We start from the raw sequence: 46,242 nt of genomic DNA on the forward strand, positions 1-46,242 counted from the left end.
TCTCCTTTCTGAAGACGGTATATTGGGTTATATTGAACCTCACAAATTCTTCCAAGGGGACTTTGGTGAGGGCCTTCGAAGTTACCTTTCTGAAGAACAGGCACTCTATCAAGTCACTTCGTTTGGTCACAAACAAGTATGGGATCAAGTTTCCGTCTATACCTGTATCCTATTATTGAGGAAGGGGAATAACGACACCTTCCAATACGCACAAACAAACCCTGAACAGCTGATTACAGACAAGTCAGTTGAACACCGAGAAATACCCGCAGATTATTCAGAAGAGCCATGGATATTCCGTACTGAGGAAGTTAAGGAAGTACTGGATACTATAGAACAGGCAGGACCAACGTTAGAGGAAACTACGGACATATTTGTCGGGTTACAGACAAGCGCAGACCGTATTTACCTCTTAGAGCAAACTGGAGAGACAACAGATGATGGGCTAATCGAAGTAGTGGATCAAGTTGATGAGGAGACGTGGCATCTTGAACCCGATCTATTGAAACCGTTTCTTAAAGGAGAGGACGTACATCGGTATGAGCCTCTGAATCCGCGATACTGGGTGATCTTCCCGTATCATATCGATGGCGACAATTCAGAATTTGTTGAAGAAGATGAATTGGAAAAGAAGTATCCGAGGACCTACGAGTACCTCAAGCGACATGAGGAGGATCTTAGAGGGAGGGAGGGTGGCAAAATGGACCATAATCGGTGGTACGACTATGTCTACCCAAAAAATCTGACGGAGTTCCAGAAAGAAAAGATCGTCACGCCAGAGATCAGCTATGGCCCCAACTTCACGTACGATCCTGATGGGACTTACCATACTACGAAGGTTTATGGCCTCCTCACGCAGGAGTCAACACAGCTCTCACCAGAGTACATATTAGCAGTCTTGAACAGCCCCGTTCTCTGGTTCTTCCTAAGTAACACGGGCTATACTCTGCGAGGGGGATACTTTACCTTCAAGACCAACTACCTCAATCCCTTCTCTCTCCCAGAGATCTCAACTGATGCAGATGAGGCTGCTTTGAGTCGGTGCCACGAGTGGTATGACGAATTCGTTGAGGGCAGTACTCAGGTGAGATGCCCGGTGCTGACGGATGAGCTTGAAGTTAGCAGTGGGGCCACCCATGATTTCCTCGGCTTCCTGGTTGAGGAAATAATCCGTCTTAAAAACCAGCACCATGAGCTGAATCTGAATATTTTAGACTACTTTGGCTCCTATTCAGACGGAGATCAATTAGGTGAACTCGCTGAGTATCAACCTCCGACTGGAGTTAGCGATTCAATCATTTCGGAGACCACTGAGACACAGGACAGCCTTAGGGCTGAAGACGTGAGGGTCAAGGAGTCGGGTTCCAAGATTACGATCGATATTACTGCACGGTACAAACCCGAAGAACCGGAGGAATATGAAACCGATCAGTGGGGGTACACAGAGACTGATTACTATTCGGCAATGGAATTTGTAGGCTTAACTGAGGAGAAAGCGACTCTAATCAAGGAATTCGTTCCTGTGGCCATTGAGAGAGGTGACGGATTCGCTGGCTTCCGTGAGACGGCAACGAAAACCAACTCGCCTGTTGATAGGCTCGAAAGTCTCACACTCCCCGAGTTATCTGATATTTCCGATGGCTTAGATCGATATCTTACGACTAAGGAACGAGCTGATGAACTGAAGGACAAAATTGAGAAATCAGATAATCTTGTAAATCGTATTGTTTATACTCTCTATGGGTTTGAGGAGGATGCGGTCGAACGGATTGAAAATACATTAGAGGATGACTGACTTCGAGGTCGGCGATCAAGTCAAGTTCGCCGGCGGGCGTGGAGAAATCACGAAAATCGAGCAACGGCCCAACGGTGGGCATCTCCTCCACGTCTACACCGCGGAGGGCCAGCTCCGCAAACTCCCCAGCGGCCTCCCTCACATCGAGAAACTCGACTCGCTCGTCGATCGCCTCGCAGCAGGCCAGTCCGACGCCCCACTCCACTACGACCTTCGAGAGCGGGCGATCCGGCTGGATCTCGCCTACAAGTACGATCGATTCCTCTCGCTGACCAGCAACCGCATCGAGATCGAACCGTACCAGGTACAGGCCGCCTACGAGATCCTCAACTCCTACGACCACCGCTACCTCATCGGCGACGAGGTCGGCCTCGGGAAGACCATCGAAGCCGGCATCGTCATCGAAGAGCTCATCGCTCGCGATCGCGCCGACCGGGTGCTCATCGTCGCGCCGGCGCCGCTGACCGTCCAGTGGCAGGAGGAGATGCGCGAGAAGTTCGACCGCAACTTCGTCATCTACGACCGCGAGACGGTTCGTACACACCGAAAGTCCCACCCCAGCCAGAACGTCTGGAAGCAAGAGGACCTCATCATCACCTCCATCGACTTCGCGAAGCAGACCACCGACGACCCCGAGTCGGACCGCGTCTCCGTCCTCGATGCCCTCCAGAATCTCGACGAGGAGTGGGACGTCGCGGTCTTCGACGAGGCCCATCACCTTACGGCCAGACGGTCGAGCGATGACTCAATCGAGCGGACACAGCGATACCAAGTTGGTGAGGCCGTCGCCGACAACTCCGATGCGCTGCTGTTGCTCACCGGGACCCCGCATAAGGGGAAATCAGACCAGTTCTACTTCCTCGTGAGCCTGCTCGATCCGTATCGCTTCAGCCACGAGTCGCAGATCAGTCCCGAGGCGCTTGAGGACCTGATGATCCGCCGGCTGAAGGACGATATGTACGAGACCGACGGGACCCGAATGTTCCCCGAGAAGAACATCGAGGCACTCCCGGTCGAGATGACTCGCGAGGAGCGGAAGCTGTACGACGACGTCACCGAGTACATCCGCGAGTACTACAACCTGGCCCAGCAGGAGGAGAACCAGGCGGCGGGGTTCACGATGGTCATCTACCAGAAGCGGCTGGTCTCGAGTATCTACGCGATCCGGAAGTCCCTCGAAAACCGGATGCGGGCGATTCAGAACGACGCCGTCGCAGAAGACCTCCCTGACGAGGTTCAGGACCTCATTCCGCGGTATAGTACCGAACCCGAGACGCTCACCGACGCAGAACGCGCTCGGGTCGAGGAGGCGCTTGAGACGGTCACGATTACGCTCAATCAGTCGCAAGTCCAGCAGGAGCTGGACCGCGTGAAACAGCTCTGGCAGCAGGCTAAGAACATCGAGACGGACTCGAAGGCCCGATTGCTCCGGCAGTTCGTCGACCGCATTCTCTCAGAGGACCCCGACGAGAAAATCCTGATCTTCACCGAATACACGGACACGCTGGAGTATCTACGTGACGAGGTCTTCGCTGATCATGATGTCGCCCAGGTGTACGGCGACCTCGAGCAGTCCCGTCGACGGGAAGAGATGAGCAAATTCGAGGAGGAGGCCAACCTGATGCTCGCGACCGACGCCGCCCAGGAAGGGCTCAACCTCCAGTTCGCCCACATCATGGTGAACTACGACCTCCCGTGGAATCCCATCAGGATCGACCAGCGGATGGGGCGGCTCCACCGCTACGGCCAGGAGCACACGGTCGAGATTCGGAATCTCTTCTTTGCCGATACCCGCGAGAGCGAGATCCTCAACCTGCTCATCGAGAAGACGAACCAGATCGAGTCGGACCTCGGGATGCGCTCAGATGTCCTCGGTCGCGTCCTCGAGGATGTCGACTTGGACGAGACGATAATGGCGGCTATCGCTGAAGGGGAGCCGACTGAACGTGTCGTCGCCGATATCGAGGCGACCATCGAGGAGAAACGCGAAGCGATTCAGACCGTCGAAAACGAGTTCCTGATTCGCGACCGCTTCGACCTCTCCGGCGAAGACGATGAGATTCTCGACGTGATCGAACGCAGTCAACACGGCGAGGTGTCCGAGGACGATATCGAGACGCTCGTGCGAGTGTTCTTCGACGAATTCGGCGGCTCTATCAAGGGCGTTCGACCGGGGCCGGCCAGGATGGAAGGGGACGTGTTCCAGTTGGATGTCCCTGACGTCCTGAGTGGAAATCAGGTAGCACGACAGTACCCACGGGCCACGTTCACCAAGGATATCGCGATGGAGGAGGATGATGTCGAGTTCATCTCGCTTGACCATCCTCTCGTCGAGTCGCTCATCGAATTCTGCTTGGACAGCGACCGGATCCAGGGTGAAATTGCGACGAAGGTCGCTGCGACGGCGTCTCGAACGCCTGGAATCCTGTTCAATTACCGACTTGGCTACGTCTCCGGTGCCGGCGACGTGGTGACTGAGAAGTTCGTTCGCCTCTACGCTCGCCCGGATGGCAGTGTAACGACGGATGTTCCTGAACTCTCGAAGACGGTCGCTCCCAGTGACGTCTCGTTGTCGCACGAGGTTGATCGGCTCTCGAGTATGGCTGAGGACCTCTGCGAGGCCGCAGAGATGGAGGCGTGGACGCACGTTGAGTCGTTTGCTGAAGAGGCCCGAACCGAACGAGAACGGGAGATCGAAATCAAACGTGAGCACGCTGAGCGATACTTCGAAGAGCAAATCGAAGAGTGGGAGGAGCGGTTAGAGCAGTACCAACGGCGGGCTGAGCAGGGTGCGGATATGTCCGCGCCGATTGGGAACGCGAAGCAGAAGCTCGAGAGTCTACGACGAGAACGTGAAGAGGAGCTATCCAGGCTTGAGGAAGAGAAGCACGTTACTCCCCAAGAACCGGAATTAGTAACAGCGGCGTACGTCGTCTCTCCTACAGAGGCAAAGGACGAATGATATCTATTGCGAACGCTGTCGGGTCGGGAGATTTGGGTGTGGAACTCGACGTCGCCGAGGTCGAGTCCGATTTGGATCTGCCATACACCGAATACGACCCTTCGAACTACCATGGTCTCTATCTTCGGCTTGTTGAGGGTGGTCCGCTCATCACGGTTTATCGGAGTGGGAAATACATCATCAGTGGGTGCTCTACGTTCGAACAGTTGTACGAGACGAACGACGCGTTCCTCACAACACTGTCCGAGTTGGACATCGTAGATGCAGAGACTGAAACCGGATTCACGGTACAGAACGTTGTCTGTACGGCACAGCTGGACGACCCGGTCGATCTGAATACACTCTCTATCGCGTTGGGCTTGGAATCCGTGGAATATGAGCCAGAACAGTTCCCCGGTCTCATCTATCGGCCCGCTGACCACCCGGCCGTTCTCTTGGTTTTTGCCAACGGGAAAATAGTCATCACAGGGGCTTCTGACGTGGACACTGCCGAGGATGCGTTCAAGCATCTTCAGAAACAGGTGACGACCTACCTCGAACAGTAACATCTCTGCATTCTATGCGAAAAAACGTCTCTCGTGGTTCGTAAAACGACGCTTCTGAACACCTGCTTGTCGAACTGGTTGTCGGAGGTGGTAGTAGTCGATAGAATTCTCTCCAAGCCCGTCAGGTGTGATCGTCTTCAAAGCGCCCCTCATCCAAATATGACCTCAGACCCAGCGGATATTCTCGATGACCTGGCTGACCAGGTCGCCGAGGAATTCGAGGCGTACAGACAGCCGGACGAATTCAAAGACGTATCGCTTGTCATCGACAATAACGATCCAGACCGGCCAACGCTGATCGTTCATGTCGAGAGAGAGGACGCTGATACGCTGGCCGATGAAATCGAGAACTTCCTGCAAGAACGGGGTGCTCGAACTCAGCGCGAACGACACTCGGACACAGATGTCCGAGTGCTAGCGACCGTCGGCTGAGTTCTCAGTCCTCTCTGCTTTATTTTGGTCCCTCTCGGTAAGCCACTCCTAAGCTGTCAGTCTCGCCAAGAGTGAAGTGAGACCGATATCTTGGTAGGGAGTGTTCGATGGATTCAACGCTTCTCACCGGTCCGAAACACGCCCGATTGGAACGACGGGCATTTCAGCGGGCTGATGACATCGCCACCGATTCGCTGGGGAGTATTCTCTACATAACGCGGAACGACGCTCGCCGGGGTATGGTCGAGGATCGCTGGGCCGCGTCCCACGCACCCCTCCGTCTTCGTGCCGAGACGCTCGATGCGGTCGTTCGGGAGTGGTATGAGGAGCTCCACGGTCCGGTTCAACCCCTCTCCGGGCAGCTGAACCGCCGGCTGGCGGAGTATGCGCTTGACAGAACGACAGCTCAAACAGATGGCGCTCTCGCCGGCGAACCGGCCTCGGCCGCTCTCGCGGATTCGTTCAGTAGTCGTTTCTCACTCTTCGATGACGCCGGTGTCGGGACCGCCGACGCACTGGCGGCGGAGTTCGAGGGCTCAGCCCTCGATGATCGTATCGCGGCAGCTACTGTCGACGCGTACCGCCACTACCAGGACCTCCATGCTGACTACGTTGATGAGTGGGTCTGTACCCGAGGAGAGATGTTCGACGCCGTCGCGACGGCGGACCAGTCATTATCGACGCTCTCCCCGGAACTGGATGTCGTCGTCCTCTCCGGGTATCACGAGTTCCGTCCTGTCGAACGACGCCTCATCGAACGCCTCGTCGACGAACTTCCAATGATCGCGCTGCTGCCGCTCCACCAAGATGGCCGGAGCGGAGTCGACGCCGTTGCGGAGGACGCCTTAGAGGTCTACGAAGCACTTGACTTTGAGACAGTAGAACTCGAGCCCGTCGACGAGTCAGGGCGGGCCTTCGGAACGATCACGGAAGCGCTCTATCGCCCGGACCCCGACACCGTCCCTTCTCCAGACGCTCTGGGATGGCGTGAACTCCCGACGCCCGAGCGCGAGATTCGCTTCGTCGCTCGCGAGCTCCGGACTGAGTTGGCCAATGGTCGCGACCCCGACGACTTGGCCGTCGTCGTCCCCGGGACCGAGGCCTATTCGGGGTACGTCGAGGACACGTTCGATACGTTCGACATCCCGCACGTCACGACCGCCGCCTCACAGCTGAACCGGACGTTCACCGGGAGTGTCGTCCACGATCTCCTGAACCTCGCCGAACCGGATCCGCGGGCCGAGGACCTCACGTCCCTGTTAGCAAATCCACTGGTTGACGTCGTCGACACCGACCAAGCCAACGCTGTCACGGCAGCTGCTCGCCGGCGTGACACGGTTTCTGTGTCACCCCTGCTCGATGACGTCGACGGCGAGGCGGCGGCCCTAATCGAGGAGCTGCTGGCCACGCTAGAGACGCTCCGAACGGAGGACATCGAGGGCGCAACCGAGACGCTCCGACGACCGTTGGACGACCGGTTCGACCTGGAGGCGGCGACAGAGGACTACGCCAGCGGCGCCGAGCAAGCCGTCGAACAGCGAGCCTACGACCTCGTAGACGAGGTCCTCTCCTCGTTCGAGTCGCTGGCGGCGGTCAATAGCGAACTCTCCCCGTTGGCACTGTTCACCCGTGCGTTCGATGGTGTGCCGATCCGGATTCCGCAGCGCGCTGCCGGCGGCCACGTCGAAGTTATGGGGTTGCTCGACGCTCGGATGCGCTCGTTCGAGAAGGTGTTTCTCGTGGGCCTGACGAGCGAGCACTTCCCGGTGACGCCGGAACGCCCGGCCTTCTTCGAGGAAATGACCGACGCCCACCCCCGGTTCGACACCGGCGACGAGCGCCTCCGTGGCCGCTATCTCTTCGCGACGCTCCTCGCGAACGTCGACGAACTCACGATCACCACACCAGAGACGGGCGACGACGAATCCGCCGTCGTCCGGTCGCCGGTGCTCGACGAACTCCAGCGCGTGACCGGCATCGAACCCGAAGACGGCGTCGACGACCGCGTGGGCTCCCGCGAGGACCTACAGCGGCATGTCGCTGCAACGGCCGACCGGCGTGCGGCAGTCAGCCGCGCCGGCGACCGAGGTGATCTCTCCCCCGAGCAGACCAAGCGCACGGATCGGGGACTCCACTGTGCGGACAACAGGGGAACGACTGGCCTCTCCGAACACGACGGCGTTTTAGAACCCGAGACGGTCGATGAGGTATACCCTCCGTCGGCGCGGGAACCCTACAGCGCGAGTCGAATCGAGCGATACGTCGAGTGTGGGTTCAAGTTCTACGCTGACGAAGTGCTCGGAATCGAGGATCCGGATGACGTCGAGGTCGTCCCTACGCCCCTCGAAACCGGATCGTACGTCCACGACGTCCTCGAACGGTTCTTCGCGGATATACAGGACGAGACCGGGGACGGTGTCGATCTCACGGACTTCGACCGCGAGGACCTGGCGACACACCTTCGCGAGATCGCCGTCGAGGAACTCCGGGGTGCTGACTTCGAGTACGATGGCCTGTTCTACGAGCGGTGGAAGGTGGAGCTCTTTGCGGGCCTGGGGGAGCGCGAGAGCGCCCCGTACGAGGCCGGGAGCAAACCCCACGATGCACCGGAACAGGGGTTGTTCGCTACCTTCCTCGACAACGAACTCTCGCGGGACGGCGCCGCCCGCCCACACTTGTTCGAGGCCCCGTTCGGCGAGGGGCTTCCCGACTCGGATGGTGGTCCGTTCACGGTGGAGCGACCGGATGGTTCGACCGTCTCGATTCGTGGATACATCGACCGCGTCGACGTGAGCCGGGACGGCGAGCAACCGACGCTTACACTCTACGACTACAAGACTGGGCGAGCACCGTATATGACGAAGACGACCGGCGGCACGAAGTTCCAACTCCCCATCTATCTGCTCGCTGCCGCCGAGGTCGTCGACGGTGATCTCTTCGAACAGGGCTCGCTCTCGGCGACGTACTATCAGGTGCGACCGCCAAACGACCTCAAGGTTCCACGCGGCGTCGAATCGAAGTTCGATTCAGAGGTCGAACTCCGCCGGTTCCTGAACGATGTCGTTCCGGAGTGGTTGGGCCAGATCGACGAGGCGATCGGCAACGGACGGTTCCACACGACGCTTCTGTCGGCCAGCGGAGCGAACTGCCGATACTGTGACTACCGTCGGGCCTGCGATGTCCGCCATCACCGCAAGCGGGAGTTTGTTGACGAGGTTCACGAGGACGACGCTGCGTACGTTCCGCTACGTGTTCGCGACGACGAGGACATCGAGGCGGTGATGAGCGATGACTGAGGACCCCGAGGAGATTCAGCTCACAGAGGAACAGGAGGACGCGCTCGTCCAGGGCCGGAATGTCGCGATCACTGCCGGTGCTGGGACGGGGAAGACGACAACGCTCACCGAGCGGTACGTGACGATATTGGCCGAAAACCCATCGCTCACGCCGGAGAACATCGTCACGATCACCTTCACGCGAAAGGCTGCTGCCGAACTGACCGAGCGCGTTCGAGAGGAGGTGTACGACCGGCTCGAGGCTGTTGACTCACCAGAGGCCTACCACCGCTGGCGAAACGTTCTTGACGACCTGGAAGACGGCTATGTCCACACCATTCATGCGTTCTGTACCCGGCTCCTACGAGAACGAGCCGTCGAGGCTCCGGTCCCGCTCGGCTTCGACGTGCTCGACGAAGACGGTGCTACGACACTCCAACGCGAAGTCGTGACGGAGTTCCTCGAACGCCACCAGGACGATGATGACGTCGCGCTCCTCGCGCAGCTCTGGGGTCGCGACCAGCTGGTCGATGTACTCGCTGGATTACTCGATGAGCGCCCGCAGAGCGAGGCCGTCCTCGATGAGTGGCGTGATGCCGAGGTCGCCGACTACGTCGATATCTGCTGGGAGGTCGTTTGTGATCTCGACGTCGCCGCCGCCCGACAGACGCTGTATGCGGACGGGCTCCTTGACCAGCTACGTACGGTTGCGGACCGTGTCGACCGCGAGGGCGCTATCGCCGACGAAGACGGTCTTCGGGCCTACCGGACCTTCTCTGAGGTCGCGACGACACTCTCGGACGACCCCGAGGAAAGCGATCCTCGCGACTGTCAGCGGGCAATTCTCGAGCTGTACGAGGTCTGTGAGAAGAAGAACGGCGGCCTGTACAGCAGTTCGGGGTACGTCGTCGGTGACCGGGACGATTGGGGTGAGTACGGTGACGTCTATGACGACCTGAAGGACGCCATCGACGCGGTCATCGCGGCCGTCGAACCGCACGCGGATGCGGTCGAGACGACGCCGGGGGAACTGGAAGCGAATAGCGCTCACTACGCGTTGGCTCTGATGCGGGTCTTCGACGACGTCCTCGCAACCTACACCGACGAGAAGGAGCACCGCGATACGCTCGACTTTCCCGACGTGATCGAGACGACCCTTGAGTTCCTGCGAGCCAACGATGCCGTCACGGAGCGGCTTCGAGAGCAGTTTGCGGCCGTGATGGTCGACGAGTTTCAGGACACGGACCCGCGTCAGTGGAAGTTGGTCAAGCTCCTCACGGGCGTTGACGAGCAGGCGGCGTCGAACGTCTTCCTGGTCGGCGACGAGAAACAGAGCATCTACGGATTCCGTGGGGCCGACGTGACGACGTTCGGGGATGCGCGCAGAGAACTCCAGACAGTCAACGAGGCTCGTGGAGTTGGCGACGTTCCCGACAGCGATGCCGAGAGTCCGACCGCCCTCGAACTCTCCGGGAACTTCCGGACGCTGGTCGAGCCGCTATCGTTCCTGAACGAGCTCTTCGAGTACCTGTTCCAGCCGGAGGGCGACCGCCACGAACCCTATGAAGCGCCACCTCAGGGACTGAGTACGCAGCGCGACCGTGTTGAGGACATCGAGGGTCTGACCGGGAGCGTTGAGTATCTCGCTGTGCCCGACGACGCCGATACGGCAGCGGAGCTCTTCGGCGACGACCATCCGGTCGCCGAAGGTGCGCTGGACCACACTATCGAGGCCGAGGCGCAAGCGCTCGCTGCTCGACTGACCCACCTGTTCGACGATCCGCCGACAGTCCAAGACCCCGATACAGGTGCCCATCGTGACGCTACTCCCGACGACACGGCTATCCTCCTGCGCCGGCGAACTCATCTGGACCGGTATCAGCGGGCCCTCGAGGAGTACAACATTCCCTATACTGTCGTCGGTGGCGTGGGGTTCTACGATACGCCTGAGGTCCAGGCGCTCACGAACCTGCTTCGAGTACTCGGTGATCCACAGGACGACGTCTCCCTCTACGGGGTGCTTCGGTCGCCGCTGTTCGGATTCGCGGATGATCGCCTCGCACCGGCTGTCGCAGAGGCCGACTCAGTATGGGACGCACTCGCCGAGACGGACGATCCACAGCTCGCGGACGCGTTCGGCCTCCTCACAACGTGGCGGACCCTCAGCGGCTGTGCGACGCCGTCCGAAGATGGCGTCCTCCCGTGGAACCGCCTGCTGTCCCGAGTGATCGACGACACGGGGTATCTGGCGAGTGTGAGTGCTGACGAACGCGGTCGACAGGCCGTCGCGAACGTCGAGAAGTTCCGCGACCAGGTCCGTACTTGGAGCGAGAACGGTGTTCACACAGCTGCCGGGTTGCTCCACCGGATCGACCGCCAAGCCGAGATCGACCCTCGTGAGGGGGAGGCAGATATTCCCGGTGACGCCGAGGGCGTCCGGATTATGACGATCCATTCAGCGAAGGGACTCGAGTTCCCGATCGTCACCGTCCCCGATCTCGGGAGTGACCTCAACTTCGGTCGCTCCGTCGACGACCATGGGTACGTTCGACTCGTGGACGGAACTGATGACGCGCCGCCGGTGCCGGCAGTCGGCGGGCCGAATCCGGGCGATGCGTTCTCCATCGAGAAGACGGCCGTCCACGAGTACGCCGACCGACGGTCGCGTCCACAGGAGCGGGCGGAGTCGAAACGCCTCCTCTACGTAGCGTGTACACGAACGCGCGATCACCTCCTTCTCTGCGGCACGCACGATATCGATGTCGACGAGTCTGGTACAATCGAACTCGGCGAGCCTGCAGCCTTCGACGACGCAGACCGGTGGCGCGACTGGTTACAGCCAGCCCTCCTCGACGGAGCACTCGTCGCCGAGGCGGTTCGTGACGGACAGGCTCGTGGTGAGATAGATGGAGCCAGCTATACTGTTCACAGGCTGCCGCGCCCAGTAGACTGGTACACCGACGACGACGCTGTCGATTCAGCGCCGGAGATATCGATTCCCTCACCGCCGTCGTTAGCGCCGGCGAAACGGATCGCGGCGACGACCCTCGTGAATGCGGTGGCGGATGCGTCTCCAGACGGTCACAGTTACTCTCAGCATGAGGAATCGGCCGGCCTGAGTCCAACGACGTTTGGGACGGTCGTCCACCGGATCAACGAACTTCGTCCACCGAGAGACGAGTGGACCACCCTGATCCGTCGTTTGAGCCAGATGGCTGGTGAGGAGCCGACAGAATCGGACCTCCGTGATGCTGTCAACCACGCTTCTGATGCAGTCGAATTTGTTGATCACATCGAGTCTGATACTCAGCCTCAGGAGGTTTACGACGAGTACTCTGTTGTCGCTCGAATCGATGAGTCGCGGATTGTCGGTGATATCGACCGGCTGCTCGTCACGCCAGACGCATTCCACATAATCGACTACAAGACCAACGAGCTTTCAGCTACGACATCGGATGAGCTCGCGGAACACTATCGACCGCAGATGCTCGCGTACGCTCTCGCTCTCCTCCAACATGACCGGAATCGTGACGTGCGAGCTTCACTCCGGTTTACTGACGAGGGGATAGAGGAGCGGTTCCATTGGGAGTCGGATCAGATGACGGAGATGGAATCTGAACTACGCTCAATGGTGGATTTGGTGGATTAAGCCTCTGTTTTCGCCAATTCACCCACCTTGCGATAGGTCAGGACAAGCTCTTGGTGGGACCCTTCGAGAAACGAATAGAACGAACGAAACGAACGCACCGAGAGTATTTCGAGTAATGAATGAATTTACTGGAACGAGCCGAACCGACGCTGGAACAGAGTGTTCGGTGAACGAAACGAGGAAAACGAGAGAAACGAACAATATGATGAAAATGAACGAAACCCCTTCAACGAATGGAACGAACAGTTGGTTTTAACATCGTAGTAATCCTCTCACCGAGTGAAACACTCTCACTGAACGCACCGAACTAAACGACCAAAACGAACGAAACGAACACAATGAGAGAAACGAAGATAATGACCGACACCAATACCGCACGAATCACGGTGGCGAATCAGAAAGGAGGCGCGGGGAAAACAACCGACGTCATTCATACTGGTGGCGCACTCGCCGCCCGAGGCTACGACGTCCTCCTGGTCGATATCGATTATCACGGCGGGCTCACCTGCTCGCTTGGCTACAACGACCTGTACTACGATACCGACCGTAAGACGCTGTTCGACGTCCTCGACTTCGACCAGATGGAGTCGGTGAACGACATCATCGTCGAGCACGAGGAATTCGACATTCTTCCCGCCAGCGAGAAACTCGCGAACAACAAGAACATCCAGACGCTGCTTGAGGCGCCGAAGAGTCGCGAGCGGTTGGAGATGACTCTCGACGAACTCGAGAAGGACTACGACTACATCATCGTCGACACGCCGCCATCACTGAACGTCCTCACCGACAACGCCCTCGTCGCGACCGGCAACGTCGTCATCCCCGTCATTCCCGAGAAGCTCAACGCCAACAGCCTCCAGATTTTCGCAAAGCAGCTGAGTTCCCTCGAACAGGCGTACGGAGACATCAATCGGCTCGCGATTGTCTGTAACCGCGTCGAGCAGAATGCTGAACACCGCGACACCATCGAGGAGATCAAGTCGGCGTACTCCCTGCCGGTGTTCGAGATCCCGAAGCGGACCGACCTCTCCCAGTCGATCGGCGAGGGGGTGTCCGTCTTCGGCTTCGGCAAGGAGAACCAGCGCGTCGAGGATGCACGCGACCTGTTCAACGAGATTGCCGATCTGTTCGACGAGACGTTCGAGAAGACTGCGCCTGAGGAGGTGAAAGCATGAGCGACGGCTGGGGTGATGCTTCCGGCATCGAGGGCAACTACGAAGAGGAGGACGACGAGGCTGATTCCAGCGAAACGAGTGAGGTGAGTGAAACGGTGGAAACCAGTTCATCGACCGAAACGACCGAATCGACTTCAACGAGTGAAACGAACGAAACGAGCAAAACGAAGACGAACATCAAGGACGAGTGGAATGGGCGGACGATCTACATTCCCGACGATGTACTCGACGAGATGGAGGATACCTACCTCGAGTCCCAGCTGAAGCTCCGCAAGGCGGGCCAGGACGAGTTCAAGAAGAACCGCCACTTCTACCCGCTACTCGTTCAGTTCGGTGTTGAGGCGCTCTCTGAGGCAGATGCCGAGGAAATCCAGACTCGGCTCTCGGAACTCGACGACTAATGACCCCGCGCAGAGCGAGGCCCGAGAATTTGTATAGCGATATACGATATACAATTTCCTGTAGTGCGGAATTCCGAGGGTAAGAGACTCTAGACTCCCGAATTCTCCCGATGGGTCGAATACCGAATGTGGTCCTGATTATGCCAATAATCACGACCACTTTCAAGTACCCCGACGCCGTCGGTGAAGCACGAATGCTGCAACCGCCTCACGACGGCGCTTCCCCCGGGGTAGAGGCTCCGAGACCGGGCCCGCAGGACGGTGGAGGGCCGGTGGATGCCTGATCGAGCGCTTTCGACGCCGCTCGACGATAGCTTCGAGCGCTACCTCCAAGACAAGGGGAAAGGCCGCGGCGGCGACGGTGGGAACTATCGACGTAACGCTGCACGCGAGCTCGAACGGTTCGCCGAGTGGGCCGCCGGCGACCGCGGCGCCGACGACTGGACCGGGATCGTCCCCGACGATGTCGACCGCGAGCCGACCTTCGACGATCTCGACGAACGCGTGTTCCGGGAGTACGCCCGACATCTCGGTGGAGATCGGGGACTCAAGCAGAACACAGTACAAACCTATTACCGCTATATCTCTGCCTGGTGTGGCTGGTGCGTCAACGAGGGATATCTCGAGGCGCATTACGCGCAGCGGGCCAGTGCGATGGCGCCGCTGCCGGAGGACGACGGCCGCAAGCCCGGCGACCAGCAGGCCTGGACGTCTGAACAGCGCCACGCCCTCACCCGCCACGTCGACGAACGGGCCCGCGACGCTGTCGAGGCGTACACGACACTCCCAGAGGATACTGACCCCCTCGACAAGCAGCGAGCACGCTACGCGGCGCTGAAGGCGACTCGTGACCGGGCGCTGGTGTTCGTTCTCGCGTACACAGCTGTCCGCGTCGGCGAACTGCTCCGGGATCCGAACGACCCGCGCCGGCGCGGCGTCCGCTGGGAGGACCTCTCGCTCGACGACGGGAGCATGGACGTGTACCGGAAGAAACAGCAGTGGGACGCCGCCAGTCTTCCCGATCCGGTGATCTCGCCGCTGCGGAGCTACCGCCAGCTGATGGACCCACCGACGGGGCGCTGGCCGGTGTTTCCCACGTTCGACCAGCGGACGCTCGCAGGGCTCGTCCAGGATGAGCTCGCCGACCGAGGGGAACATACGGAGGCAATCGCCGAACGCCGTGAGGAGTACGCTCGCGACCTCCTCCTGGCGCTCGATGAGGATATTCGGCCGCCCTCGATTACGACGGACGGCACACGATCGATTCTCCAACGGCTCTCAGAAGCTGCAGAGATAGACATCGACCATCCGAAACACGATTACCTTGCTCCACACGGCGGCCGGCGTGGAATGGGTGAAGTTCTCGTTCGAGCATTCGGATACACGGTTGCCGCCCGGTATCTCGACAATTCAGAGGAGATGGTGAGAGAGCGGTATTCACATATCGAGGCCGGAGAACTCGGTGATGTCGCTACTGAGGCGCTCGAGGAGATCGATAGTATACCGTAGTAACATATTTCGAGTGTGAGGGGTAGACCGTCGCGTTCACACCGCGTCGACGGTGAACAGCGAGTCGTCGCTGAGGACGACCTGTACCCGGCGGTGCCAGGCGTCAGCAAAGGCCTCCCGTTGCTGGTCGCTTGCCGATCCGTCGAGAATCCCCTGGAGGTTCCCGATCGCGGGTCCACCGCCAGGAACGTCGCTGACGTGGTAGGCCACTTCGACGGTCTCGTCCGTGTCGGTTCGCCGGAACCGGAACGTCGGGTCCGCCGTGTCCGGGTCGAACGCGTCGAAGACGAGGAGGTAGCGGCGGCCGCCATAGCCGCCGGCGAGCCCGCTGAATCCGTCATCGCCGGTCGCGCCAGTCACGTACGAGATGATGCGGCTCATCACGCCGTACGCGGCATCGTCCTGCGGGCCTGCCGTCTGGACCTCGATTTTGCTCCGGACTGGATAGTCGTCGGGATACAGGGCGTCGAGCCCGAGCTGGACGATCCGGTAGGCGCCCGAGGCTGTCGGACAGGAGTGGCCCGCTTCTTTCACCGCGTCCCGGTAGGTGACGACGAACGGTTCGCCCGGTTCGAGGACGCCGAGGGCCTCCGCGACGGGGTCGCGGATTTCGATCGGGTCGACGTCGTAGTCGACCTGCCAATTGGTTCTCGTCTGGGTCGTGTCAGTCGCAGTCGAATTCGATGTCATGAGTTGTGGTTGTGATCGTGTCTCGTGGTCAGTAGCGGAGCAGTCGCATCCCGTTGAGGATGACGAGGAGGACGCTGGCCTCGTGGACCAGCATTCCCGACGCGAGGGTGACGTAGCTGGTGAGCACGCCCGCGAGGAGGACGGTCACGGTCAACACTGCCAGCCCGACGTTCTCGAGGACGTTCCAGCGCGTCGCCTTGCTGAGTTTGACCGCGTACGGGATTCGTTCGAGGTCGTCGGCCATCAACGCCATGTCAGCCGTCTCGATGGCGGTGTCCGTCCCCGCAGCACCCATCGCGATGCCGACGTCGGCGGTCGCCAGCGATGGCGCGTCGTTGATGCCGTCGCCGACCATCGCGACGACGTGGCCGTCGGCCTGGTAGCCCTCGATGACGGACTGCTTGTCCTCGGGGAGGAGTTCGGCACGGTACTCGTCGATACCGACCTCCTCGGCAACGGCAGCGGCCGTCCGCTCGTTGTCGCCGGTGAGCATCACCGTCTCGATGCCAGCGTCTTGGAGCGCCGCGACGACCCCAGGAGCGGCCTCCCGGAGCTCGTCCCGCATCGCAATCGCGCCGATGATGTCCCCGTCCCGAACGACGTGGACGACTGTCTCGCCGCGCCCCTCACGCTCGCGGACGTAGTCGGCGACCCGGCTGGGGACGTCAATGTCGCGGTCGGCCAGCAGTGCGCGGTTGCCGACAACAACTTCCTGGCCATCGGCGTGGGCGATGACGCCCTTACCAGCGACCACGTCGAAATCGTCCGGATCGGGAATCGACCGGAGGCTGGCGTCCGTATCGTCCGCTTTGGCAACCGCCGCCCCACCGTCCGTCGCAGCAGTCGGGCGCTCGCGGGCTGCGTCGACGATGGCGTCGGCGAGGTGGTGTTCGCTCTTCTTCTCGGCGGTCGCCGCGAGCGTGAGGACCTCGTCATCGGCGATACCGAAACCTTCGATGTCGGCCACGGTGGTCTCGCCCTTGGTGAGGGTGCCGGTCTTGTCGAAGGCGACGAGGTCGATCTTGCCGGCGCGTTCGAGGTGTTCACCGCCCTTCATCAGCACGCCCGATCGGGCGGCGTTGCCGATGGCCGAGACGATGCTGACTGGCGGCCCGATCACCAGCGCGCCCGGACAGCCGATGACCAACAGCGTCAGCGACAGGATCGCGTTCTGCGTGACTGCATATGCGCCGATGGCCAGTACGATGACGGCCGGCGTGTAGTACTTCGCGAACCGGTCGATGAGACTCTCCGTGGGCGACTGGGCCTCTTGGGCCTCCTCGACGCGACGGATGATACGTTCGAGCGTCGTGTCCGAGCCCGCACCCGTCGTCCGGATTTCTAGCGCGCCCTCCTGGTTGACCGTCCCGGCGTAGACGTCGTCGCCGTCGGCCTTGTGGACGGGCGCGCTCTCGCCGGTGACCGGCGCCTGGTTAACGGCGCTTTCGCCGTCGACGACCTCGCCATCGACCGGAATCTTCCCGCCCGGCTTCACGACGACGACCTCGCCCGCTTCGACCTCCCGGGCGGGAACCTCTTGGAGTTCCCCGTCGCGACGGACGGTGGCCGTGTCGGGCGTCATCTCTAGGAGCTCCTGGAGGGCCGTCCGGGTCTTCCGCATGGTCCGGCCCTCGAGGTAGCTCCCGAGACTGAACAGGAAGACGACGGCGGCAGCCTCCCAGTACTCTCCGATGACGATGGCACCGATAGCGGCCAGCGTCACCAGCGTCTTGATACCGAGCGTCCGGCTGGTGACCTCGTGGTAGGCGGTCTTGGCGATGTCGTAGCCACCCACGATTGTCGCTAGGACGAGGATGGCGGCGCTTGCCATCTCGAAACTCGTGAGGTAGCCCAGACTCCAGCCACCACCGTACAGCAGGCCGCTCGTCGCAGTGACGATTGCCTTCCGGTGTTTCCGGTAGTACTGCGTGATCGATTGATTGTTCATGGTGTTAGGCGGGCTGGGGCGTGTAACCCTGGTTTTCGATGGTCTGTGCGAAGGCGTGGGGATCAGCGACGCTGTCGTCATATTCGATCTCGACGCGGCCGGTGGCGTAGTGGACTTCGACATGCTGGACACCGTCGACGTTCGACAGGGCGCGTTCGACGGTGCTCGCACAGGTCGGGCAGTCGAAGTCGAGGACGCGGAACTGGGTTGTGTCGCTCATTACAGTTTGAGGTAGTGCCCGTACCCCAATAAGTATTTTTTAGATGATATGTTTGAATACGTATATGGGTGATTGGAACAGTTAAACGGGTCGTCTAGGGCTTTCGGTATCACGAACCCAGCAACCTGAGTTCAAAGCAGCGTCCCGCTAGCTTTTCCCGCCTGCTCATACTCAGTTCTCGTATGAGTAGTTCCGGTACCGACCACCGGCTTGAGGACATCGCGGTGCGAGACACCCGGGTTTCGGACGCCATCGACGAACCAATGCGGGCGATGATTCTCGATATCCTCTCTGAGGAGGCGCTCACCGCAACTGAGGTCCACGGCCATTTGGAGGACCGCGGCGTCGACCGCACGGAGAACACGGTTCGTCATCACATCAACGAGTTACGGGATGCCGGTCTCGTCGATGTCGTCCGCTTCGAGGAAGGGCGCGGTGGGACGACGAAGTACTACCACGCGAATACGATCGTCCTCTCGTACTCGCTGCCGGCGTCAGCCGATGACGTTGTCGAGGAGATGATCGAGGCCGTTCAGCCCCAGATTGGGGATGCACTGTCTACTCTCACAGAAGACCACGACGACGCGATAGCGGAGATCGTCGCAGATATGCAGCCGTGTGAGCACTGTCAGACCCAGAAGTACGAAACCTACGTGCTCCTGACTGTCCTCCGCCAGGCGTTCGTTCGTGCGCACCGAGATTCTTGAGCTTGCGCCCTGTACTGCTGTCAAGGCCTCACTTCACCGTGTGTTTTAGTTATCCGGCGATATCCCTCATACACAGCTGGCAATCCGAGGGGAAGTGCGAAGACTCCGAACCCGAGTAGGATGTATCCGGCTACATGCCGGCGTCGCACAGCTAGAACTGTCGCGGCGACGCCGACGAACGCAATCAGATAGGCAAGATTACTCCAGAGCACGTTGTACGAGGAGCAGTATAGCCAGCAGACGACCGTGTAGGAGGGAGCGTTCCAGGTCGGCGGATGAAGCTTCGGCCAGAAAAACCGGCAGTATGTCGTCCAGCTGAGCATCGCGAGCGCCGGAAGTCCAGCAAGCCACATCGGTGTTCCGAACGGCATCCAGTCTCCGAATCGTCTATAGCCAGCGAGGAACAGCGCGGGAAAGCCCATAATCCACAGCCAGATACCGATAGTGTAGGTCACCGGCCAGTGTTCGATCCGGGGCTGTGCAATCGGTAATCGTAGAGACTCGGGCAGCGTCGCCCACGGGAACGAGGGATCGGGAATGGGATTCGTGAGGAACGCGACCAGACAGAGTCCAGTCCCGATGAGGAGCCCGTATAACCCCACCGTCGTGTATCAGTCAAGCCATGCTGGAAGCTGCGGACGGGTCGACTGTTGACGGTGATCAGGGAGGCTGGCCATGCTTCAGCTGTTTCGAGTCAACTGTCTCGTTCGAGTGCCTCGCGTCGCTGTTCGTATTCCTCGTCAGTCAGCTCCCCGCGAGCGTAGGCAAGCCGAAGCTCTTCGAGTGCTTGGTCTGAGTCACTCGCATCTCCCGTGACTGTGCGATAGATGAGGTACCCACCACCGACGAGGGCGGCGAGGAACAGCAGCTGCATCACGATGCCGACGATGAACATCCAGCCAGGCATCGTCCCGTCGCCCCACATGTGACCGCCCCACATCCCGCCCATCATCGGACCGAGCCCCATCATTCCGAAACCCATGAAGAACAACGGGACGATGAAGACGGCACCGATGATAACGAGGAGGAGCGTAACAAGTCGCGTATCGTCTGAATTTGTCGGCATATTGTGATCCCTCCCTGAGTTGGGGTTCTCAGATTATACTACGCACTAACTATTCAATGCGGTTGTGCCTTTGACCTGCGTGTTCCACCCACCACTATTCTTTTGAATACCTACTCACCACGGCTCTGACCCGAACTATCTGAAGGAAAACTGCAATAGATGATCCCTTCGAACTGATACCTATGGTAGCGACGATGATTGATGGCATCTCCGAAGCTCTACGTATCGGAGTGGGCTTCCTCTGGACGGCGGCGTGGGCGATCATCATGGGCCTCACGATCACGAGCCTCGTCCAGGTCTACGTCTCCAAGGAGCGGATGGCCCAGATCCTCGGCGATGGCGATCTGCGCGGGCTCACCAAGGCGACTGCGTTCGGCGCGGCCAGTAGTGGCTGTAGTTTCGGTGCCGTCGCCATCGGGAAGGGGTTGTTCAAGAAGGGGGCGCACGCGGTGAACTTCCTCGCGTTTATGTTCGCGTCGACGAACCTCATCGTCGAACTCGGGTTGATGATCCTGATTCTGCTCGGCTGGGAGTTCCTGGTCGCAGAGTTACTTGGCGGCCTCATTCTCATCGCCGTGATGGCCGTCATCGTTCATCTCACGCTCCCGGAGAACCTCTTCGACGAGGTGCGAGAGACGCTCAACGAGCGCGATCACGAGGCGGGCGTCACCGAGGATCCAACCTGCGGGATGGAAGGCAAGGACGAGTACACGCTTAGGACTGACGGTGGTGAGACGCTCAAGTTCTGCTCGGAGGGCTGTATGGAGACCTACCGCCAGGAGATGTCGAGCCGCGGCGGGTGGCGTGACGAATTACTGTCGTGGGGTGGCTGGTACAAAGTCGGGAACCAGTACCGCAAGGAGTGGTCGATGATCTGGAAGGACGTCATCGCCGGCTTCCTGATATCGGGGTTCGTCATCGTCTTCGTCCCCCAGTGGGTGTGGAACACCCTGTTCATCCAGGGCGACGGGCTGCTTGTGACGGCCGAGAACGCGATTATGGGCGTCGCCATCGCCGTCCTCAGTTTCGTCGGCAGCATGGGTAACGTTCCGTTCGCGGTCGCGCTCTGGGGCGGCGGCATCAGCTTCGCCGGCGTCATCGCGTTCGTCTACGCCGACCTCATCACGATTCCCGTGCTGAACGTCTACCGGAAGTACTACGGCTGGAAGGTGATGCTGTACATTCTCGGCGTCTTCTTCGTCACGATGGCGTTCACGGGCTTCCTCATGGAGCTGCTGTTCGACGCGCTGGGAATCGTTCCGGATCTGGCGGGCGGCGAGACGGCGACCGAGCAAACGTACTTCAAACTCAACTACACGTTCTACCTCAACCTCATCGCGTTCGCGCTCTCCGGGTTCCTGCTGTATGTTTATCGTCGCGGTCTCGGTGCGCCCGGCCAGTACCGCGACCCCGTCTGTGGGATGCGGACTGACGACAGCGAGCCATCGGCGGCGCACGACGGCGAGACGTACTACTTCTGCTCGCAGACCTGCAAGGAGACCTTCGGGGAAAACCCGGACGAATACGCCACCGGGCATCCGATGGTGATGGAGGGACACGACCACTGACGGACAGCTCGTTGATGGTTCACAGTCTCGATTGAGTACGTCAGTCGTGCTTGGACACATCCGCTGACGCGGCCATACTGAACACGCTACCGTGACTCTTGAGCAGAGAGAATTGGAAGCCGAATTTATGATACCCGCCTTTGAATTCTGACTGAATGTACGACCGAATTCTCCTGTCGACCGATGGAACTGTTGCGTCTGAAGATGCTGAAACGCATGCACTCGAGCTCGCAGCCGCTCACAACGCAGTCCTCCATGTGCTCTACGTCGTTGACGAGGATGTCGTAACTGCGTACAGCGGGGACGAGTACGTCGACGAAGCCGAAGGTCCCGAACACGGCCTCGAAGAACACGGCGAGGAGACGCTTTCCGAACTCCGACGTCGAGCCGCAGAAACCGATGTCGATGTCGAGACGGCAATGCAACATGGCCGCCCCGCTGAGACCATCGTGGACCACGCAGACGACTGTGACGCCGATCTCCTCGTGCTCGGTACCAAACGCCGGCCGGACGAATATCGGGCGTTACTCGGAAGTGTCACTGACCGCGTTCTCCGATTGACGACTCGTCCGGCAACCGTCGTGAAAACTGAAGTCAGCGAGTAGGGAACGATCGTCCGTTACCGTCCATCATCTGGTGTGAGACGGGCGCGACGGCGGTCGAACTCCTCGTCGTCGATCTCGCCACGGGCGTACCGCTCTTGGAGGACGGCGAGTGCGCTATCCTCAGCGGGGCCGTTCGATTGCGACCGCGTTCCCAGCCAGTAGATGAAACCGAGGGGGACGGCGACGAGGAGTGTCATCCACAGGAGACCGAACAGCATCATCCCCCAGCCCCAGCTACCCCATCCGGCCATGTGGCCGTCGTTCCACATCCCGTCGTGCCAGCCCCACATCATTGCATCTGGGACAGTCGCGTGTGTTAGCGCCATTCCGGCGACGACGGCCAGAGCCAGCGCTCCGACGACGATGAGTCCCAGAGAACGAATCCCGCGTGCTTGAATTGGATTTTGCATTGTTGTACTCCCAAAGAACTCGGCGTGGTTAGCCGAGGATGTATTCGAGGGCGGGGTAGCGCTCGACGAGCGTCTCGCCGCCGACGTCGTAGTTCTCGATGTACTGGTCGAGGCCCAGGATGCGGCCCGCAGCGAACGCGGCGACCGCGAGGAACACGAGCATGTACGCGAAGTCCCCGTTGATGAACCCGTGACCCATGTCCCAGTTCCCGAAGTAGAACATCGCCATCATGAGCGCGCCGAAGAACGCCGCGAGGCGGACGAACGCGCCGACGAGCAGGCCGAGGCCGATGAACAGCTCGCCCCACGGCACGGCGACGTTCGCGAACTCGACGAACCACGGCGTACTACCCATCCACGCGAACATGCCCGCGAGCGGGTTGCCGTTGGTCGCCGCGACGTTCGAGAGGTAGCCGCCGGCGGCGAACTCGCCGGTGATCTTCGTGAACCCGGAGTACGCGAACGCGTACCCCATCATGAGGCGGAGCGCGAGCACGAACCACGCGCTGAGGCTGTGGACTTTCCCGCCGACGGTCAGGCCGCCGACTCTGCTCTCGAGCTGGTTCATGCCGGAGTCGAGTGTGGACATAATTATTGCACCTTCAACTATCAGTAGGCGGAGTAAGACGATATAATAGCGAGCCAGCGTTCTGAGTCAGAAAACCGGGGGGCTATATTACGCTCCTGTCGCGAGTACGGACGTGTGACTGAGGAGGCCGACCCGTCGGACATCTTCGCTACGCTTGACGACGAGTATGCCCGGGACATCCTCGTGGCGACGAAGAACGACCGACTTTCCGCGAAAGAACTCAGCGAGGAATGCGACATGTCACGGCCGACCGTCTCGCGCCGTGTCACCCGCCTCGTCGAGCAGGGCCTCCTCGAGGAGTACACGCACGTCGACCCCGGCGGACGGCACTACAGCGAGTACGAGGCGCGCCTCGAACGCGTCGAAGTCCTCCTGCAGGCCAAGGGGTTCGATGTCAACATTGACGTCCGGCCGGACCCCGCCGACCGGATTACGTCCATCTTCGAGGAGATGCGGGGAGACTGACTCATGGAACACACGTTATTCGTCATCGGCAAGCTGTTCANCCCCGCCGACCGGATTACGTCCATCTTCGAGGAGATGCGGGGAGACTGACTCATGGAACACACGTTATTCGTCATCGGCAAGCTGTTCACGACCGCGCTGGCGCTGGTAATCGCGTACCAAGCCTATCGTGGGTACCAGCGGCATCACACGCAGTTGCTCCTGTACGTCGCCGCCGGCTTCGCGCTGGTCGGGCTGGGCGGCCTTCTCGAAGGCGTCCTCTTCGAACTCCTCCAGGTGTCGATCTTCGAAGCAGGATTCGTCGCAGCAGCTGTCACCGCAGCCGGGATGCTGTCGATTCTCTACGCCCTGTATGCTCCGAACCCCTGAGTATTCGGGATGTTCATTCGTAAAGCAGCCTCTGCGCATTGTTCTTGATTCGAAACCGCTACCGTTTGGACACCTATCATTCTCGCTAGTGTAGGATCACAGCGAGAATTATATCCGTATCAGTCTAACTATATCGTATGATTCGAACACTCGTGGGTGTCCTCGGCGCTATCTCAGCACTGTTCCCGGACAAGATCGTCGAGATCTTCGAGAAACTCGCGATTGCGAACCCAAGTGAGGGGACTGTGAGAGGGTGGGTCCGTCCAGCTATCCGGTCGGAGGGCGTTCTGATAGCTGCGATATCCCTCCGTAACGGGCGAGCATATGCGTGGCTGATGAATCTTACCGGTGCGTTCGGCACGATCGTCCTCCTGTTTCCCGATCTGTATCAGAGATTTGCCACCGCGTTCCTGTACGAGCGTCCGGAGTCGATAGAATGGAATGAGCGATTCAATTCGGCCGTTCGGGCTATCGGCGCACTATATGTCTTTTTAGCAGCGAAGACGTACAGTGAGCGCCACAACGAGACCTGAATCTTCCCGCCATCGACAGCTGGTAAATCTGTGATTTGGTTCATTGCGCCCGCAGGTGTTACTTGGATTCTAAAGTTTGACTCCCAAGAGACCAGTATGATCGAAGGGGAAATCCGCTAAAGAGAGGGGACCGTATGTATCCCTGTATGACGACGACCATCACCGTGGAAGGAATGTCGTGCGGTCACTGTGAGGAGACGGTCGAAGAGGCCCTTGAAGAGGTCTCTGGCGTGACTTCCGTGACCGTCGACAGGGAGAGCGAACAGGCAAGTGTCGAGGGTGAGGCAGAGGTCACGGCCCTTGTGGAGGCCGTCGAAGGCGCAGGGTACACCGCTCACGCCTGAGTATAGTGATTAGCGGATAGCACGGACCGCTTCGAGACGACGCGCTACAGTTGTCTTTGGAGTTTGCCTACGATGGTCCTGCTGTACGGTTTCAGGGGGCGAAGATTCAGGAAGCCAGCGAATCCACCTCTAAAGAGCATATGATCTATGGACGACCACAAAGATACAACTGAGAATTCCCAGGGAGGAGAGGACCAGCAGGACACCAGCAGTCACCAGCACGAACACGGCGAGCACGATGAAGCGCTCGCCGAGTCCGACGAACCACGGGTAGAACAAGAGCTACTGGAGGACGAGGCACACCCTGCTACGGCGGAGGGTGAGGCGCTCCACGAGCAGCACGAACACGCCGGCCACGAGGACGAAGGACACGGCCACGGTTCCCACGAGGGACACGGTGAGGGACATGGCGGGATGCACGAAGACCACGAGCAGATGTTCCGCCGGCGCTTCTTCGTCTCGACACTCCTGTCGATTCCCGTCCTCCTGTACAGCGAAATGCTCCAGGAGTGGCTCGGGTTCTCCGTCCCCACGTTCCCGGGGAGCGAGTGGATCAACCCCGTCTTCGCGGTCATTGTCTTCGCCTACGGTGGGATTCCGTTCCTCCAGATGGCGGTCCCGGAACTGAAAGACCGGGCACCGGGGATGATGACGCTCATCTCGATGGCCATCTCGGTCGCGTTCGTCTACAGTCTCGCGAGCGTGGTCTTCCCCACGCAGTCGGCGTTCTTCTGGGAGCTCGTCACGCTGATCGACATCATGCTGCTCGGGCACTGGATAGAGATGCGCTCAGTCCGGCGCGCCTCGAGCGCCGTCGACGAGCTGGCGAAACTGATGCCGGACACGGCGGAACGACTCACCGATGACGGCGAGACCGAAGAGGTTCCTGTCAGTGAACTCTCCGAGGGCGACCGCGTGCTCGTCCGGCCGGGCGCGAGCGTGCCCGCCGACGGCGTCGTCGAGGAGGGCGATTCTGACGTCAACGAATCGATGATCACGGGTGAGTCCAAGCCCGTCTCGAAGGAGCCTGGCGACGAGGTCATCGGCGGCACCATCAACGGCGACGGCAGTCTCCGCGTCCGTGTCGGCGCGACGGGCGAGGAGACGACGCTCGCGGGCATTATGCGGCTCGTCGAGGAAGCCCAGCAGAGCAAGTCGAAGACCCAGGTGCTGGCCGACCGCGCGGCCGGCTGGCTGTTCTACGTCGCGCTCGGGGCGGCAGTCGTGACCGCAATCGCGTGGACGGTCGCGGTGTCGTTTGACGCGACCGTCATCGAACGCGTCGTGACGGTGCTCGTCATCGCCTGCCCACACGCCCTCGGGCTTGCCATCCCCCTCGTCGTCGCGATCAACACCTCCCTGGCGGCGCGCAACGGGATGCTCGTCCGCGACCGGATCGCGATGGAGGACGCACGGAAGCTGGACGCGATCATCTTCGACAAGACGGGGACGCTCACCGAAGGCGAGCACGGCGTCGTGGATATGGCGACCGTCGAGGGCGTCGACGAGGACGACGCCCTCGCACTGGCGGCCGCTGTCGAGAGCGACTCCGAACACATGATCGCGCGAGCCATCCGCGAAGCAGCTGACGAGCGCGATCTCAGCGCCCCTGATGCGACCGACTTCGAGGCGATCAAAGGACGAGGGGTTCGCGCAAACGTCGACGGAAGCGAGGTGTACGTCGGCGGTCCGAATCTGCTCTCACAGCTCGATAGCGAGGTTCCGGGCCACCTCCAGCGGTTCGCTGACGATGCGGGAGAGAACGCACAGACGGTGGTGTATCTCGTCCGTGATGGGGAGTTGATCGCCGCGTTCGCGATGGCCGACGTGATTCGCGAGGAGAGTTTCCGCGTCGTCGACGCGCTCCACGAGCTAGGCATCGAAGTGGCGATGCTGACTGGGGACTCTCAGGACGTCGCCAACGCCGTCGCCGACGAACTGGGCATCGACACGGTGTTCGCGGAAGTCCTCCCCGAAGACAAGGACAAGAAAGTCCAGGAGCTCCAGGACCAGGGCAAGCTCGTGGGGATGGTCGGCGACGGCGTCAACGACGCGCCGGCGCTGACACGAGCCGACGTCGGCATCGCGATCGGGAGCGGCACCGACGTCGCAGTCCAGTCGGCCGACGTCATCCTCGTCCAGAACAACCCCATGGACGTCGTTCGGCTGGTGAAGCTCAGTAAGGCGAGCTATCGGAAGATGCAGGAGAACATCGTCTGGGCCGCCGGCTACAACGTGTTCGCGATTCCGCTCGCAGCAGGCGTCTTGGCACCGATCGGGATTCTGCTCTCCCCTGCTGTGGGTGCGCTTCTGATGTCGCTGAGTACGGTGATCGTCGCGATCAACGCCCAGCTGCTCCGCCGCGTGGACCTGTCCATCCCCGAGCTTCCAGGTGGGACACCAGCGACTGACGCACAACCTGCAGACTGAAACGCGCCCGATCGCTTCGGAGCTTCTTTCAATTGAGTTCGGTTGGTGGTCAGCAACTGGCGACACTGCGTAATTTCAGTGAGTATCGCTATGCGGTCACCGGTTCCACAGTTTTCCCGAGGGGTACGAAGTTCGGTATACACAGACGCTTCCTCTGATGGGCCACATAGCTACGCCAGCACTAGGTTTATACCGCTTGACGGACTTCTTTCCGATATGAGCCTCGAAGAGACGGTTGACTACCTCGCCGAGGAACTCGACCTCGAGCGAAGTGAACACGTTCGCGAGGTCGGACAGTCGGTCGCTGAGCTTCGCGACTGATCAGAACATTTCTCTGAAGTCCCGTTCGACGAGCCCGTTCTCCAGATACGTGATGAACTCTTGTTTCGTTGGTCCTTGACGGTCGAGTAGATCGTCCCGTTCTGCTCGTTCGAGAACTGCCTGTCCGAAGTCCGTACAGTGGGATTCATGCTGCCCAGCGTACTTCGAAAGGGCTTCTCGCCAGTGCATATCCAGCTCGAATTCGGCTAATCGAATTTGGATCCCATCTTTCCGTTCGACGAGGTCGACATCCAGGTCTTCGAGTTGCTTGAAACGGAGGTTGTTCCGGCGGACCGTGATGAGCCGCTTGGAGTCGACGATGTAGGGGTCGACCCACTCTCGCCAGGTATCGTCGTCGACGTGTGTTCGTGGCATCGCAAAATCCGAGTCCACACTCTCAATACAGAACTGCAGCATAGCGATGCCAGTTCGATGATTCGCATTCGGGAGGGAATGTCGGAGAATCAAATTCGACATCACCTCTCCAGCGACGGTCGGAAGTGGGGCTCCCCAGGAGACGTGATCGAGTGCCTGCTGGATTTTTTGCGGTTCGAACTCCTTGTAGAGCCGAAACTCATCCTCCTCTCGAACATCGACAGCTGCCTCGAGCAATTCCACTAATCGGAATGCGACAACTTGCCCAGCACGGGGGAGGTCACGAATACGGTCGCTCAACCATTCCTGATCGAAGTCGATGTCATGGGCTGATTCGATCTCTGAATCGCCTTCGTAGAGGACATAGACCGGTGTTTCGAAGGGGTACCCGATGAGTTTTGTCGACTCGTCGGATTGCTCTCGCTGAGACTGGATTTCTGCTATCGATGCCGAGCTATATTTGAGTGAGAAATTCTCGGCCTGTGGGTGGTGATAGAAGACGAGCCGAGCCATCTTACTGTGTATTCGTGGGAAGTGGGTAAAGCAGTCCCGCTTTTATAATGATCCTACGACGTAGCGGGTACGTTCATGTCTTCTAAATACTGACTTTCCCACTCACGTCGCGCCTCGATCTCCCGCAATCCGCGTTGCGTGACCGTGTACACGTTAGTCCGCTTGTCGAGTTCACCTTTCTCGAGCAGTCCTTTGTTGACGAGATCGTCGAGATTCGGATAGAGGCGGCCATGATTGATCTCCTGCTCGTAATAGTCGTCGAGTTCGTCTTTGATTGCGAGCCCGTGTGGTTCCTCGAGCCCGGCGGTTACGTACAAGATATCCCGCTGGAACCCAGTTAGATCGTGCATCTGCCTGTTCCCTATTTTTGAGGGGTGGCATATGTTCTCTCTGGTACTCAGAGACGAATTCGGCGTGACTGGTTAGGAAGACTACGTGAGAAACTTCGAACCTTTATATGGTGGACAAGAGAAGTCCGCGATGGAATGTCTGACCTCATCGTCAAAGCAGCCGTGAAGGACGCACTTTCGGACCACAACGTCTCGGCAGATTTCTACGACGCCCTCAACGAAGAGGTCGCCGAACTGCTCGACGACGCCGCAGAGCGTGCTGAGGCCAACGACCGGAAGACGGTCCAGCCCCGCGACCTGTAGGCCTGCGTAACGCAGCCAACCCCGGCACTCGAACGTAGCTTTTTGAGGTTCCTGTTCAGAAGTTAGAAAACGGAAATGGCGGACGCACCGGATACCGAACGGCAGGCGGTCGAACCCGATGCGAGAGAGGTCCTTAGCGTGTCCCAGCTGAACAACCGGATCGCGTCGGTCGTCCAGAACACGCCTGCCCTCAACGGCGTCCGCTGTATCGGGGAGGTCACTGACCTCCACAAGAACAGTACGGCGCTTTACTTCACGCTGACCGACGGCGACGCCGAACTCCCCTGTATGATCTGGGCGAACCGTTACCGGGAGATGGACGCCGACCTCGAGGACGGGACCGAAGTCATCCTCGAGGGCGATATCGACTACTGGGTCGAGGGTGGGAAAATCGACCTCAAACCGTGGGACGTGATCGTCGTCGGCGACGGCGACCAGGCGGCTGCCGTCGAGCGACTGCGAAGCGAACTCGAAGAGCGTGGCTGGTTCGACGACGAGCAGAAACAGCAACCGCCGGCGTTCCCGGAGCGGGTCGGCGTCGTCACGTCCCTTCGAGGAGACGCCCGATACGACATCCAGAACGCGATCCACGGACAGGACCCCACCGTCGACATCCTGGTGAAGGACGCAACCGTCCAGGGGTCGGAGGCGCCGACGTCCATCGCGAACGGCATCCACCATCTCGACCGCTCGGAGGACGTCGACGCAATCATCGTCGGTCGGGGCGGTGGGAGCGATTCGAACCTCCAGGCCTTCAACACCGAGCGGGTCGCGGAGGCGATCTTCACCGCCAATACCCCGGTGGTCACCGCGATTGGACACACCGATGACCGACTCATCGCGGATCAGGTGGCGGACGTCGCGACGATCACGCCGACCGCCGCCGGCGAGTATATCGTGAACTCCCGCCAAGAGTTCCTTGCGAGTAAGATCGAGCCGCTGGAACAACAGCTCAATGCCGCGTACGAGACCTTCCAGCAGGAGCACGAACACGAACAGGAGCTCGCCGAGGCAGTCGATGAAGCGCCCGCACCCGAGGGCCTCCCACCGATTTACTACAAGGTCGCGATCGCTGTGCTGCTGTTGCTGTTGCTGGTCATCACCGGGCTTTGGCTGGGGGTGATCTAACCGTGGCAAATGACTCCGAAATCCACGATCGACTGAGTCGCGTCGAGGAGATCATTGAACAGCTCGACGCGGACGAATGCGACCTCGATGAAGGTACAGCCCTCCACGAGGAAGGGAAGGAACTCTTGGCCGAAGTTCGAGAGATCCTCGACGAGGGAAGCGGCGAAGTTGTGGAGCTCGAGTAAGCGAGCTGATTCTCGGTCTTAACCAACAGACTCCCCACCGTACTCGGCAGGTGTTGGTTAAGTCTTTTCTACGAGGGCAACAAGTAACTTGGTTATAATTTACTCAACAAATTTGCAGTTATTGCTGGCCAGAAAGCATTTAGGTATCATCCAGCTACCGCGCCAATATGTACCGGGACTCAGCCGGTGCATACCCATACCCGCATGTATGATTACGAGGTCAGTCACCATCGAGGACATCGATGACCTGTACCTGATGTGGAACGACCACATCAACGCCTCCGCCCTCTATCGCCGCGCCCTCCGCGAGGAAATGGAAGTCCGCGGTGTTGACCCCGATGAACTCCGCGACCTCCTCGAACGGGCCCGCGAGCAGGGCTACACGCTCGAAGAGATCGCAGAAGACACCAACCGCTTCGACGACCTCCAGTCGCTCGTCGAAGAGCAGCAGAACCAGCCAACGGCTGGAGACGCCACCGATGATTAACCCGCTATGTCACAGGACCAGACTCCCTCCGACCCTGAGCGTAGCGTCGAAAACCAGTCACCGCTGACCGGGAAGATCCCTCGGCAGGCAGCGCTCACCGTCGTCCTCCTGAGCCTGTTCGCTGTCCAGCCGGTCGCCGCCCAGAGTAACGCGGTCTGTAGCGCAGACAACCTCCCGAGTATGATTGAGGGGTTCTTCCAGTTGACCACCGCGCTGGGGATCGTCGGCCTCGCCATCGTCTGGCAGGCTGACTCCCTCATCGAGATGTTCACCCTCAATCCCGAGCAGAAGAAGGGCCTCAAACGCCACAAACGGTCGGCGATGAAGTCCGCGGTCGTCCTCGTCGTCCTCGGCCCGCTATACACCGTCGCCGGGTCGATGATGGGCCTCCCGCTGGCGCAGTGCGTCGACCTCGTCCCCTGGTAACCACTCCGCAGTCCCCGTTGCGAGCCCTATGAACCATCGAGAGCTCTCCGTGCTCATGGCCGGCTTGCTCGCGACGAGCCTAGTCACGGGTATCGTCGCCGCTGACCCACCGCGACCGGGTACGGAGGGGAACGGGCTCACGGAAAACGAGTCGGCAACGCTGTGGTCTCGGGATGCGGACAACTACATCACGCAAGAGGAGTACCGCCAGCGCTACGGCGAGAATCGCTCCGCCGTCCATCAGGTCGCGAACGGGACCGACGTCACGTTCAAACGCCCGCCCGCGACCGCGGCGACGTGGACGCGGAACGACTTTGAGGACCTCGACGCCGGTGGCCCAGATACGTCCGTACATCCACCGCACGCAGACCTCGAGGACGGCGTCTTCATCGAGGATGCTCACGCGACGATCTTCGCGGTCCAGCCCTCTACTCGTGGACACCTCGAGTCCGGTGAAACCCCACTGTACATCGCACCGAATGGGACGATGCGCGGGTTCGTTGATTACCGCGTTCGCGTCCCCAACGGGAGTTCCTCCGGCAACACGACTATCTCGTGGTCGCTCACGGAGCACGAGATCGAAGAAGTCCGGTTGAAGAAGGACGGCGAGACCATCGCCGAGCGTGACGGGGGCCATACGCCTGCCCTCGACTACCAGATCGAGGACGACTGGAGTGCGAATCTCACGCTGGAAGCGGAGATTGGCGTCCGGCTGAAGAAAACCGTCAGAACCGACCTGGGTGACCGGACGGACGTCGACGTCACCTATCGGACGGAAACACGGAACGTCTCCGATTCGATCGCCGTCGAGATCTACGACCTCTCGGCGTACCCCTACTATGCCGAGTATCCGAACGGCGACGCCGGCGTGGCCATCTTCCAGTCGCGGCCATGGCAGGGGTACACGCTTACGGATGACGGTGAGGCACGGGTCCGTGGCATCTGGCGGTTCTACACCGCTCGGAACACCAACTGGGACACGCTCGTCCGGTCGAATCGCACGGATAGCGCCACCGTCGAGTCAGACGCGATTCCGGTGTACGTCCATGCCTATCCTTCGCGGATCGGGCCGCGTGCCGAGCCGGTTCGAGACGTGCCGGAACTCATCGAGATCTGGGGGACTGACCGCCCGTCACCAGTCGGCACCATCGGTGAGAACATCAATATCGACATCGTCAACCAGTCGTACACGACGACGTACGGCGTCGCCGTTCGAGCTGAGAACGTCGATCGAGAGGCGCTCCATGTTGCGGGAATCGTCCGGGGCGTGAATGCGTCAATCGTCGAGCCGGATGCCGGCTCCGAGCGGCAGCTCCGCCGCAGCAATCTCACTGTCGAGGTCATCCAACAGAATCAGTCGCAAGCGACGCTTAGGGTCGAACTCCGGGACAATCAAACTGGTGCGCCGATTGCGCTCGACGATAGCCGTCAGTATCCAATCGGCGGCACCAGCCGAAACGGGTACATCACGGTCGCGGATCAGCGCGTCGAGACCAACGCCTCCGGGGTGGCGATCGTGACCATCAACGAACCGGGCATCTACACGGTTCGGTACCATCCGGGCTCGTGGCTCGGTCACGACCCGGCGTACGTGAGCGATACCGCGACGGCCCGCTGGCACCCACTCGGGACGATCGACGGCTGGTTTGCACTGGTGTTCGAGGTCGGCTGGCAGCTCCTGCCGTTCTTCGTGATGTTCTACGCTGGCAAGCGCCTCCTGCGGATGCTCGGCCCAGAAGACATCTTCGGACAAAACCCATGACTCAGGACAATCCCCACCTCAGTAGACGGACCGCCCTCCGAACAGTTGCCGGCGCCGCTCTCGCGAGCGTGGCCGGCTGTCTGGATGGCAACGGAAGCACCGGTCCTAATGGTAGTTCAAGTCCAGGAGGCGGATCTGGTGTGTTCCGGCAAGTGACTGTCGAAGGAACAGAACTCATCGTCCAGTTCGATTCGGACTCGGAGTTCGACCAAATCAACCTCATCCAACCGGACGGCGAACTGTTCGGACAGCGGGAGGTCGCTGCAGGTTCCCAGCAAGTCTCATTTGACCTCGGCACAGCGTACGCTCCTGGCGAGTACGAAATAGTAGCCCTCAGCGGTGAGGAAACAGTCGGTGAAAGCTCGCATTCTGTCCAGCCAAACCTCGGGATCATCGAGATGGGCATCGGTAGAAACCAGCCTGAAGAGATGTGGGATGGACCAGAAAGCGAAATTGAAGAGGAGGCCTTCGTCACCCTCGAAAACCAGGGGACTGGCCCTGATGCAGTTACAAAATTGCTCTTCATTGGTGATGTCCCCTATCCGTCCGACGAAGAGGGGACGAACTATGTCGATGATGAAGACGTAAGCGGGATTTACGACCCGGAGTCCGACTCTGAGATTGAGCAGGTCATTATCGGCCCGGGGGAGCAAATTACGCTCTATAGTTCACGCTCGCCGTTCGCTTTCGTTCCTGGAGCAGGCACGTCTTGTTCGGAGGAGTCGAAGACTGGCGAGTTTGAACTAATACTCGAGACACGAGTTGGCGGGGACCGAGTCACCAAAACGTACAGTATCCAGTATTCAGGCTCTCAAGAAACCGATAACTGCGAAATTTCCATCAGTGAGGCTTAACCATGGTTGATCTAATCGACGTCGTCCTTGAGGGATTCAAAGAGGTCGTCGATTGGATTGTCGGCCTCTTCATGGACGGCCTGCGTTCCGGCTATGAGACCCTCACCGAGGAGATGTTCGGGACACCAACGCCGGAGACGGATGGTGCATTCGTCTTCGGAGAGCCCAGTAATGCTCCTTGGCCGTCAATTCAGGAGGCGCTTGTCGGTGGAGAGATCATGTTGATCTCGCTGCTGCTCCTCGTGATGTGCGTTCAGGGCCGTCACACAATCCGTATATTCAATATTGGAAGTGCATACGAGGCCAGGCGCACCAAGAAAACAGCTTGGGTCGGCGCGTTTCTGATTATCAGCTGGTACTGGGTCAGTATTCTTGGACTCTACATCGTGGACGGGTTCACTATCGCTCTGATGCCGAGTCTGGGTTCGCTGGGCGATGCGATGCTCAACTTGCTCGAAGTCTCAATCACAAACCCTGGGCTTTCACTCGTATTCGCACTGATTGGAGGACTCTCAATGTGGGCTTTGGAGGCACTCTACTACATTCGCGAAGTCTTGCTCTACGTCTACGTGTATGGGATGCCGATTGCGTTCGCGCTGGCCTACGGAAACGTCCCCGTGCTCTCGGATATCGCGATGGGGTTCAGTAAGAAATTCGTCCCGTTAGCGGTCCTGCCTCTACCTGCAGCGGTGGTGTTCAAAGGATACGACTTGCTGTACTCTCAGAACGCCATCGCTCCGAGTAGTCCGTTTTTGCGGTATCTAGTCGCGGCATCGCTCCCGCTGATCGCACTCTACCTAACCTGGAAGACGTTCAAATACGCAACCCCACTGACGGCGAAGGTTCTCGGTGGTGCGACGAAAGGAGCGGCCCTCGTCGGCGGTGTCGCCGCTGGGGCCTACATCGGCGGCGCCGGCGTCGCGACGACGGCGGCCCGATGGGGACCGAAGGCTGCAGCGGGACATGCTGTGGCGCAGAAAGCTGCAGCCCGTGGCGCGAACAGCGACGAAGACGGCGGGACGCCGTCCTACCGGCGGACCGAGAACGACCCTGGAGGATACTAACAATCCATGTCCATCGACGAAGACGCAGCCGCACGGCGCATCATGGACCAGTTCGGTGAGGAGAGTCGCATCCCCTACCTCAACATCGAGGAAGGCGACGTCGGCGTCCTGATCGCCTTCCCGATCGTCGGCCTGTTCATCGCCGGCCTCACCGGCATCGAATCACTCGCCCTGCCGTTCGTCGCAGGTGGCTTCGGGTTCGGCGTCGCGATCGTCTACGTCTCGCCCGACCACCTCAACGCGTGGACGTGGACGAAAGACGTCTATCGCTACGTCAAGCGCCCCCAGATCACGTTCAGTGCCCCGGAGGAGGCCGACAGTAGTACCAACGAGACAGAGCGCAACGAGGGCGGGCTCGCGAACTACACGCCGTTCAAGCCCGACGAGCGGACGCAGGACCTCACGAACATAGAACGGGCGTGGCCGGGCGCTGGCGCGATCCAGCGCGCGGACGGCACGATGGAGGCGTTCATCGAGATCGACCCCGGCAACATGGACTTCGCGATGTCCGACGACTGGGCACAGCTTCAGGACGCCGGCGAGGAGTTCGCCAACAAGGAACTGGACTCGAAGCTCAAACTCCACGCCACGACCCGCTCGTTCCCAGTCGAACAGATCACGGAGAACATCGAAGACCGCCTGAACGACGAGGACGTCAAAGAGAACCCCATCTTCCGGGAACTCCTCGAGGAGTATCGGGAGACGCGGCCGAAGGAGATGCGCGAACGGGGCATCCAGCAGATGCGGTACTACATCGGCGTCCAAGTCACCCCGCTGGAGGTCTATGACCGCTTCCGAGACGAGGGGACGCCGGCCGAGAAGCTGACGCAGTTCCCCGTCATCGGGTTCCTGTTCAACCCGTTCGTGACCCGCCGCGAGGACCTCACCGACGTCGAGCGCCGCGCACAGATGTTCGAGAAGCTGGACAGCCGAGTCAACGACGTGCGGTCGGAGTTTATCCAGCAGGCCTCAGGGTGGTCTGCTCGGCGGCTCAGCACGGTCGAACTCTTCGTGTTGAATATGGACTTCTGGAACGGCCGCGAACACGACTACGACGAAGCCGATCGCATCGTTCGCGAACAACCCATCATCGGCCACTCGCGCCGGGAGGATGCCCACGATGCGTAACCTCGTCCTCCAGACGGGCAGCGGCGCCGTCAGCCAGTTCACGGAGTGGCTCACGAATCCGACCTCAGCTGAAGGGGCGGCCCTCTACATCCTGTTCGCGGTACTGGTCGGTATCGGCGGGAAACTCCTCTGGGACTGGTACACCGAAGACGACGAGGAAGAGGTCGAGTTCTCGGACCTCCTCGACGAGGAGACCATCGAACAGGGCGCCGCCGAACGCCAGCTCCTCGACGACATTGCCGAGTCACACAAGACGGTGACGGCGCCGGCGGCGATCGAGTGGGAGACGCGCGCGGCACGGGTCGGCGAACAGTGGACGACAACGCTGTACATCGCTGACTACCCGGACTACCCCAACGACGGCTACCTCTCCGAGCTCTTCGAGATGACCGACGTGCAGTTCGACCTGACGGCCCACATTACGCCGAAGAACCAGGAACGGGCGCGGAACGAACTGCAGGATATCGCTGACGACCTTCAGGTGGACGCTGACCTCGAACAGAGCGTGCGGAGTGCCTACCTACAGGAACGCGCCAACGAGGCCGCAGCGACGTACAAGGCCGTCGAGAACGGCGCGAACGTCTTCGACCAGGGGATGTTCATCACGGTCAGAGCCGACGAGAAGGAGGACCTCCGCGACGCCGTCCAGAAGGTCAAGAGCGCACTCCGCGACGATCCGGCGAACCTCACGCCGAAGACGGCGATCTGTCGCCAGGATCTCGCCCTTCAGTCCGCCGCACCCATCGGCGACAACGAGTTCGGCCGGACGTCGATTGCGCTCGGCGGCGCCGTCGGCGCGCTGCTGTCCTCGCCGCACAACGCGACGATCCTCGAGGAGGGTGGCGTCGAGTTCGGGATTCACAAGGACAACCAGAGTCCGGTCGTCATCGACCCGTTCGCGCGGGACAACGGCTACGCGATGTTCACCGTCGGCGACACGGGGTCGGGGAAGTCGTTCAGTTCGAAGCAGAACTTCATCCGCTCCATCGAGCAGAGCAAGGACCGTATCGGCATCATCCTCGAGCCGCTGAACAACTGGGCGGGGGTCGCCGAAGCGCTTGACGCCAAACGCATCACGGTCGGCGGGACGCTCGGCCTGAACCCCTTGGAGATTCGGGAGACGCCCGAACACGTCCAGCGGGCGATGGGCGAAGACGCTAGCCCGTTCAACGAGAAGCTCGACGACGCGATGAGCTTCCTCACGAACTTCTTCGCGCTTCGCGGCATCTCGCTGGGTGACCGGCGGACGACGCTGGAACTCGGGCTCAAGCGGGCGTACAAGCGCAACGGCATCACCGACGACATCTCCACACACGACAACCCGAGCCCGACGATTCAGGATATGATGGACGTCTTCGAGGACATCGTTGACGACCCCGAGGAGTTCGTCGTCCGGTCCGACGAGGAGGCGGGGAAGATCAAAGAGGACGCGACGTGGCTCCTCGATCAGCTTCGGCCCTTCGAGGACGACGGTCGCCACGCCAACCTCGGCCAAGAGTCCGACTTCGACATTCGCGACGAGAAGGTCATCTACCTCGACCTCGCTCAGCAGGAGGGCAGCGTCGACAGCAGCACGGCGCTGACGATGCAGCTCCTGATCTCGCTGGTGTACGAGCGGGCGAAAGTCTCGGAGAAGGAGGTCGTGTTCTACATCGACGAGGCACGCTACATCATGCAGGACGCCGCGAGCCTGGCGTTCCTCGAAACGGTGTTCCGCCACCACCGGCACCACGACCTCTCGATCCGGCTGGTCACGCAGACCGTCGACGAGTTCTTCGAGCACGCCGAATCCGAGGCGATCCTGGATCAGTGTGCGGTCAAGCAGTTCCACCGCCTCGACGGGATGGACGAGGAGTGGGCCGACGAGTTCGGGCTGAACTACGCGCAGATGCGGTTCGTCCAGGACGCCGTGCCGGGCAACGAGGACGCCGGCTTCTCCGAGGCGTTGGTAGGCGTCGACGGCGAGTGGCGCGGCATCCAGGTCAAAGCGATGCCCAAGGAGAAGCAGGTCATCGACTTTGACCCGACCTCCCAAGTTCGGTCCTCATTGCCCGGCGCCGGCGACGACGCCGTCGATACCGAGATGGAGAAGTTCCAGGAAGAGCTCGAGCATCGAGCAACGAACGGAACGAACGAAACGAGCGGATCGAGCGAGGAATCAGACGCCGTCGAAGCTGAGCCAGACGGCGGGTCGACGGAGGGGACCAACGATGGCTGAGTACCTGCGCGTTACGCCGACATCCGAGCGACTCGATCCGGAGAGTATCCCCCGAGTCCTCCACAGCCTCCACAAGCTGACCACGCCCGGCTCGTCGGGTCTCGGGGCGAAGCTGAACCCACTCCACAGTGAGACACCACCCCGGTTCGAGTTCCTCGCGATCAGTGATGGCCCGGACGACCCAGTAGAGTTCTTCTACGGGGCTGATGCGCACCTCGACACGGTTGAGAAGCGCCTCCGCTCCATCTATCCAAGCACGTTCGACATCGAGCGCGTCGACGTCGACGTCGCCGCTCGGCTCATTCAGCCAGTCGAGTTCACACCGCAGGAATTCGTCGACCACTACGAGGCCGGGCGGCTGCAGTACGAGTTTGGCCCGGCAGAACAGTACGACATCGTCGACGAGGAATCAGTGGACTCCGAGTCAGCCGAAGCAGGCCCCGTTGTCGACGGCGGTACGGCAGCCACGAGCGTCCCCGATCATCACGTGACTGTCGGGGACTCAGCCCTCGAACTAGCGCCGCCCGATGCACTTCCAGACGACGAGGAAGAGCGACGGGCCATCGAGAAGCCGACGATGACACCGGTGGGAACGATTCTGGCTCGCCCGGCACAGGATGCTGTCTCGCCGCTCGGTGTCCGGTGGTGTGGCGCCGCGTCGCGGAAGCAGGACTGGATGACCTCGCTGACGCCGTTCACAGCGGAGGAAACGAACGGCGACCTCTCGACCGTCGACGAGCCCGGCGCGGCGCTGGCGTCGCTGATCGACCATCTGATGGAGGCGACAGCGCCGACCGCGTTCCAGGTCGTTTTCCAACGGCGTGCCAGCTGGCAGTCCGACGCGGAGGTGCGGAAAGAGGACCTCGTCGACGGCAGGGATACGTTCTTCCAGGAAGTCGTCGGGTCGCTACTCGAAGTCGAGGAGCAACGGAGCGACCAGGACGACCGGCAGCTCAGCGAGGCCGTCGAGAAGCGGATCGAGTACATCGATGCGAAGAACGCCAAACGGTCGTTCACGGTCAACATCCGGGCCGTCGGCGTCCCCACCGACGACACCCGCGACGAACTCGATGCCCGGATGGACTCGCTCCTCCCCGTGTTCGACCCGCTTGATGGGCCGTTCTACGAGGTCGAGGGGCAACGCCTCCGGGACAGTGGCTTCCGTGAGAAGACGAAGGAGAAGAAGGCACGGGCCGCTCTCCAGCGCCTCCTCAATCGCGAGTTGACGACGGGACGAGGGAAGACCCGCCCCGAGCTGGTCCTCAGCGGGACGGAGCTCGCGAACTTCGTCCTCGTCCCCTCCTCCGAACAGTTGACCGTCGAAGGGACGCGGGGAACGAGGGCCGAACAGCAGAGTCGGAACCCGCTCCCGTGGCCCAATCCGGATCTGATCCAGCAGTTCCAGGACGGGATGGCCATCGGCTACGCGCTCGACGAGAACGGTGAGCCACAGCCGGACCCCATCCGGATTCCGCCGGACCTGTTGCCGACGCATTACGGCCGGTTCGCGTCGACGGGCGGCGGGAAGTCGAAGGCCATCATCAACGACGCCCTTTCGCTTCGCGAGTCGACTGGTGGCCCCGTCGTCCTCGTCGACCCGAAGGGAGACGGGATGTGTGAGAACTACCTGCGCTGCCACTACGAACGATTTGGGGGCCTCGACGACGTCTACCACTTCCGCGTCCCGGAGACCATCCCCGCGTTCTCGTTCTTCGACATCCGCCCCGCGCTCGAAGCGGGCCGCAACCGTGAGGACGCGATTCAAGACAAGGTCGACCACTTCCACGACATCCTCCGGATGATTATGGGCCGTGAGCAGTACGGCCAGGCGTTCGTCGCGAACGAGATTCTGAGCTATCTGATCAAGGCGCTGTTCGACGAGGAGTACGGGAGCGACGTGTTCGGGCTGGACGACCTCTTCGCTGCTGCCCTCCGGATGCAGCGCGACCAGACGATTCCCCCGGTCTCGGCGGACAACCAGAACATCGAGGAATCGCTGACGCGCCACTTCGCGAAGGACAACCACCAGTTCCAGGTGTCGATGGACGCCGTCGGGAACCGCCTCGACAAGCTCAAAGAGGACGCGCATCTCCGGCGGATCTTCAGCCACGTCCCCGAGCAGAACGACGCCGGGGAGTACGTCGACAACCGCTTCGACTTCCGCGAGTTCCTCGATGAAGACGCCACCATCATCTTCGACCTCGGCGACCTTCGGCCGGAGGCACAGCGAGCGATCACACTCCTGCTGTTGAGCAACCTCTGGGACGCCGTGCAGGTGCGCCGTCGCGACGGCCAGACCGACTACGAGAAGCTCACGAACCTCATCATCGAGGAGGCGGCGCCGGTCGCGTCGACGAAGCTCGTCTCCGAACAGCTCCTGCCGCAGGGCCGGTCGTTCGGCCTGAGTATGGGACTCGTGATGCAGTTCCCCGAACAGGTGCGGAATCGGAACGAGCGGGCCTACGACGAGGTGCTGAACAACATTAAGACGAAGCTCATTGGCAACATCTCGATCGAACGCGACCTCGCGGAGTCGCTTGCCCACGAGGACCTCAGCCCGACCGAACTCCGCAACCGAATCAACACGCTCCCAAGTGGCGAGTGGATCGCACAGCTCCCAAGTCCGTCGTTCGGAGAGACTGGGCCGCCGCCATTTTCGTTGAAGCCGCTCCCGATTGCGCCGGGGCATCCAGAAAGCGACCAGCCGCTCACAGAGCCCCAGGAAGACCATTTCGAGTCCGTGTCCCGGCCACGGATGATGGAGCGTACACAGGCCCAGTACGGGCTGACAGAACCGACTGAGTCGAGCACTGCCCCAGAGGAGACTGGCTGGGGGAGTTCGGGGGCTGAGACGACGGGCTCAGCTTCTGACGGCGACTCAGGAACGGACCCGACGCAATCCGCGTTCATCAGCGAATCGACGACCGAGGACTCGTCGACATCGACCACCCAGCCCGCAACGGACAGCGACCCAGATGGAGACGAGGCAGCGATGAGCCCCCTGTTCGGGCAGACCACCGAGACGGACGAGGAACCAGCTGGTGACCAAGCAACGCAGCCGGAGAACGAGGCAACGCCCGTTCAGGAAAGCAGCGTACCCGTCCCCGATGACGAACTCCGACAACGCGGGCTCAGCCGTGACGACGTCCGGTTCCTGAATCGGGTCCTCGACGTGATGAACCGAGCGGACGACGAGTACACGCTACTGGACAGGATGAGTCAGCTTCGGGACGATTACGACGACCTCCATATGGAGCGGCTCACGGAGCAGGACCTCCTGGAAGCGGACTCCGCGGCGGGGCGCAAGTACTACACCGTCCTCCCGGACGGTCGAGACCTCCTCGGGAGAGAACTGAAAGCGGGACCAGGAGCGGGCGACCTCGGCGAGAAAACGCCACACAAGGTTGGCGTCCGGCTCCTCGAGCTGTGGCTCCAGCAGCGGGATGACGTCGGTCGCGTGGAACCGTACTACGAAACCGACGACGGCACGGTGCTGGACGTGGCCGGCTTCGACGAGGACGGCGATCTCGTCTGGGCCGGGGAAGCAGAGCTCGCAAGTAACAACCGGCACGCCCCGGTCGAGGATTACGACAAACTCAGCGCGGTGGACGCAGACGCGATCTGGGCCTTCAACAATCGCGAGACGGCCCTCGATGTCCTGGATAGCCTTGCCGATGCGGATCGGATCGACGAGCGGATCAGCGGGCGGGCGGCACGGTCGTTCGCGACCATCAGAGACGCCGTCGGCGAGTTCGATGCTGCGGGCCTGACCACCGTTCGGGGCTTCAAAAATCTCGATCAAGAACTCAACCAATGACCTGGCGACAGGCGACCCGCGAGGAGATTTACGCCTACTACGCCGAGGAGTTCCCCCGCTATCTGGACGACCTGCCGGAATTCATCACGGCGACCGGCCCGAAACAGTACGCCGTCGCCTTCCGCGAGTCCCACCCAGTTCGCAAAGACGAGGTGCCGGCCAAGGACTTCATCCGGCGGGATACGTGGCAAACAGATGCGTCGGGGGACCGAACGACACCCGAGTTCGACGACTTCGAGGATGTCATCGAGTTCATTCGACACCCCGCTCGCAACGACCCGCTGGGCCGGAGCAAATTCGCGCTTGCTGATCCGGAGGTGCTGGAGAAACCGGACCCACGGCCCGACGCCGTCTACTACGCGCTGGATCACTGGGAACGGCCGTGGGTCCTCCTCGTCGACATCGACGCGAAAGAGATCGCCCGAGACCGAGCGGACGAGATGGTGTCGGCGACCGTCGATGATCAGGACGACGATGCGCTCCTCGACGCTACGGGTATCCTCGACGCCGCTCCCGAGGGGTATCCGTACGCCTTCGAAGACGTCGACCGCGCCATCGAGTACGGGTTCGAGGTGCGCGACATCTTTGAAGACGATTTCGACGCCGAGGAGACGATGGTCGTGTACAGCGGGCAGGGTGTCCACGTCTACCTCCTGGATACCGACCCGGCACACCGGTACGACGAGCAGAGTCGCGAGGTGTTGAACGACCTCCTCCTCGAGACATACGACATCCCGATCGACCCCGTCGTGACGGCCGACCGCCGACGTGTCGCTCGCCTGCCCTACTCGCTGCACGCCGACATCTGTAGCATCGTTCAACCAATCGAGAGTCCGGCGTTCGACGTTCGGTCGGCGACACCCGAGGTGATCGACGAATGAGCCCCAGCACCCCCACCGACGACGAGGACATGGCATATCGAGTTGCGGCACTCCCGCTGGAGTACGGTGAGACCCGCATCAACCAGCTGTTTACGCGTGGCTACAACCGATACGTCGTCGACGGCGAGGACCAACCCGAGGACCTCGTGAACGACGTCGAGCGGTTCGGGACGGCGGCGTTCAAAGAGCAGGTTCGTGCCGACGCCGCTGAGGAGCCGTTCGTCGACGAGCCGGGGACGCTCGCCGTGCTCGCGACGTTGAGTGCGATCTGTGTGAAAGAGCACCCGAAGTTCGAACACGCGTCACCACGGAACATCCAGGTGCTCTACGACATCCGGGAGTTGTACGTCAACAATCTCGCCTCCCTCATACGCGCCCACGGCGATGGGTCACTCCAGCAGGACATCGCCGACGTGCTGTACAGCAAGGAACCCGGGGAGGATGGCCCACATCCGGGTCGGGTCTGTACGGGCATCACGGAGATGCCGGAGTTCGGGGATGGCCTGTACCTCGAAGTCCCGATGGCGGCGGCGTCACGCAAATGCCTTGTTCGGGAGAACGATGCGGCGAGGGGGAGTGACGACGGAGATATACTGACGCGAGTGAAGGACAACAACCTGTACGTGCCGGTCGGTGATTTCGATAGTAAGTATCGGGACTATGCTGAGCGGGCGTTCAAGAAGCTCCTGCGGGTGCAAGAAGACGGACTCTCTGACGACCAGCTGACGTGGCTAACCACGAACGAGTCGGCAATTACGGAGCGGATCGACCGCTTCCTCGAGACCGGCCATCACGAGCGAATCTGGCGGAACTGGGACCGTGGAGAACGGACGATTCGCGTCCTCCGGCGGGCCCTGAGTGACGCGCCCGATGACGTGGCGCAAAAGGGCGAGTTCCACACGGCGAAGGAGCTCTACCGAGCGGTCGAAGCGTACGATGCCGAGGACGAGTGGGAATCCTCTGTAACGGACTGGATTTCGAGTCCGAGCAGTCTCGCGAAGACGCTGGCCGACCACGAGTCCCACTCGGCCGTCACCATCGACCGCGACGGGCGCGTCAATACGTACCGAATCGGGCGAGCCGGAACCGGCGCCGAACAGATCGAAGTGCGAGAGATCGAGGACCTCTTCGAACTCCCCTGTATGGCGAATATGGAGGAGCGGCTACACGAGAAGAAGCCCGTCCGGAAGGACCTCTATAACTTCGCGCGGATGGTGATGTGGCTGCCGCAGTACCAGGACAGCAGCCTCGACGAGATCGTCGCGGACCTCAAAGACGTCTTCTCCCGGTGGCCGTGGTACGACGAGCAGGAGACCGAGTACCAGGTCCGCTACGAGTTCTCGAACACGATCGACGGGGACACGCCGTTGCCGATGAACTGCGATAACGACGATCTGCAGCGCTACTGTATCGGCCAAAACCAGTGTCCCTACTCGATCTGGGGCAGTCTTCCGTTCCCGGATGAGATGTATGAGCAGGTTGAAGAGGAATCAGCTGGTCCCGCTGAGCAATTCTAAATCATAGACTCCTCCGAATCTGTGGAGCCCTTAGAGAGTGATTGGTTTGGCGACTCTGCTGAATAGAGAGAGCGGATCGACCATCGCGTTGAATCGCGAAGTACAGATAATCACTTCTCACCTCTCGTTCCCTTACCATTTTAACACTCGCCACGCAGGGATTCTCTAATGGTGGAGGATCGAACGGCTAGTTTCCCAGAAACCGATACAGCCGAAACAGAAGCCGTCGATATCCTCAGTTATCTTCTAAACACTGAGAAGGTGAAGTTTGATGCGAATACGCGAGATAAAATCCCCGCAGTCGATGGAGATCTCTACTTGGTCGATGAAGACAACTCAATCCACGGGAAGCTCCTAGCGCAGGTGAAGAAGCTGCCTGACCGAAACCGTGACTCACCTAAGAAACGATTCGATGTTGAGACCTTGAACCACTATACCGTTGACCCGGCCCCATTCCTACTAGTCGTTGTAGATATTGAGGAAGAACTCGCCTACTGGCAGCACATAGATTCTGAATTCGTCGAGGAACTCGATATCGATGAGGGCCAGAAAACAAAAACTGTCCATTTCTGCGAGAAGAGAGTAATTGATGGTGACGATAACTCGTATATCACAAAATGGAGAGAAATCACAGAAAACAGAATGGATACGGTGCTTCGAAATGACGATTACCAAGCAGCCTACGAAGAGCTACGGAAGAACGCGAATCCGGCAATAGGTCAGGAACGTGATTTCTACCAGGAAGTACACAAATTCCTAGATGAATTCAACCAGCTTGTGAAGCACGATCTTCCTGTTCTAAACACCCGATTCTATGGGGATGCTTGGAAAATAGGTCTAGCTCTCCAGAAATACAACACAGATTCGGTACATTACGGGCTCTACCCTATTCCTTGGAAAAGAAACGATATTCAGATTAAGGAAACTGATGGACCGCTCCTACAAGAACTGGACGAGGCTTTGGTCGCCACCACACATATGTCCGAGAATCCTATACAGGATCGCCCTGAAGAGTATGCTCGGAAACAAGTCCACGGGAAATTAGAAGACCTTCTGGAAGACCAATTACTGGTTCACGGTGTCAACCGATATTTGGCCAGAGAATTCATTTTCGAATTCGTGGACGAATTCCACGATCCTTTGGGACTTGAAGAAGACAAAGATACTTACACTCTTGATGAGCTCAGAAACGGGTTCTATCAATACCTGCCATTCTGGATAGATGA

Annotated in this window: 40 protein-coding genes (1 of these 40 running past the window's edge); 31 read left to right on the top strand and 9 right to left on the bottom strand. The window is 60.3% G+C overall.

All coding sequences use genetic code 11. The features are described from left to right. The 9 genes from C470_RS00245 to C470_RS00285 all read left to right on the top strand — a co-directional run. Positions 1-1,795, top strand: partial view of an Eco57I restriction-modification methylase domain-containing protein gene (locus C470_RS00245; RefSeq protein ID WP_008364367.1) — the end only. It extends 2,507 nt beyond the left edge of the window; the window shows 1,795 of its 4,302 coding nt (coding positions 2,508-4,302); the start codon falls outside the window, past its left edge; the stop codon is at positions 1,793-1,795. After that, positions 1,788-4,757: a DEAD/DEAH box helicase gene (locus tag C470_RS00250; protein ID WP_008364369.1), complete on the top strand. Its 2,970-nt coding sequence runs from the start codon at positions 1,788-1,790 to the stop codon at positions 4,755-4,757. The genes C470_RS00245 and C470_RS00250 overlap by 8 nt, the downstream gene beginning before the upstream one ends. Continuing rightward, complete coding sequence (locus tag C470_RS00255) at positions 4,754-5,302, top strand: TATA-box-binding protein (RefSeq protein WP_049908458.1); 549 nt, start codon at positions 4,754-4,756, stop codon at positions 5,300-5,302. The genes C470_RS00250 and C470_RS00255 overlap by 4 nt, the downstream gene beginning before the upstream one ends. 159 nt (positions 5,303-5,461) lie before the next feature. Then, positions 5,462-5,734, top strand: coding sequence for a hypothetical protein (locus C470_RS16445; RefSeq protein ID WP_082226617.1), 273 nt, complete (start codon positions 5,462-5,464; stop codon positions 5,732-5,734). Positions 5,735-5,973: 239 nt separating this feature from the next. Further along, a complete protein-coding gene (locus tag C470_RS00265; RefSeq protein WP_008364375.1) occupies positions 5,974-9,030 on the top strand; it encodes a PD-(D/E)XK nuclease family protein in 3,057 nt (1,018 codons plus the stop codon). Beyond that, positions 9,023-12,658, top strand: a complete 3,636-nt coding sequence (locus C470_RS00270; RefSeq protein ID WP_008364378.1) for a UvrD-helicase domain-containing protein — start codon at positions 9,023-9,025, stop codon at positions 12,656-12,658. Before C470_RS00265 ends, C470_RS00270 begins: the two co-directional genes overlap by 8 nt. 356 nt (positions 12,659-13,014) lie before the next feature. After that, a complete protein-coding gene (locus tag C470_RS00275) occupies positions 13,015-13,833 on the top strand; it encodes a ParA family protein (RefSeq protein WP_008364379.1) in 819 nt (272 codons plus the stop codon). Further along, positions 13,830-14,234 (top strand): hypothetical protein, encoded by a 405-nt coding sequence (locus C470_RS00280; protein WP_008364381.1) that lies wholly within the window; start codon positions 13,830-13,832, stop codon positions 14,232-14,234. Before C470_RS00275 ends, C470_RS00280 begins: the two co-directional genes overlap by 4 nt. 276 nt (positions 14,235-14,510) lie before the next feature. After that, a complete protein-coding gene (locus C470_RS00285; RefSeq protein WP_049908477.1) occupies positions 14,511-15,743 on the top strand; it encodes a phage integrase SAM-like domain-containing protein in 1,233 nt (410 codons plus the stop codon). Between the two features lie 36 nt (positions 15,744-15,779). Here C470_RS00285 and C470_RS00290 read toward each other — a convergent pair whose 3' ends face one another. The 3 genes from C470_RS00290 to C470_RS00300 are packed head-to-tail and all read right to left on the bottom strand — an operon-like array spanning position 15,780 to position 18,601. Further along, a complete protein-coding gene (locus C470_RS00290; protein ID WP_008364385.1) occupies positions 15,780-16,433 on the bottom strand; it encodes a hypothetical protein in 654 nt (217 codons plus the stop codon). Between the two features lie 28 nt (positions 16,434-16,461). Then, positions 16,462-18,381 (bottom strand): heavy metal translocating P-type ATPase, encoded by a 1,920-nt coding sequence (locus C470_RS00295; RefSeq protein ID WP_008364387.1) that lies wholly within the window; start codon positions 18,379-18,381, stop codon positions 16,462-16,464. A 4-nt stretch (positions 18,382-18,385) separates the two neighbouring features. After that, the gene (locus C470_RS00300; protein ID WP_008364388.1) at positions 18,386-18,601 is read right to left on the bottom strand and encodes a heavy-metal-associated domain-containing protein; all 216 of its coding nucleotides are present in this window, start codon (positions 18,599-18,601) and stop codon (positions 18,386-18,388) included. A 182-nt stretch (positions 18,602-18,783) separates the two neighbouring features. Between C470_RS00300 and C470_RS00305 the strand changes: the two genes are divergently transcribed. After that, positions 18,784-19,308, top strand: coding sequence for an ArsR/SmtB family transcription factor (locus C470_RS00305; RefSeq protein ID WP_008364390.1), 525 nt, complete (start codon positions 18,784-18,786; stop codon positions 19,306-19,308). A gap of 20 nt (positions 19,309-19,328) precedes the next feature. Here the strand turns inward: C470_RS00305 and C470_RS15165 are convergent, their stop codons facing one another. Both C470_RS15165 and C470_RS00310 read right to left on the bottom strand, forming a co-directional pair. After that, positions 19,329-19,763: a hypothetical protein gene (locus tag C470_RS15165; RefSeq protein WP_239638545.1), complete on the bottom strand. Its 435-nt coding sequence runs from the start codon at positions 19,761-19,763 to the stop codon at positions 19,329-19,331. A 239-nt stretch (positions 19,764-20,002) separates the two neighbouring features. Continuing rightward, the gene (locus tag C470_RS00310) at positions 20,003-20,374 is read right to left on the bottom strand and encodes an SHOCT domain-containing protein (protein ID WP_008364392.1); all 372 of its coding nucleotides are present in this window, start codon (positions 20,372-20,374) and stop codon (positions 20,003-20,005) included. Between the two features lie 182 nt (positions 20,375-20,556). On the opposite strand from C470_RS00310, the gene C470_RS00315 reads away from it, so the two are divergent. Both C470_RS00315 and C470_RS15170 read left to right on the top strand, forming a co-directional pair. Further along, complete coding sequence (locus C470_RS00315) at positions 20,557-21,942, top strand: permease (RefSeq protein WP_049908459.1); 1,386 nt, start codon at positions 20,557-20,559, stop codon at positions 21,940-21,942. Between the two features lie 155 nt (positions 21,943-22,097). Further along, positions 22,098-22,547: a universal stress protein gene (locus tag C470_RS15170; RefSeq protein WP_008364394.1), complete on the top strand. Its 450-nt coding sequence runs from the start codon at positions 22,098-22,100 to the stop codon at positions 22,545-22,547. A 14-nt stretch (positions 22,548-22,561) separates the two neighbouring features. Here C470_RS15170 and C470_RS00325 read toward each other — a convergent pair whose 3' ends face one another. Together C470_RS00325 and C470_RS00330 are read right to left on the bottom strand one after the other, a co-directional pair. Beyond that, positions 22,562-22,957, bottom strand: a complete 396-nt coding sequence (locus C470_RS00325) for an SHOCT domain-containing protein (RefSeq protein WP_049908462.1) — start codon at positions 22,955-22,957, stop codon at positions 22,562-22,564. 28 nt (positions 22,958-22,985) lie between these two features. Further along, complete coding sequence (locus tag C470_RS00330; protein ID WP_049908464.1) at positions 22,986-23,546, bottom strand: DoxX family protein; 561 nt, start codon at positions 23,544-23,546, stop codon at positions 22,986-22,988. A 114-nt stretch (positions 23,547-23,660) separates the two neighbouring features. Between C470_RS00330 and C470_RS00335 the strand changes: the two genes are divergently transcribed. The 5 genes from C470_RS00335 (at position 23,661) to C470_RS00355 (ending at position 27,687) form a co-directional block, all read left to right on the top strand. Continuing rightward, a complete protein-coding gene (locus tag C470_RS00335) occupies positions 23,661-24,011 on the top strand; it encodes an ArsR/SmtB family transcription factor (protein ID WP_008364397.1) in 351 nt (116 codons plus the stop codon). 93 nt (positions 24,012-24,104) lie between these two features. Then, positions 24,105-24,380, top strand: coding sequence for a DUF7521 family protein (locus C470_RS00340; protein ID WP_008364398.1), 276 nt, complete (start codon positions 24,105-24,107; stop codon positions 24,378-24,380). A gap of 137 nt (positions 24,381-24,517) precedes the next feature. Continuing rightward, positions 24,518-24,913: a hypothetical protein gene (locus C470_RS00345; RefSeq protein ID WP_049908465.1), complete on the top strand. Its 396-nt coding sequence runs from the start codon at positions 24,518-24,520 to the stop codon at positions 24,911-24,913. A 146-nt stretch (positions 24,914-25,059) separates the two neighbouring features. Then, the gene (locus C470_RS00350; RefSeq protein ID WP_008364400.1) at positions 25,060-25,257 is read left to right on the top strand and encodes a heavy-metal-associated domain-containing protein; all 198 of its coding nucleotides are present in this window, start codon (positions 25,060-25,062) and stop codon (positions 25,255-25,257) included. Between the two features lie 147 nt (positions 25,258-25,404). After that, positions 25,405-27,687, top strand: coding sequence for a heavy metal translocating P-type ATPase (locus C470_RS00355; protein WP_049908467.1), 2,283 nt, complete (start codon positions 25,405-25,407; stop codon positions 27,685-27,687). A gap of 321 nt (positions 27,688-28,008) precedes the next feature. Here the strand turns inward: C470_RS00355 and C470_RS00360 are convergent, their stop codons facing one another. Together C470_RS00360 and C470_RS00365 are read right to left on the bottom strand one after the other, a co-directional pair. Next, entirely contained in the window at positions 28,009-28,896 is an 888-nt protein-coding gene (locus tag C470_RS00360) for a hypothetical protein (RefSeq protein WP_049908468.1), read from the bottom strand. A 53-nt stretch (positions 28,897-28,949) separates the two neighbouring features. Next, on the bottom strand, positions 28,950-29,246 hold the full coding sequence (locus C470_RS00365) for a helix-turn-helix transcriptional regulator (protein ID WP_008364404.1): 297 nt from the start codon (positions 29,244-29,246) through the stop codon (positions 28,950-28,952). A gap of 135 nt (positions 29,247-29,381) precedes the next feature. Between C470_RS00365 and C470_RS00370 the strand changes: the two genes are divergently transcribed. The 14 genes from C470_RS00370 to C470_RS15175 all read left to right on the top strand — a co-directional run. Then, on the top strand, positions 29,382-29,549 hold the full coding sequence (locus C470_RS00370) for a DNA-binding protein (protein WP_004048632.1): 168 nt from the start codon (positions 29,382-29,384) through the stop codon (positions 29,547-29,549). Between the two features lie 75 nt (positions 29,550-29,624). Beyond that, the gene (gene xseA / locus C470_RS00375; RefSeq protein ID WP_008364405.1) at positions 29,625-30,677 is read left to right on the top strand and encodes an exodeoxyribonuclease VII large subunit; all 1,053 of its coding nucleotides are present in this window, start codon (positions 29,625-29,627) and stop codon (positions 30,675-30,677) included. A 2-nt stretch (positions 30,678-30,679) separates the two neighbouring features. Beyond that, entirely contained in the window at positions 30,680-30,862 is a 183-nt protein-coding gene (xseB, locus tag C470_RS00380) for an exodeoxyribonuclease VII small subunit (protein ID WP_008364406.1), read from the top strand. Positions 30,863-31,070: 208 nt separating this feature from the next. Beyond that, the gene (locus tag C470_RS00385) at positions 31,071-31,349 is read left to right on the top strand and encodes a hypothetical protein (RefSeq protein WP_008364407.1); all 279 of its coding nucleotides are present in this window, start codon (positions 31,071-31,073) and stop codon (positions 31,347-31,349) included. Between the two features lie 6 nt (positions 31,350-31,355). Then, a complete protein-coding gene (locus tag C470_RS00390) occupies positions 31,356-31,775 on the top strand; it encodes a hypothetical protein (RefSeq protein WP_008364408.1) in 420 nt (139 codons plus the stop codon). Between the two features lie 28 nt (positions 31,776-31,803). Further along, the gene (locus tag C470_RS00395) at positions 31,804-33,537 is read left to right on the top strand and encodes a hypothetical protein (RefSeq protein ID WP_008364410.1); all 1,734 of its coding nucleotides are present in this window, start codon (positions 31,804-31,806) and stop codon (positions 33,535-33,537) included. Next, positions 33,534-34,391 carry a hypothetical protein gene (locus tag C470_RS00400; RefSeq protein ID WP_193365823.1) on the top strand — a complete coding sequence of 286 codons (858 nt, stop codon included), beginning with the start codon at positions 33,534-33,536 and terminating at the stop codon, positions 34,389-34,391. Before C470_RS00395 ends, C470_RS00400 begins: the two co-directional genes overlap by 4 nt. Before the next feature lie 2 nt (positions 34,392-34,393). Then, the gene (locus tag C470_RS00405) at positions 34,394-35,455 is read left to right on the top strand and encodes a hypothetical protein (RefSeq protein WP_008364412.1); all 1,062 of its coding nucleotides are present in this window, start codon (positions 34,394-34,396) and stop codon (positions 35,453-35,455) included. 6 nt (positions 35,456-35,461) lie between these two features. Beyond that, positions 35,462-36,583: a hypothetical protein gene (locus C470_RS00410; protein ID WP_008364413.1), complete on the top strand. Its 1,122-nt coding sequence runs from the start codon at positions 35,462-35,464 to the stop codon at positions 36,581-36,583. After that, the gene (locus tag C470_RS00415) at positions 36,567-38,801 is read left to right on the top strand and encodes a VirB4 family type IV secretion system protein (protein WP_008364414.1); all 2,235 of its coding nucleotides are present in this window, start codon (positions 36,567-36,569) and stop codon (positions 38,799-38,801) included. The genes C470_RS00410 and C470_RS00415 overlap by 17 nt, the downstream gene beginning before the upstream one ends. Then, positions 38,794-42,618 carry a hypothetical protein gene (locus C470_RS00420; RefSeq protein ID WP_008364415.1) on the top strand — a complete coding sequence of 1,275 codons (3,825 nt, stop codon included), beginning with the start codon at positions 38,794-38,796 and terminating at the stop codon, positions 42,616-42,618. The genes C470_RS00415 and C470_RS00420 overlap by 8 nt, the downstream gene beginning before the upstream one ends. Continuing rightward, complete coding sequence (locus C470_RS00425) at positions 42,615-43,499, top strand: DNA primase-like protein (protein ID WP_008364416.1); 885 nt, start codon at positions 42,615-42,617, stop codon at positions 43,497-43,499. The genes C470_RS00420 and C470_RS00425 overlap by 4 nt, the downstream gene beginning before the upstream one ends. Next, positions 43,496-45,016 (top strand): primase-associated protein, encoded by a 1,521-nt coding sequence (locus C470_RS00430; protein ID WP_008364417.1) that lies wholly within the window; start codon positions 43,496-43,498, stop codon positions 45,014-45,016. Before C470_RS00425 ends, C470_RS00430 begins: the two co-directional genes overlap by 4 nt. A 168-nt stretch (positions 45,017-45,184) precedes the next feature. Beyond that, the coding region (locus C470_RS15175; RefSeq protein WP_152418616.1) for a DUF4365 domain-containing protein at positions 45,185-46,242 on the top strand (1,058 nt) is incomplete at its 3' end.

The organism is Halorubrum distributum JCM 13561, assembly GCF_000337395.1.
In the GTDB taxonomy this organism is placed as follows: Archaea; Halobacteriota; Halobacteria; order Halobacteriales; family Haloferacaceae; genus Halorubrum; species Halorubrum distributum.

What these genes read in the sequence shown, in the direction of transcription:
- C470_RS00250 (WP_008364369.1), top strand. Translation starts at nt 1,788, where the DNA reads ATGACTGACTTCGAGGTCGGCGATCAAGTCAAGTTCGCCGGCGGGCGT.
- C470_RS00255 (WP_049908458.1), top strand. Translation starts at nt 4,754, where the DNA reads ATGATATCTATTGCGAACGCTGTCGGGTCGGGAGATTTGGGTGTGGAA.
- C470_RS16445 (WP_082226617.1), top strand. Translation starts at nt 5,462, where the DNA reads ATGACCTCAGACCCAGCGGATATTCTCGATGACCTGGCTGACCAGGTC.
- C470_RS00265 (WP_008364375.1), top strand. Translation starts at nt 5,974, where the DNA reads ATGGTCGAGGATCGCTGGGCCGCGTCCCACGCACCCCTCCGTCTTCGT.
- C470_RS00270 (WP_008364378.1), top strand. Translation starts at nt 9,023, where the DNA reads ATGACTGAGGACCCCGAGGAGATTCAGCTCACAGAGGAACAGGAGGAC.
- C470_RS00275 (WP_008364379.1), top strand. Translation starts at nt 13,015, where the DNA reads ATGACCGACACCAATACCGCACGAATCACGGTGGCGAATCAGAAAGGA.
- C470_RS00280 (WP_008364381.1), top strand. Translation starts at nt 13,830, where the DNA reads ATGAGCGACGGCTGGGGTGATGCTTCCGGCATCGAGGGCAACTACGAA.
- C470_RS00285 (WP_049908477.1), top strand. Translation starts at nt 14,511, where the DNA reads ATGCCTGATCGAGCGCTTTCGACGCCGCTCGACGATAGCTTCGAGCGC.
- C470_RS00290 (WP_008364385.1), bottom strand. Translation starts at nt 16,433, where the DNA reads ATGACATCGAATTCGACTGCGACTGACACGACCCAGACGAGAACCAAT.
- C470_RS00295 (WP_008364387.1), bottom strand. Translation starts at nt 18,381, where the DNA reads ATGAACAATCAATCGATCACGCAGTACTACCGGAAACACCGGAAGGCA.
- C470_RS00300 (WP_008364388.1), bottom strand. Translation starts at nt 18,601, where the DNA reads ATGAGCGACACAACCCAGTTCCGCGTCCTCGACTTCGACTGCCCGACC.
- C470_RS00305 (WP_008364390.1), top strand. Translation starts at nt 18,784, where the DNA reads ATGAGTAGTTCCGGTACCGACCACCGGCTTGAGGACATCGCGGTGCGA.
- C470_RS00310 (WP_008364392.1), bottom strand. Translation starts at nt 20,374, where the DNA reads ATGCCGACAAATTCAGACGATACGCGACTTGTTACGCTCCTCCTCGTT.
- C470_RS00315 (WP_049908459.1), top strand. Translation starts at nt 20,557, where the DNA reads ATGGTAGCGACGATGATTGATGGCATCTCCGAAGCTCTACGTATCGGA.
- C470_RS15170 (WP_008364394.1), top strand. Translation starts at nt 22,098, where the DNA reads ATGTACGACCGAATTCTCCTGTCGACCGATGGAACTGTTGCGTCTGAA.
- C470_RS00325 (WP_049908462.1), bottom strand. Translation starts at nt 22,957, where the DNA reads ATGCAAAATCCAATTCAAGCACGCGGGATTCGTTCTCTGGGACTCATC.
- C470_RS00330 (WP_049908464.1), bottom strand. Translation starts at nt 23,546, where the DNA reads ATGTCCACACTCGACTCCGGCATGAACCAGCTCGAGAGCAGAGTCGGC.
- C470_RS00340 (WP_008364398.1), top strand. Translation starts at nt 24,105, where the DNA reads ATGGAACACACGTTATTCGTCATCGGCAAGCTGTTCACGACCGCGCTG.
- C470_RS00345 (WP_049908465.1), top strand. Translation starts at nt 24,518, where the DNA reads ATGATTCGAACACTCGTGGGTGTCCTCGGCGCTATCTCAGCACTGTTC.
- C470_RS00350 (WP_008364400.1), top strand. Translation starts at nt 25,060, where the DNA reads ATGACGACGACCATCACCGTGGAAGGAATGTCGTGCGGTCACTGTGAG.
- C470_RS00355 (WP_049908467.1), top strand. Translation starts at nt 25,405, where the DNA reads ATGGACGACCACAAAGATACAACTGAGAATTCCCAGGGAGGAGAGGAC.
- C470_RS00360 (WP_049908468.1), bottom strand. Translation starts at nt 28,896, where the DNA reads ATGGCTCGGCTCGTCTTCTATCACCACCCACAGGCCGAGAATTTCTCA.
- C470_RS00365 (WP_008364404.1), bottom strand. Translation starts at nt 29,246, where the DNA reads ATGCACGATCTAACTGGGTTCCAGCGGGATATCTTGTACGTAACCGCC.
- C470_RS00370 (WP_004048632.1), top strand. Translation starts at nt 29,382, where the DNA reads ATGTCTGACCTCATCGTCAAAGCAGCCGTGAAGGACGCACTTTCGGAC.
- xseA (WP_008364405.1), top strand. Translation starts at nt 29,625, where the DNA reads ATGGCGGACGCACCGGATACCGAACGGCAGGCGGTCGAACCCGATGCG.
- C470_RS00385 (WP_008364407.1), top strand. Translation starts at nt 31,071, where the DNA reads ATGATTACGAGGTCAGTCACCATCGAGGACATCGATGACCTGTACCTG.
- C470_RS00390 (WP_008364408.1), top strand. Translation starts at nt 31,356, where the DNA reads ATGTCACAGGACCAGACTCCCTCCGACCCTGAGCGTAGCGTCGAAAAC.
- C470_RS00395 (WP_008364410.1), top strand. Translation starts at nt 31,804, where the DNA reads ATGAACCATCGAGAGCTCTCCGTGCTCATGGCCGGCTTGCTCGCGACG.
- C470_RS00400 (WP_193365823.1), top strand. Translation starts at nt 33,534, where the DNA reads ATGACTCAGGACAATCCCCACCTCAGTAGACGGACCGCCCTCCGAACA.
- C470_RS00405 (WP_008364412.1), top strand. Translation starts at nt 34,394, where the DNA reads ATGGTTGATCTAATCGACGTCGTCCTTGAGGGATTCAAAGAGGTCGTC.
- C470_RS00410 (WP_008364413.1), top strand. Translation starts at nt 35,462, where the DNA reads ATGTCCATCGACGAAGACGCAGCCGCACGGCGCATCATGGACCAGTTC.
- C470_RS00415 (WP_008364414.1), top strand. Translation starts at nt 36,567, where the DNA reads ATGCCCACGATGCGTAACCTCGTCCTCCAGACGGGCAGCGGCGCCGTC.
- C470_RS00420 (WP_008364415.1), top strand. Translation starts at nt 38,794, where the DNA reads ATGGCTGAGTACCTGCGCGTTACGCCGACATCCGAGCGACTCGATCCG.
- C470_RS00425 (WP_008364416.1), top strand. Translation starts at nt 42,615, where the DNA reads ATGACCTGGCGACAGGCGACCCGCGAGGAGATTTACGCCTACTACGCC.
- C470_RS00430 (WP_008364417.1), top strand. Translation starts at nt 43,496, where the DNA reads ATGAGCCCCAGCACCCCCACCGACGACGAGGACATGGCATATCGAGTT.